This is a genomic window from Ruegeria sp. K5, assembly GCF_056531805.1.
In genome coordinates this window covers 57,394-115,064 of record NZ_JBQFML010000005.1, presented here as the reverse complement: position 1 = coordinate 115,064, position 57,671 = coordinate 57,394, and the positions used below count along the sequence as shown (strand labels likewise).

47 protein-coding genes (2 of these 47 only partly in view) are annotated in these 57,671 nt (G+C 57.5%); 18 read left to right on the top strand and 29 right to left on the bottom strand.

The features are described 5' to 3' along the window. The 4 genes in view from ACR0MO_RS14640 to ACR0MO_RS14625 are tightly spaced (each overlapping or abutting the next) and all read right to left on the bottom strand, a layout consistent with a single transcriptional unit that may run on beyond the window. On the bottom strand, positions 1-569 hold the 5' end (the start) of the coding sequence (locus ACR0MO_RS14640) for an FAD-dependent oxidoreductase (protein WP_170622792.1). 1,843 nt of this gene lie to the left of the window's left edge; the window shows 569 of its 2,412 coding nt (coding positions 1-569); its start codon is at positions 567-569; its stop codon lies off the left edge, out of view. Further along, complete coding sequence (locus ACR0MO_RS14635) at positions 566-2,977, bottom strand: GcvT family protein (protein ID WP_480892024.1); 2,412 nt, start codon at positions 2,975-2,977, stop codon at positions 566-568. Before ACR0MO_RS14635 ends, ACR0MO_RS14640 begins: the two co-directional genes overlap by 4 nt. Continuing rightward, positions 2,974-4,263 carry an aspartate aminotransferase family protein gene (locus ACR0MO_RS14630; protein WP_480892023.1) on the bottom strand — a complete coding sequence of 430 codons (1,290 nt, stop codon included), beginning with the start codon at positions 4,261-4,263 and terminating at the stop codon, positions 2,974-2,976. Before ACR0MO_RS14630 ends, ACR0MO_RS14635 begins: the two co-directional genes overlap by 4 nt. Further along, positions 4,260-5,804: a trimethylamine methyltransferase family protein gene (locus ACR0MO_RS14625; RefSeq protein WP_480892020.1), complete on the bottom strand. Its 1,545-nt coding sequence runs from the start codon at positions 5,802-5,804 to the stop codon at positions 4,260-4,262. The genes ACR0MO_RS14630 and ACR0MO_RS14625 overlap by 4 nt, the downstream gene beginning before the upstream one ends. Before the next feature lie 109 nt (positions 5,805-5,913). Here ACR0MO_RS14625 and ACR0MO_RS14620 point away from each other — a divergent pair, with 109 nt between their 5' ends. Then, positions 5,914-6,774, top strand: a complete 861-nt coding sequence (locus tag ACR0MO_RS14620) for a LysR substrate-binding domain-containing protein (protein ID WP_480892018.1) — start codon at positions 5,914-5,916, stop codon at positions 6,772-6,774. A gap of 45 nt (positions 6,775-6,819) precedes the next feature. On the opposite strand, the gene xylA is transcribed toward ACR0MO_RS14620, so the two are convergent. From xylA to xylF, 4 genes are read right to left on the bottom strand one after another with little or no spacing between them, the layout of a single operon-like run. After that, positions 6,820-8,127, bottom strand: coding sequence for a xylose isomerase (xylA, locus tag ACR0MO_RS14615; protein ID WP_480892016.1), 1,308 nt, complete (start codon positions 8,125-8,127; stop codon positions 6,820-6,822). A gap of 9 nt (positions 8,128-8,136) precedes the next feature. Then, positions 8,137-8,940 carry an ATP-binding cassette domain-containing protein gene (locus tag ACR0MO_RS14610; protein ID WP_480780139.1) on the bottom strand — a complete coding sequence of 268 codons (804 nt, stop codon included), beginning with the start codon at positions 8,938-8,940 and terminating at the stop codon, positions 8,137-8,139. Beyond that, a complete protein-coding gene (locus tag ACR0MO_RS14605) occupies positions 8,940-10,238 on the bottom strand; it encodes a sugar ABC transporter permease (RefSeq protein WP_480892014.1) in 1,299 nt (432 codons plus the stop codon). The genes ACR0MO_RS14610 and ACR0MO_RS14605 overlap by 1 nt, the downstream gene beginning before the upstream one ends. Positions 10,239-10,298: 60 nt before the next feature. Then, positions 10,299-11,318 (bottom strand): D-xylose ABC transporter substrate-binding protein, encoded by a 1,020-nt coding sequence (gene xylF, locus ACR0MO_RS14600; RefSeq protein ID WP_170521563.1) that lies wholly within the window; start codon positions 11,316-11,318, stop codon positions 10,299-10,301. A 151-nt stretch (positions 11,319-11,469) separates the two neighbouring features. Between xylF and ACR0MO_RS14595 the strand changes: the two genes are divergently transcribed. Both ACR0MO_RS14595 and ACR0MO_RS14590 read left to right on the top strand, forming a co-directional pair. Then, positions 11,470-12,687 carry an ROK family protein gene (locus tag ACR0MO_RS14595; RefSeq protein WP_480892011.1) on the top strand — a complete coding sequence of 406 codons (1,218 nt, stop codon included), beginning with the start codon at positions 11,470-11,472 and terminating at the stop codon, positions 12,685-12,687. Further along, the gene (locus tag ACR0MO_RS14590) at positions 12,677-14,188 is read left to right on the top strand and encodes a CRTAC1 family protein (protein WP_480892009.1); all 1,512 of its coding nucleotides are present in this window, start codon (positions 12,677-12,679) and stop codon (positions 14,186-14,188) included. Before ACR0MO_RS14595 ends, ACR0MO_RS14590 begins: the two co-directional genes overlap by 11 nt. Here the strand turns inward: ACR0MO_RS14590 and ACR0MO_RS14585 are convergent, their stop codons facing one another. Genes ACR0MO_RS14585 through xylB form a run of 3 tightly spaced genes read right to left on the bottom strand, consistent with a single transcriptional unit; the run spans position 14,189 to position 17,893 of the window. Continuing rightward, positions 14,189-15,490 carry a cytochrome-c peroxidase gene (locus ACR0MO_RS14585; protein WP_480892007.1) on the bottom strand — a complete coding sequence of 434 codons (1,302 nt, stop codon included), beginning with the start codon at positions 15,488-15,490 and terminating at the stop codon, positions 14,189-14,191. Further along, complete coding sequence (locus ACR0MO_RS14580; protein WP_480892004.1) at positions 15,480-16,421, bottom strand: aldose epimerase family protein; 942 nt, start codon at positions 16,419-16,421, stop codon at positions 15,480-15,482. The genes ACR0MO_RS14585 and ACR0MO_RS14580 overlap by 11 nt, the downstream gene beginning before the upstream one ends. Before the next feature lie 14 nt (positions 16,422-16,435). Further along, entirely contained in the window at positions 16,436-17,893 is a 1,458-nt protein-coding gene (gene xylB, locus ACR0MO_RS14575; RefSeq protein WP_480892001.1) for a xylulokinase, read from the bottom strand. Between the two features lie 409 nt (positions 17,894-18,302). On the opposite strand from xylB, the gene speD reads away from it, so the two are divergent. From speD to ACR0MO_RS14535, 8 genes are all read left to right on the top strand, one after another. Beyond that, on the top strand, positions 18,303-18,692 hold the full coding sequence (gene speD / locus ACR0MO_RS14570) for an adenosylmethionine decarboxylase (RefSeq protein ID WP_480891999.1): 390 nt from the start codon (positions 18,303-18,305) through the stop codon (positions 18,690-18,692). A 7-nt stretch (positions 18,693-18,699) separates the two neighbouring features. After that, on the top strand, positions 18,700-19,992 hold the full coding sequence (locus ACR0MO_RS14565) for a GNAT family N-acetyltransferase (RefSeq protein ID WP_170521552.1): 1,293 nt from the start codon (positions 18,700-18,702) through the stop codon (positions 19,990-19,992). Between the two features lie 30 nt (positions 19,993-20,022). Then, the gene (locus ACR0MO_RS14560) at positions 20,023-20,610 is read left to right on the top strand and encodes a hypothetical protein (RefSeq protein ID WP_170521550.1); all 588 of its coding nucleotides are present in this window, start codon (positions 20,023-20,025) and stop codon (positions 20,608-20,610) included. A 77-nt stretch (positions 20,611-20,687) separates the two neighbouring features. Next, positions 20,688-22,238 (top strand): polyamine aminopropyltransferase, encoded by a 1,551-nt coding sequence (locus tag ACR0MO_RS14555; protein ID WP_170521548.1) that lies wholly within the window; start codon positions 20,688-20,690, stop codon positions 22,236-22,238. 413 nt (positions 22,239-22,651) lie between these two features. Continuing rightward, positions 22,652-23,623 (top strand): hypothetical protein, encoded by a 972-nt coding sequence (locus tag ACR0MO_RS14550; RefSeq protein WP_480891996.1) that lies wholly within the window; start codon positions 22,652-22,654, stop codon positions 23,621-23,623. Between the two features lie 254 nt (positions 23,624-23,877). Next, the gene (locus tag ACR0MO_RS14545; protein WP_480891994.1) at positions 23,878-25,800 is read left to right on the top strand and encodes a DUF3604 domain-containing protein; all 1,923 of its coding nucleotides are present in this window, start codon (positions 23,878-23,880) and stop codon (positions 25,798-25,800) included. A gap of 158 nt (positions 25,801-25,958) precedes the next feature. After that, positions 25,959-26,789 carry a peptidyl-prolyl cis-trans isomerase gene (locus ACR0MO_RS14540; RefSeq protein WP_480626405.1) on the top strand — a complete coding sequence of 277 codons (831 nt, stop codon included), beginning with the start codon at positions 25,959-25,961 and terminating at the stop codon, positions 26,787-26,789. Further along, positions 26,786-27,775: a HupE/UreJ family protein gene (locus ACR0MO_RS14535; protein ID WP_480872129.1), complete on the top strand. Its 990-nt coding sequence runs from the start codon at positions 26,786-26,788 to the stop codon at positions 27,773-27,775. Before ACR0MO_RS14540 ends, ACR0MO_RS14535 begins: the two co-directional genes overlap by 4 nt. A 90-nt stretch (positions 27,776-27,865) precedes the next feature. Here the strand turns inward: ACR0MO_RS14535 and ACR0MO_RS14530 are convergent, their stop codons facing one another. The 16 genes from ACR0MO_RS14530 to ACR0MO_RS14455 form a co-directional block, all read right to left on the bottom strand. Continuing rightward, on the bottom strand, positions 27,866-29,761 hold the full coding sequence (locus tag ACR0MO_RS14530; protein WP_170452896.1) for an adenylate/guanylate cyclase domain-containing protein: 1,896 nt from the start codon (positions 29,759-29,761) through the stop codon (positions 27,866-27,868). Positions 29,762-29,936: 175 nt separating this feature from the next. After that, positions 29,937-30,632, bottom strand: a complete 696-nt coding sequence (locus tag ACR0MO_RS14525; RefSeq protein WP_170452900.1) for an RraA family protein — start codon at positions 30,630-30,632, stop codon at positions 29,937-29,939. Continuing rightward, entirely contained in the window at positions 30,629-31,324 is a 696-nt protein-coding gene (locus ACR0MO_RS14520) for an alpha/beta fold hydrolase (RefSeq protein ID WP_170452903.1), read from the bottom strand. Before ACR0MO_RS14520 ends, ACR0MO_RS14525 begins: the two co-directional genes overlap by 4 nt. Further along, positions 31,321-32,445 (bottom strand): cobalamin-independent methionine synthase II family protein, encoded by a 1,125-nt coding sequence (locus tag ACR0MO_RS14515; protein ID WP_170452906.1) that lies wholly within the window; start codon positions 32,443-32,445, stop codon positions 31,321-31,323. The genes ACR0MO_RS14520 and ACR0MO_RS14515 overlap by 4 nt, the downstream gene beginning before the upstream one ends. A 12-nt stretch (positions 32,446-32,457) precedes the next feature. Continuing rightward, positions 32,458-33,060 carry a class I SAM-dependent methyltransferase gene (locus ACR0MO_RS14510; protein ID WP_170452909.1) on the bottom strand — a complete coding sequence of 201 codons (603 nt, stop codon included), beginning with the start codon at positions 33,058-33,060 and terminating at the stop codon, positions 32,458-32,460. Beyond that, complete coding sequence (locus ACR0MO_RS14505) at positions 33,057-34,016, bottom strand: cupin domain-containing protein (RefSeq protein ID WP_170452910.1); 960 nt, start codon at positions 34,014-34,016, stop codon at positions 33,057-33,059. Before ACR0MO_RS14505 ends, ACR0MO_RS14510 begins: the two co-directional genes overlap by 4 nt. Before the next feature lie 150 nt (positions 34,017-34,166). Next, complete coding sequence (locus ACR0MO_RS14500) at positions 34,167-35,141, bottom strand: nuclear transport factor 2 family protein (RefSeq protein WP_170452913.1); 975 nt, start codon at positions 35,139-35,141, stop codon at positions 34,167-34,169. Next, positions 35,138-36,157, bottom strand: coding sequence for a LacI family DNA-binding transcriptional regulator (locus tag ACR0MO_RS14495; protein WP_170622750.1), 1,020 nt, complete (start codon positions 36,155-36,157; stop codon positions 35,138-35,140). Before ACR0MO_RS14495 ends, ACR0MO_RS14500 begins: the two co-directional genes overlap by 4 nt. Continuing rightward, a complete protein-coding gene (locus ACR0MO_RS14490; protein WP_170521527.1) occupies positions 36,157-36,924 on the bottom strand; it encodes an SDR family oxidoreductase in 768 nt (255 codons plus the stop codon). The genes ACR0MO_RS14495 and ACR0MO_RS14490 overlap by 1 nt, the downstream gene beginning before the upstream one ends. Position 36,925: 1 nt before the next feature. Next, positions 36,926-37,978, bottom strand: a complete 1,053-nt coding sequence (locus ACR0MO_RS14485) for an ester cyclase (RefSeq protein WP_170521525.1) — start codon at positions 37,976-37,978, stop codon at positions 36,926-36,928. Beyond that, the gene (hisD, locus tag ACR0MO_RS14480; RefSeq protein ID WP_170452925.1) at positions 37,975-39,306 is read right to left on the bottom strand and encodes a histidinol dehydrogenase; all 1,332 of its coding nucleotides are present in this window, start codon (positions 39,304-39,306) and stop codon (positions 37,975-37,977) included. The genes ACR0MO_RS14485 and hisD overlap by 4 nt, the downstream gene beginning before the upstream one ends. 11 nt (positions 39,307-39,317) lie before the next feature. Next, positions 39,318-39,848 (bottom strand): ester cyclase, encoded by a 531-nt coding sequence (locus tag ACR0MO_RS14475; protein WP_480891987.1) that lies wholly within the window; start codon positions 39,846-39,848, stop codon positions 39,318-39,320. 135 nt (positions 39,849-39,983) lie between these two features. After that, positions 39,984-40,865 (bottom strand): carbohydrate ABC transporter permease, encoded by an 882-nt coding sequence (locus ACR0MO_RS14470; protein ID WP_170452930.1) that lies wholly within the window; start codon positions 40,863-40,865, stop codon positions 39,984-39,986. A gap of 9 nt (positions 40,866-40,874) precedes the next feature. Beyond that, positions 40,875-41,906 carry a carbohydrate ABC transporter permease gene (locus ACR0MO_RS14465; RefSeq protein ID WP_170452933.1) on the bottom strand — a complete coding sequence of 344 codons (1,032 nt, stop codon included), beginning with the start codon at positions 41,904-41,906 and terminating at the stop codon, positions 40,875-40,877. Positions 41,907-41,973: 67 nt separating this feature from the next. Next, positions 41,974-43,227: an extracellular solute-binding protein gene (locus ACR0MO_RS14460; RefSeq protein ID WP_170452936.1), complete on the bottom strand. Its 1,254-nt coding sequence runs from the start codon at positions 43,225-43,227 to the stop codon at positions 41,974-41,976. A gap of 95 nt (positions 43,228-43,322) precedes the next feature. After that, positions 43,323-44,369 carry an ABC transporter ATP-binding protein gene (locus ACR0MO_RS14455; RefSeq protein ID WP_170452939.1) on the bottom strand — a complete coding sequence of 349 codons (1,047 nt, stop codon included), beginning with the start codon at positions 44,367-44,369 and terminating at the stop codon, positions 43,323-43,325. 106 nt (positions 44,370-44,475) lie between these two features. Between ACR0MO_RS14455 and ACR0MO_RS14450 the strand changes: the two genes are divergently transcribed. The 7 genes from ACR0MO_RS14450 to ACR0MO_RS14420 all read left to right on the top strand — a co-directional run bounded on the left by ACR0MO_RS14450 (position 44,476) and on the right by ACR0MO_RS14420 (position 54,021). Next, complete coding sequence (locus ACR0MO_RS14450; RefSeq protein WP_170452941.1) at positions 44,476-45,480, top strand: ester cyclase; 1,005 nt, start codon at positions 44,476-44,478, stop codon at positions 45,478-45,480. Then, positions 45,477-46,361, top strand: coding sequence for an amidohydrolase family protein (locus tag ACR0MO_RS14445; RefSeq protein ID WP_480891982.1), 885 nt, complete (start codon positions 45,477-45,479; stop codon positions 46,359-46,361). The genes ACR0MO_RS14450 and ACR0MO_RS14445 overlap by 4 nt, the downstream gene beginning before the upstream one ends. Before the next feature lie 131 nt (positions 46,362-46,492). Next, the gene (locus tag ACR0MO_RS14440; protein ID WP_170521504.1) at positions 46,493-46,630 is read left to right on the top strand and encodes a hypothetical protein; all 138 of its coding nucleotides are present in this window, start codon (positions 46,493-46,495) and stop codon (positions 46,628-46,630) included. 179 nt (positions 46,631-46,809) lie between these two features. Continuing rightward, a complete protein-coding gene (locus tag ACR0MO_RS14435) occupies positions 46,810-48,435 on the top strand; it encodes a B12-binding domain-containing radical SAM protein (protein ID WP_480891980.1) in 1,626 nt (541 codons plus the stop codon). Continuing rightward, the gene (locus ACR0MO_RS14430) at positions 48,429-51,572 is read left to right on the top strand and encodes an ATP-binding protein (RefSeq protein WP_480891978.1); all 3,144 of its coding nucleotides are present in this window, start codon (positions 48,429-48,431) and stop codon (positions 51,570-51,572) included. Before ACR0MO_RS14435 ends, ACR0MO_RS14430 begins: the two co-directional genes overlap by 7 nt. A 116-nt stretch (positions 51,573-51,688) precedes the next feature. Beyond that, positions 51,689-53,443 carry an amidohydrolase family protein gene (locus ACR0MO_RS14425; protein WP_170452953.1) on the top strand — a complete coding sequence of 585 codons (1,755 nt, stop codon included), beginning with the start codon at positions 51,689-51,691 and terminating at the stop codon, positions 53,441-53,443. A gap of 398 nt (positions 53,444-53,841) precedes the next feature. Beyond that, the gene (locus ACR0MO_RS14420) at positions 53,842-54,021 is read left to right on the top strand and encodes a hypothetical protein (RefSeq protein WP_170622725.1); all 180 of its coding nucleotides are present in this window, start codon (positions 53,842-53,844) and stop codon (positions 54,019-54,021) included. 139 nt (positions 54,022-54,160) lie between these two features. On the opposite strand, the gene ACR0MO_RS14415 is transcribed toward ACR0MO_RS14420, so the two are convergent. Next, entirely contained in the window at positions 54,161-56,671 is a 2,511-nt protein-coding gene (locus tag ACR0MO_RS14415; RefSeq protein WP_170452957.1) for a CoA transferase, read from the bottom strand. A gap of 41 nt (positions 56,672-56,712) precedes the next feature. After that, positions 56,713-57,671 carry the 3' portion of a GMC family oxidoreductase gene (locus ACR0MO_RS14410; protein WP_480891975.1) on the bottom strand. The gene runs 709 nt beyond the window's last position, so the window shows 959 of its 1,668 coding nt (coding positions 710-1,668); its start codon lies off the right edge, out of view; its stop codon occupies positions 56,713-56,715.

Sequence of the window (57,671 nt, the reverse complement as noted above, 5' to 3'; positions counted from 1 at the left end):
GCCAGACGCCACATATCACCCTTGCGCGATGCGCCGGTGACGCGGGTATGCCGCTCGATCCTGGCCCCACGCGCGCGGGAGGCGGCGGCCAGCGCCATGGTGACACCGGATGGGTCGATATGGCCGTCTTCAAAGGTCTGCACGGCGGCCTTGATGTCAGAGGTCCGGTAGAAGGGGTTGCCTTTGGCCACTTCCTCGGGCCCGACCAGTTCCATCGGCAGGTCCAGCAGCCTGCCGACCCCCATAATCGACTTCATCCAGTCGACCTCATCATCGGTGGTGGCGATCCGGAAGCCGCCGACCTGATGCCAGCCGATGCTCTGGCCGGTCTCTGCCTCGACGCGCTTGTAGGTCTCGATCGAGGTCTTGTTGATCCAGCCCGCGATCCGACTGCCGACCGCATGGGCGATCTGGCCCGCCGCATGCCATGTGGAACCGGAAGTCAGTTCTGCCTTTTCGAACAGGATCGTGTCGGTCCAGCCGTTTTCGGCCAGTTGAAACTGGGCGGCGACGCCCATGATCCCGCCGCCGATGATCGCGACCTGAGTGGTGCGGGTCGTATCACTCATTGGAATGCCTCTTTGGCGGGTTTCGGGGCGGCGCGGGCGGTAAAGCGGGTGCAGGCGATTTCCACCTCCACCGCCCATGTGCCATCTGCGGAGGAAGATTTTTCGTCGAAAAATCTCGGCGCGCCCGAGATCATTGCCAGCGCAACAGATCGGCCGAACCGGTAACTCCACGCGGCAGAGGTGATCTGGCCCGCGACCTTCCCTTCGAAATAGACAGGCTCGTCATGGATCGGGATCGCATCCGGGTCATCGAATAACAGCGAAACGATCCGGCGTGCGGGCGTGTGATCCCGCAACGCCTCTTCGCCCACAAACCCGGTGCCCATGGCGCAGAATGCGTCCAGACCGGCCTCGTGCGGGGTGGTGCCGGGGGTCAGCTCGTGCCCGAAAGCGCGGAACCCGCTTTCGATGCGAAGGCTGCCGCTGGCGTAAAGACCCGCATGGCTGGCCCCGGCAGCTACCAGCGCCTCATACGCGGCCATGGCCATGTCGGCCTGGATATAAAGCTCGTACCCCTCTTCGCCGGTAAAGCTCAGCCGCCCCGCCCAACCGCGTGCAAGGCCGATTTCGACCGGCGCGAAGTGAAAGCGCTTCAGATCAGGGACCGGCATGTTCGAGGTTGCTTGCAACACGGAGCGCGCCCGTGCCCCGGCCAGTCCCAAAATGGCATACCCGCTGGTCACATCGATGAATTCCACCCGGAAATCGCCCCGTGTCTCGCGCATACGCTTGAGGACGCGCACGACCTCGCCCGTGCCGGTGATCAGCAGATAGGTCTCGGGGCCGTGGCGCTGAACGGTCAGATCGCTTTCCACCCCGCCGCGTGCGTTCAGGATTTGGCTGTAGGCGATGCGCCCGTCGGGCATATCCATCTGCGCCGCGCAGAGACGGTTCAGAAAGGCGTAAGCGTCCGGCCCCTGTACCATGATCTTGCCAAAGGCGGATTGATCCAGAATGGCGGCACCGTTGCGGCAGGCCTCGACCTCGGCCCCGACCTGATCGCGCCACGCGGGCACACCGAATGTCAAAGGCAGATGCGCGGCCTTGCCGCCGAAATGCACGGCGCGTTCCCAGCCGCCGCGCGATTCAAACTGTGCCCCCGCAGCCACCAGACCGGCGTGAATGGGGGACCGGCGCTGACCGCGGGCGCTGTCCATGGCCCGACCCGGATAGGGGTTGTCGTAATGGCGGCCCAGCACCTCGGGGATGCGGGCCTCCAACGCGCCCAGCACGTTCATTTCGGGGCTGAAGCGGCGAATATCGGCCTCGTTCAACTCCATTGTCGGCTCGCCTGCGATGATCCATTCGGCCATCGCCTTGCCCGCACCTCCGGCAAGGGCAATGCCGGTCGAGTTCATGCCACCCAGCAGGAACAGGCCCGACACCTCGGGGCTTTCGCCCAGCATGAACTGGCTGTCGAGGGTAAAGCTTTCAGGCCCGTTCAGCAGCATCCGCACCTCGGCCCGTTCCAATGCAGGAATCCGGCGCAGCGCGTTTTCCATCATCGGCATGAAATGGTCCCAATTCTCGTCCAGCAGATCAAAGCTGAAATCCCGGGGTAGGCGGTCCAGCGGCAGACCCTTGGCGTTGGGTTCAAAGCAGCCCACCAGCAACCCCTCGACATCGTCGCGGGCATAAAGGAACGCGTCCTGATCGTTCAGTGTCGGCAGATGTGCCCCTTTGCCAAGCGCCTGCACCTCGGGCAGAGGTTTGGTCAGGATGTAGAAATGCTCGCAGGCATAATGCGGCATATGGGCACCGGCCATCGCCGCCACCTCGCGGGACCAGAGGCCACATGCGATCACCACCTCGTCGGCCTCGATCACATGGTCCCCCACCGCGACGCCCGAGATATGCCCGGCCTTTTTCCGCAAGCCGGTGACGGCGGTATCCTCGAAAATCCGCACCCCCCGTGCCCGCGCCCCTTTTGACAGCGCCAGTGCTACGTCCGAGGGGTTCACCCGCCCATCCGCCGGGGACCAGACCGCGCCGATCACGTCATCGGTTTCGATCAGCGGCCACAGCGCGCGCGCGCGGGCGGCATCGATCACCTCGGCCTCAAGACCAAAGGCACGGCCCAGCGAGACCTGCCGTTTGATATTGATCAACCGGTCCGGGTTGGTGGCCAGCGTCAGCGACCCGGTCTGGGTCCAGCCGGTGGCTTGGCCGGTTTCACGCTCCAACTCCCTATAAAGATCAATCGAATAGTTGATCAGCTTGGTCAGAGTTGCCGAGGGCCGCAGGCGGCGCACCAGACCGGCGGCGTGCCACGTCGTGCCGCTGGTCAGTTTCGAGCGTTCGAGCACCACGATGTCCGTGCGCCCCTCGCGCGCCAGATGATAGGCGATGGAACAGCCGATAACGCCGCCACCGATCACAACCGTGCGGGCATGGGACGGCAGGGTCATGGCAGTACCCCGTCGCTGATCATATCGGACAGCGTGGCGCGAAACGCCTCCAGCGCCTCATCGATCATGTCCGGCTCATGCGCCGCCGAGGTGACACCGGACGTGTAGGACATGATATCCACCCCGCGTGCCAGCAACCCGTCGCGGTAGGCTTTGACCGTCGATTTGGGCAAGCCACGTATCTGAGCCGGGCCAAGACCGTCCAGAGAGTCTTGACCAAAGAACACATGAAAGACCGAGCTGTCGCCATAGGCCAGACCGGCAACGCCTAGATCGGCCAAAGCGGCATTCATGCCGTCCCGCATCCGCGCCGCCATCGCATCGGCCTTGGCCTGAGCCTCGCCACTGGCCAGCAACGGCATTGCGGCGCAGGCTGCGGCGGCCACCAGAGGTGAGGCATTGAACGTGCCCTTATGACTGACCGCCGGTGCGATGCCGTCGCGCATGGTCGCGTTGTTCATCAACTCCATGATCTCGACCCGGCCGCAGACCGCACCGCCCGGCAGACCGCCGGTGACGATCTTGGCCAGCGTTGTCAGGTCGGGCACGATGGCGTCTCGGGCCTGTCGCCCGCCGGGGGACCAGCGGAACCCGGTAATGATCTCATCAAAGATCAGCACCACACCCGCCGCCCGCGCCACGTCGTGCAGTGCCCGCAATGTCGCGGTCGACAATGGAACCGATCCGTAGTTCGCTCCGGACGCCTCGATGATGACCGTTCCGATACGATCATCTTGCAGCGCATCTGCCATCACGTCGGGGTTTGCCGCGCAGACATGGATCAACTCATTCACCGCCTTTGGTACGCCCAGCGACGCGGCTTGATTTGTTCCCGGTTTTGCACCTTTGAGCGCGTGGTCGTGCCAGCCGTGGTAATGCCCATCCACACGCAGCACGTGATCCTTGCCGGAATACGCGCGGCCCAGACGCAAGGCGAGCATTGTCGCCTCGCTGCCTGACGCGGTGAACCTCGTACGCTCGGCGCAGGGGTACAACTGATTGACCCATTCGGCCCAAAGGATTTCAGCCTCGTGACAATCGGCGCTGAAGATCGACTGTCCGGCCTGCTGTCTGATCGCCTCGATGATCGCAGGATGGCCATGGCCAAGCAGCTGGCTGGCGCTGCCCATCTTGAAATCGACATAGCGGCGGCCTTCGCTGTCCCACTTCTCGGCCCCCTGCGCACGCTCGATGTAGATGGGATGCGGGTCGCGATAGCGCAATTCGTGGCTGACACCGCCCGGAAGAGCCGCGCGGGCGCGCTGGCTGAGGTCAGAGTTCTTCATTCAGGTCGTCCGATTTGGGTCCGTGTCAGACGGATGTCAAAACTGCCCCGTAAGCTGCGATCGATGTGATCGGGGATATGCGCCGGGAAGTGGCTGTTCAGGATCTCGCGCGCCCGTTCGCGGGCGACGTCGCCGATCCTTTGCCCGCCGTCTTCCTCCCAGTCACGCGGGGCCCGACGGTCGCCGATTTCGGGGTAGAAATAATCCGACTTCATCCGGCTGAACGTGTGCATTTCGCCCAGATAATGACCCTCGCCCCGGCACACATCTGCAATGACATCCGCAGCGATGTTTTCCGGCGTGGCCTCGATCCCGCGAATGGTGCGCAGGATGTTGCCCAGCAGATCGTTGTCGCTGACATAGGCGGCGTGGCTGACACCCAGAAGGCTCGACATCATGCCCGCCGCCTGCGTGACGATGTTCGACCCTGCATGAGCGGCCATGGTCACGGCCAGTGATTTCTCGGCACCGTATTGGGCGTCCAGCCGCTTGGCATCGGTGATCCCGGCAATCGAGCTGGTAGGCAGATCCCAGTGCCGCCCCATCTGCGCGGCCCCTGCCATCAGTATGGCCTGTTCGCCGCCACCACCACTCATGGAACCGGTGCGCAGATCGGCCACCAGCGGTTTGGGCGCAAAGATCGCCTTGACCTCGGGATCGACCAACCGCGCAAAAACCAGCCCGGCCAGAGTTTCCGCCACCGCCTGCGCCAGCGATCCGGCAATCGTCGCCGGGCTGGTCGCCCCGGCCTGACCGGCGCTGATCAGTTGAACGGGAAAGCCTGCCCTGATCGCAAGTTCCAACACCTCGCAGGCCTCTTCGGCAAAGCGCATCGGCGGGACCACATGACAGACCATAACCGTCAGAAAAGGGCGGGCACGAAACGCGGCCTCACCACCCGCTATGCCGTAACAAAGCTGGGCGATCTGGGCGACGTTCTGCGGTTCAGTGATCGAGATCGACACATGCTTGGACGTGCCCGCCAGACAGGCATAAGCGGTATTAAGGTCCATCACAGCGGGGTCCTCGATATCCCGCGCCACAACCGACCGGCTGAAATGATGGATATTGCCCATCTGATCCACGATCCGGGCCGCATCATAGAGGTCCTGCAACGTGGAATCGCGATACTCGTGCGTGTTAAGGTCGAACACCCCCGGAGCAGCCCCGCCGGTTGACATATGCACCCGCGATCCTTCGATTTTAAGGTCGCGGTCGGGGTGCTGTCCACAAAGCGAGAACCCGCGTTTCGCCCCATCAATCGCCCAGCGCACCAGATCGGGCGGAAACAGCAACCGCCCGTCACCCGTCCGCACACCGCCCGCCGCAACAACCTTGTCGATCATCGACGGGGTGGCCTGACTTAGACCAAGCGTTTCCAGCAACGCAAAGGCAGAGCTTTCGACCAACGCCACCTCATCCGAGGAAAGCGGTTTGAGACGACCGCCCATGACCCCCGGCCAAACAGGCAGAGAGCCTTCGCTTTGCAGGGTGTCCTTCAGCCGGTCTTTACGACCTCGGCGGCGGCTAAGTTTGACCATCGACTCATGAAGTTTGCTTTTTGTCGAGATCAGGCTTTCATATCAAGAACACGTTTACAAAGGCAGCTTACTCAGCAATAGATGAGTAAAACTATTCAATAGGCTTGGCATGAAACCGTCCCTTCCCGCCCTGCGCGCCTTTGAGGCCGCCGCCCGGCTGGGCAGTTTTCGCGCCGCGTCCGAAGCCTTGTCAGTCACCCCGACGGCGATCAGCCACCATATTCGCGGGCTGGAAGATCAGCTTGGCACCAAGCTGTTCGCGCGCAGCGGTCGGGATGTCACCCTGACCGAAGACGGCGAACGGCTTGCAAACGCCGCCGCACAGGCCTTTGGGATATTGGACGAAGCGGTGCGCACGCTCCACCGCCGGTCCCGCAAGGTGGTCCGCCTGGCGGCCGGCCCGATTTTCACCGCGCGCTGGCTGATGCCAAAGATCAGCGATTTCTGGGCCTCTCACGCGGATATCGAGCTTGAGGTTCTGCCCACTTTCGAACCCGGAACAAGCGTGCGGGAAAACCTCGACATCGTGATCCGCTGGGACCGCATGGCCGAGACATCGGGTGATGCAATCAAATTGCTTGAGCTCAGCCCCGTCGCCATTGCGTCCAAGTCATTCCTTGACACCCACGGCCCCATTAAGGACCCGAAAGACCTGCTGAATTTACCCCTGCTACACCAAAGGAACCACTGGGGGTGGCTGGATTGGTTCGCAGCCATGAACGTGCCCGTCCCAAACCGGTTGCGCGGTTCGATCTTCCAGGATGCAAACGCCCTGCTGCGCGGTGCTGCCGAAGGGCAAGGGATCGTGATCGGCTGGCTGCCGCTGATTGATCAGGACCTTGCCGAGGCACGGGTCGTTCGCCTTTTCGATGAAAGCATCCCCCCCACCCATGCCTATTTCGTCGAGGTGCGCGGAAGCCGCCCCGTGAGGCGGGAGGTGCAGCAGGTCGTGGACTGGCTTGCGGGCTGATGCTGCGCTATTGCTTGCGGATTGAAGCGCGTTTGATTGTGGTCGTCACACGAACCCGTTCACATAATTCTCCAGTATCTCCTGACGCCCTGAATGTGGTTCGGGGTTGATCCCATCCCGCAAGACTCGGGCGGCAATGTCGTCGAGGCTGCTGTTCAACATGGCTTGCGCTGAGGGTGAGCTCCAATTGGAATACCTGTCAGAAAGCGCAGCATCCAAGCCCCCGTCTTCGATCATTGCGGCAGCGGCCCTGAGACCTCGGGCGCAAATATCCATGCCACCGACATGCGCGGCGACAAGGTCTTCTGCATCAATCGACTGACGGCGGATTTTGGCGTCGAAATTCGTGCCGCCGGTTGTAAAGCCGCCCGCTTTCAGAATGTAGTAGTAGGCCAAGGCCACATCGGGCGTGTTGTTGGGGAATTGATCCGTGTCCCAGCCGGATTGGTAATCGTTTCGGTTCATGTCGATGGACCCCAGCATCCCCTCGGCCGCGGCAACTGCGATCTCGTGTTCAAAGCTATGACCGGCAAGGATTGCGTGTCCCTGTTCGAGATTCAGCTTCACCTCGTCCTCCAACCCGTATTTCCGCAGAAACCCGATGCAGGTTGCAGCGTCATAATCGTATTGGTGCTTGGACGGCTCCTGCGGTTTGGGTTCGACAAGAATGGCACCCTTGAAGCCGATCTTGTGTTTGTATTCCACGACCATGTTCAGAAACCGGCCCATATGGTCCAGTTCAGTCTTCAGGTCGGTATTCAGCAGGGTCTCATAGCCTTCGCGGCCACCCCAGAGGACATAGTTTTCGCCGCCCAGCTTGTGGGTTGCGTCCATGCACGATTTCACTGTTGCAGCCGCAAACGCGAACACGTCGGGATCGGGATTGGTGCTGGCCCCGGCCATCCAGCGTCGGTGGCTGAACATATTGGCCGTCCCCCACAGCAGTCGGGTGCCGGACGCCTGCATCTTTTCACCGATATAGTCGGTGATGTCTTCCAGCGTTCTCAGATTGTCGGCAAAATTGCCCTGTTCGGGCCGGATATCGGCGTCGTGCCAGCAAAAGAAGGGCTGGCCCAAAAGCTCGAACAATTCGAATGCGATATCCGCCTTCATACGGGCCCGGCCCATATCGTCCTGCGGATGCCAAGGGCGTTCGAACGTGGGACCACCAAAGGGGTCTCCGCCCTCCCACGCGAAGGAATGCCACCAGGCGACCGCAAATCGCAGATGATCTTCCATGCGTTTGCCCATGATCACCTCGTCCGGGTCGTAGTGGCGAAAGGCCAAGGGGTTTTTGCTGTCCGTACCCTCGAACTTGATCTGTTCGATCCCGTCGAAAAATCCGCTTTTCATTCCTGCCCCCTAGTCCGCCTTCTGACCGGGCTGTTTGCCCAGAATAATCATCGACAAAAGATCGTCATCAGTGACGTCTGCGATATCGACAGTTCCCACCAGTTTCCCGTTTTTCATCACCGAGGCGCGGTCGCACAGATCCATGACCGCGTGCACGTCGTGATCAATCAGGAAGATCCCGATGCCCTGCGCCTTGAGTTGATGGATCAGATCCGCGACCATCTGCGTTTCATGCGGGCCAAGCGCCGCGGTGGGTTCGTCCATGATCAGGATGCGGGCATTGAAATAGACGGCCCGTGCAATCGCCACAGACTGTCTTTGGCCGCCCGACAGCGCGGACACCGGATCGCTGAACTTCTGAAAATTCGGGTTAAGCTGCGCCATGATCTTGCGGCATTCAGCCTCCATGGCGGCGTCGTTGACCAGCCCAAAGGGCGTCGCCATCTCGCGCCCCAGAAACAGGTTCGACGTTGCATCCAGATTATCGGCCAGCGCGAGGGTCTGGTAGATGGTCTCGATATTATTCGCCCGCGCATCACGTGGGTTGTTGATCTCAACCGGATTGCCATCAATCAGGATCTCGCCATGATCCATTTGATAGGCACCCGAAAGCACCTTGATCAGCGTCGATTTCCCGGCCCCGTTATGGCCAAGCAAGCCAACGACTTCGCCGGGGTAAAGATCGACCGATACATGATCGACCGCCTTGATCCCCCCGAAGGAAATCGAAATGTCGCGCATTTCGACCAAGGGCGGCGCACCGGTTCCGCGAGCGGATGTTGAGGGCGTTTTCTGCGTGTCCTGAGCTTGCATCACTTTGCCCCCAGTCGCTTGCGGTAGACGATGTCGATATAGACGGCCAGCACAAGAACGCTGCCGACCACGATGTTCTGGAACGGCGCGTCAACGCCAACCATGGCCATGCCGGACTGAAGCGCCTGCATGATCAATGCGCCAAGGATCGCGCCGTATATGGTACCGATGCCACCGGACAAGGCGGTCCCGCCGATCACTGCCGCCGCGATGACCCTCAGTTCATCCAGCGTGCCGATGTCGTTCGAATGGTTCGCCAGCCGCGCCGAGGCAACCACGGCGGATACGGCGCACAGGAACCCCATCAGCGCAAAAATCTTCACGGTCAGCAGACGTGTGTTGATACCTGAAAGCTCTGCCGCGTCCGGGTTGCCGCCGGTGGCAAAGATATAGCGGCCGAACCGGGTTTTTCGGGCCACAACTGTTAGGGTGACCGCAACGATGATCAGGATGAGGACCGAGATCGGGATACCGTAGCCAACGACCAACCCTTCGGGCATCGTCTCTCCGCGTGCTTCGAACATGCGTTCCAGACGGCGCGTGGGAATGGCGTAGCTGTTGACAACGTATACATAGCCAAGGATCGCGACAGCGATGATCCCGGCCAGGGTGCTTTCAGCCCAGACGGGTTTGACAGGAAACCCGTGCGCGGATTTTGCGCGCCGTCCGCTCCACAAGGCCCAGATGGCGATTGCGGTGGCGAACAGCCCGAACAGCCAGCTTACCGTTGTGCCCAGGGTTCCATTTGTGCCGCCGAACATCAGGAAGGTGCTGTCCAGCGGGCCAATGGTCTGACCGCTGGTCAGGTACCAGGCCACGTTTCGCCAGACCAGAAAACCACCAAGGGTGACAATAAAGGCCGGGATCGTGAGATAGCCGACCAACCAGCCGTGAAATGCACCGATCAGCGTGCCCGCAAGCAGGCCGATCACTATGGTGATCGCCCATGTTGCCGGATTGTTCAAACCCATCCCCAGCATGTGCGGCAGCAGTTCGGTCTGTGTCATTGCCATAACCGCCGAGGTTGTCGCCAGCAACGCCCCCACCGACAGGTCGATATGCCGCGTGACGATGATGAACACCATCCCGCAGGCCATGATCGCCACTGAAACCGTCTGGATGGACAGGTTGAACAGGTTGCGCGGGGTCAGGAACCGCCCGTCGGTGACGATGTTGAACCCGATGCACAGGATGACAAACGCGCCGATCATGCCCAAAAGCCGCATATCCAGTTCCAGTTGCTGGAACAGGCTGGGTTTTGCCTTTTCAGGTATCGGCTGAGACGAAGTTTCGGTCATTTCCGATCTTTCATTTTCAGCAAGTACCCCCGGCCCAATCAGGGCCAGGGGCTGAGTGGTTTAGTTACAGGGGGCAGGTCCGTTTTCGACGCCCTGACACAGCGCTTCCTGCGAAATCCAGCCCGCATCCACGACAACGGACAGGTTATCCTTGGTAATCGGGACCGGAGCAAGGAAGACCGAGTTCATCTCGGTGCCGCCCGGCGATGTCCAGCTGACCACACCATCCACGTCTGCAGGGCTTGTGCCACTGCTCAGCGCAACTGCAATTTCACCGGCGGCTTTGCCCAGTTCACGGGCATCCTTCCAGACCGAGACAGTCTGTGTTCCAAGTGCAACCCGGTTCAGCGCTGCATGATCGCCGTCCTGCCCGGATACCGGAATACCCTCCATGCCCTGCGCCGTCAGCGCCGCGACAACACCGCCTGCTGTGCCGTCATTCGACGCAACAACCGCATCGACGTTGTTTTCATTCGCCGTCAGGATCTGTTCCATGTTGCGCTGCGCATTCGCAGGCAACCAGCCGTCGGTATAGGCCTCACCAACGATGACGATGTCACCGCTGTCTACCGCCGCACCGATGATCTCTTGCTGACCGCCCCGCAGGAAATCGGCGTTTGGATCGGTGGGGGACCCCTTGATCATCACATAATTGCCCTTGGGCATGGCATCAAAGACGGCGCGGGCCTGCATGCGGCCGACCTCGACATTGTCGAAGGTCAGGTAAAAGGCCCGGTCATCCTCGATCAGACGGTCATAGGCAATCACCGGGATACCTTCGTCAGCCGCAGCCTGAACGGCCGGCCCGATGGCCTGCGCGTCCTGCGCCAGAATGATCAACGCGTCCACGCCCTGTGCGATCAGGCTTTCAATATCCGAAAGCTGCTTGGCGGATGACGACTGCGCATCAGATGAGATGTATTCAGCACCACCCGCTTCCAGCGCTGATTTGATGGCCGCTTCGTCCGTCTTCCATCGCTCTTCCTGAAAGTTGGACCAGCTTACGCCGACCACCGGCTCTGCGAAGGCAGCAGAAGCCAACAAGGTGGCCGCAGCCGAGAAGCTGAGAATTCTTTTCATGATTTCCTCCCATTTGCCGAGCCATCGAATCTCGATTCGCGGCTCTCACAATTTTGAATACCATATTTATTTCAGTCGGTAAAATATTTACTCTACAAGAAGGCGGCAATTTCAAATAGATTGGGCCAACGGCAAGATTCGCGAGGATAAGATGCTGAAAAGCAAAGCCTCTCTGGTTTCATTGGAGCAAAGAAACACAACCCGCCTGCGGGTGTTGGAGCATATTCGAGCGCAAGGATCCGTCTCGCGGATCGATATCGCATCCGCTTTGCAAACCAGCCCGGCCACCGTCACGGCAGCAACAGCCGATCTTATTTCCGCCGGGTTGATCAAGGAAACCGAAGGCGAGGCGCAGCCCGGTTCCGGCAAAAGAGGCAGGCCCAGGGTTTTGCTGCAACTGGACGGGCAATCCCACCTTGTGGCGGGTCTGAAAGTCGCGCGGCAAGTGATTTCGGTTATTCTGGTCGACTTTGAAGGCAACGAAGTAACATCACACAAACAGCCGCTGGAACACGCCCGAATGACACCGGCGGAATTCGTCGAGGCAGTGTGCAAAGCCCTTCGGGAAACCTGCAGGCAGATTGGAGGCACGCTCGACAATCTGGCCGGTGTTTCCATTGGCGTGGCAGGTCTTGTCGATGCAAAACGGAACTTTGTGCACTGGTCGTCTTCGATCACCGACCGGAACATTGATTTCAATCTATTGCTGTCGAAGGAAATCCCCTGCCCGGTCTTTGTGGACAACGACGCCAATCTTGTCGCCAAAGCCGAACAGCTATTTGGGCTGGGCAAGGGGCTGAAAAACTTTCTGGTTGTGACGATCGAGCATGGTGTCGGTCTGGGAATTGTTCTGGACGGAAAACTCTACCGCGGAGAACGCGGCTGCGGCGCGGAATTCGGTCACACCAAGGTTCACCTTGACGGGGCCTTGTGCCAATGCGGCCAACGTGGATGTCTTGAGGCATATGTCGGGGATTATGCCCTGATACGCGAAATGACCGTGACAGGCCACAACAGTGAGATGGAGAGCGTGTCCGACATCTATGATCGCGCCAGTTCCGGGGATGAAAGGGCTGCGTCGGTGCTTGCCCGCGCCGGTCAGATGTTCGGCCTTGGGGTGTCAAATCTGATCAACCTGTATGACCCTGAGTGTATCATCGTGTCTGGCACCCAAATGAGCTTTGAACACCTCTGCTCAGACCAGGTGATGAACCGCATCCGAAATGGCGTTGTCAGTGTCGATGCCCCCCTGCCGGAACTCAAAGTCCACGATTGGGGCGATCTGATGTGGGCCAAGGGTGCGGCCGCCTATGGGATCGAACAGATCTCAATCCTCAAAGTGCAGGAGCTTACGGCCCATGCGTCCTGAACCGCTGGTCTTTTTGGTTCTGGCCAGTGGGGCTTACGCCGAGTTGCCTGTCCCCGAATTCCAGCGCATTGAAATCCCGGCCCATATCTACGATGGCGGGTGGGAGCATTTTGTCGGCGGCGGCGTCGCCGTTTTCGATTGCAACGGTGACACGCTGCCCGAGTTGTTTGTTGCAGGTGGATCAAATCGATCTCAACTGTTCAAGAATACCTCAGGCGACACGATTTCCTTTCGGGCCGAAACACCCGATCAATTGTCGCTGACCGGGGTAACCGGTGCTTATCCCCTGGACGTTGACAGCGACGGCTTGATGGATCTGGCAATTCTGCGCGTTGGCGCAGACCTGCTTCTGCAAGGCCTGCCAGATTGCCAGTTCAAGCCCTTTGACAACCTTGGTTTTCTGTCCGCCGACCATTGGACCACCGGCTTCTCGGCCACTTGGGAAGACGGGCAAGACTTGCCCACTCTGGCCTTTGGAACCTATGTTGATCGATCCGATCCGGACGGTCCGTTCGAGGCCTGCGGGCCGACCCTGCTCTACCGCCCCGAAGGGCACAGCTACGGGCAACCGCAACATCTTGAACCCGGCTATTGTTCCCTGTCCATACTGTTCTCGGATTGGGCACGAACGGGGCGTGCGGACCTTCGTGTCAGCAATGACCGCCACTATTACGTGCGCAACGGACAAGAGCAACTTTGGGCCATGGAACCGGTGCCCCGCCTGTACACGCCCGAGGACGGCTGGATGCCCTATTCGATCTGGGGCATGGGGATCGCCTCGCGCGATCTGACGGGGGATGGCTTTCCCGAGGTTTACCTGACCTCCATGGGCGACCAGAAGCTGCAGGTGTTTGACCCAGCCGCCCAAGGCCCAACATGGCGCGATGCCACTTATGACAAGGGAACGACAGCCCACAGACCTCATGTCGGCGATGATGGCAGGCCGTCGACCGGGTGGCACGCGCAGTTTGGCGATGTCAACAACGACGGCCGCGACGACATCTTCGTCGCCAAGGGCAATGTAGAACAAATGCCGGATGCCGCTTTGAACGATCCCAACAACCTGCTTGTGCAGACACCCCATGGGCAATTCGCTGAGACCTCGGCTGAGGCGGGCGTTGCATCAATGGCAAAGTCCCGCGGTGCGGCCGTTGCCGATCTGAACAATGACGGGCGGCTTGATCTGGTGGTCGTCAATCGAGGCTCGGAACTGGAAGTCAGCCAGAACATTTCGCGCGCTGGCCACTGGCTGTTGCTTGGCGTTTCTCAGGATATATCCAACCGCTTTGCAGTTGGTGGATTTGTCGAAATAAAAACTCCGGCAGGGGTTCAAACCCGCGAAATAACGATTGGTGGCGGTCATGCAGGGGGCATCTCGGGGTTTCATCATTTTGGCCTGGGCGATGAAAGCGACGCGCAAGTTCGGGTCATTTGGCCGGGCGGAGAAACGGGCAAATGGCAAAGGGTCAGCGCCAACCAAATCGTCCGGATTTCCCGTTAATCACTGATCCACCGGCAGGCCACTTGGAACTTGAGAGGGCACCCCCAACCGCTTTGCCGGGTCTTCAAGACTTGCCAGAAAGCTGAGAAGAGCGTCGATCTCCTGATCCGTCAGAGACAGTGGCGACAGGCTGTTGCTTTCCGCGATCTCGTCTATGTGTTGCCGATCCAATAACGGGCTTTGATCATCAGCACCGGGGAAATCCGGCAACAGGTCCATTTCAATCGTGTAATTCCGCAAAGAGGCCACTGGGTCCAAATGGTGGCGCACCATATCCTCGAGCCGGGCGAAGGCACCGTTATGTCCGTAAGGCGCGGTCAATGTCACATTGCGCAGCGATGGTGTGCGAAACGCAAATGCATCTTCCGGGTTACCTGTGACGCGAAAACGCCCGTCATCGCGCACATGACTTTCAAACCGCGCGGATTTTCCCGGCCCGATCTGCGGCACTGCAATCGAATGGAAGCCGTGATCTGTCTGGAACCAACCTGAATGGCAGGTACTGCACCCGGCCTTGCCATAGAACAGGCCCATGCCGATTTCGGCGTCTTCCGGCAATTCACCTTCGCCTCTCATCGCACGGTCAAAGGGGCTGTTATCCGCGCGCCACTCGAACGCGATGAAATCTGCAATCGCGTTGGCAATGGCAGTAAACGTAATCTCGGCATCCGGGGCGATGTCGCCAAACCTCTGCCGGTATTCCGGAATGGCCGCAACACGGGCGGCTATCAAATCCCACGCGCCGTCTTGCTGGGTCAAAAGACCCAGTCGAACCGCCTTGCTGACATCATTTTCCGAGTAGTGACCCGCCATTTCATCCGGCGAAAGCACCGGGAACATGGCTTGCGCCGCCAAGGCGGATTGAAAGCCGGGCCGCATATGCGTGCCCAGCGGCGTTCTGATCCCGTTCGGTTGCGTGGGGTCCGCCTCAAGCCGCCCATCGTGGAAAAACGTTGTAAACTCCGTCGCGCCGAGGTTCCAAAGCCCCGGTGAGTTTCTGGGAATACGTTGCTCAGGCGTGTTCTCGGGATCCAGCCTGCGTTCGGGACCCAGACCAAGCCCCCCTTCCCCGGTGCCAAGGGACAGGCCGTCTGATGTACCAAGATCGGGATGGTGACAGGTTGCGCAACTGATGTTCTTGTTGCCGGACAAAATCGGGTCATAGAAAAGCAGCTGCCCCAGTTCGACGCTGTTGAAATCAGGCTCGAGGAACTCGGGCCGATCACCAAGGTTCTGGGCACTTGTGCTGCCTGCGCTTGAGATCAATACGCAAAGAACCGGAAAGAGCCACCTAACCTTCATCACGACCCTCTGAGATCTCAAGGGTAAGCACCTGCCGGTACGGGTTTTCGGGCGTATGGATAATCGAAGGAAAGGACGGGATGTTCGGGGCGTTTGGGTATCCCGAAGGTTCGATGCACAGACCGGGCGATGCATATGGCGGTTTTGCCAGATTGGCACCTGAATAGACCTGCGCACCGGGCTGGTCGGAATAGGCTGTCAGCGTCAGGCCGGACGGCGCGGTAAACACCGCCACCGGTGCGTTCGGGTCGCGATCCTGATTGAAGCAGAAATAATGGTCGATTCCCTTTGACGCCTGTCTGATCGGACTTGGTGCCGAAAAATCCAGTTCGCTGCCAATGGTCGAACACAGTCGACCAGTTGGAATTCCCTGCTCATCGATGTCCAGATATCGACTTGAAGCAAGTTCCAATCGATGTGCGTGAACGCCTTCGAAGCCACCTAAAGTGTAGTAGTTGTGTTGCGTGACACTGATTGGTGTGGGCCGATCGGGATGTGCCGTGATCGTGTAGATCAATCGCGGAAACCGCAGGGTGACGCGGACCTCGAACCTGACATCCCCGGGGAACCCGCCTTCCCCATCACGTGACTGATGGCTCAGCACGGCCTCGTTCGGGGCGGTCTGCGCAAGGGTCCAGAATTGCCGGGACAGGCCCTGCGCGCCGCCATGCAGAGTGTTGGTGCCTTCATTGGCGTTCAGATCGTAACTGCGACCCGCCAAGTCAAACCGGGCACCGCCAATCCGGTTCGCGACACGCCCAATGATTGCGCCCATGAAACTTGTGTCCGAGAAATACGCGGCCGGGTCATCGAACCCAAGCACAAGTGACGTGTCCTTGTACCACCACCCTTGCGTGATTGCCCCGTAGTTCAGAATCGCGACCTGCATGTCACCATCCGACAACATGGCCGTTTGGATCCGAGAGGGCATTCTCGCATCAGGCGTCATCTTGCAGCCAACGGCGCCAACGCCTTGTAGAATTGCCGGTATCGCCCGTATTCGCGTTCATACAGGTCGATCAGGTCGCTGCGCGGATCGATACGATCCTCGATTTCAGGCGGCGTCATAACCTCGGCTGGCGCGGCGCTGTTGACGGCGCAGATGGCAAGGCGCGCGGCCCCCATGGCGGCACCGAACTCGCTGCCCTTGGGCAGGTCCAGCGGCACTTGCAAGACGGTGGCCAATGTCTCCAACCAGAACCGGGATCGCGCGCCTCCGCCCACTGCCATCAGACTGCTTGGTCTTGTCCCCGTGCGTTTCAGGGCCTCAAGGCAATCCCTCATCGCAAAGGCAACGCCTTCCATGACGGATTGCGTCAGATCAACGGGCTCTGAGGCGACATCCACGCCCAAGAACGCGCCCCTGATGTGGCTATCGTTATGCGGTGTCCGTTCGCCCGACAAATAGGGCAGGAACGTAACCGACGACGGGCCCGACACCCTGCGAGGTAAGGCCGCAACCAGTTTTTCAACAGGCTGGCCCAGATTCCGCGACAACCAGTTCATACTGTTCGTGGCAGACAGGATGACCCCCATTTGTATCCACTTGTCAGGTACGGCGTGACAAAAGCAATGCACCGCCGTTTCCGGCGCAGGGGCGAAACCATCCCGCGCAACAAGCAAAACGCCCGACGTTCCCAGCGAGACAAACCCCGTGCCGTCCCGAATGCTGCCAATGCCACAAGCCGCAGCCGCGTTATCCCCTGCCCCTCCGGCCACGATCACATCGCCGGAAAGCCCCCATTCCTGTTGCAATGCAGCTTTCAACGCGCCGCCCGGATCGCTGCCTTCAACCAATCGAGGCATCTGATCGGCGCGCATATGACCCAATGCAAGCGCTGTTTCCGACCACTGCCGGGTTCCAACATCCAACCAGGATGTTCCAGCACTGTCTGACACGTCCGAAATGTATTCGCCCGTCAGCCAATACCGCAAATAGTCCTTCGGAAGCAAAACCTTGGCTGTCTTCGCAAACACATCGGGCTCGTGTGAACGCACCCACTCCAGCTTTGGCGCGGTAAAGCCCGGGAAGACAATGTTACCCGAGATCGCGCGCATGTCCTGTGCCTGATCCAGCACTGCCGCCTCTTCGGCTGAACGCGTGTCATTCCAGAGGATACAGGGCCGCAACACGCGACCGCCCGCATCCAGAAGTGTCGCGCCGTGCATATGTCCGCTCAGGCCAATTCCACGCAGTTTGGAAAACGCCTGTGCATCACGCGCGCGGAGTTCGGTGACAACCTTTTTGCATGCATCGATCCAATCTGACGGAGTCTGCTCGGACCACCCGGATTTGGGCGTTGCGGTCGAAATGCTGACTTCGGCGGCACATAAGACGAGACCAGCGTCATCCACCAGAATCCCTCTGAGACCGGACGTTCCTAAATCCAACCCAAGGTACATTCGGCATTATCCCGTGCTATTATTTTAGTTAATAAAATTAATTGTAGCAGAAATCTTGTCAAGGTGCCTTGAAAGATGCGCCCTTCCCAACCTGAAAAGGCCGCTATGGGCGAACGCCTCTTCCGTGCCCAACGGAAAGTCACAGTTTCAATTGCTATGACGCGGACGAGAACAGACTGTTTTCAGTATGGTTAGGCTGCATTCACAAATTGAGCTGCCATTTTGTAATTTAACCCGGCCTTCGGATTTCAGTTAAGTGTGAGTTGGGGCAAGCCAAAATCTCCCATTGGTTGTGCATTTCCGCCACAGCGCTTCCGTCGAAAAAGCTTAACGTCACGATCAGATTTACTAATTAGATCAATAGACTAATCGTGCCGTCATATTACGTGATTTGAGGCTATTGCTATAAATGGACCCTGCTTCTTCGCCATTAGGCATACATCTTATAGCGGATTTCTTTGATTCAACTGCGCTTTATGATCCTACCCCTGCTCAAGACGCTTTGACGCGCGCGGCACTGGCTGCCAAGGCCCAAGTTCTGGGCGTCGAGACCCATGATTTCGGACAGCGTGCCGGCTTTACCGGCGTTGCGTTGCTGGCCGAGTCCCATATCTCGGTCCACACCTGGCCCGAGCATGGCTATGCCGCCATCGACATCTTCATGTGCGGCGACGCCGAGCCGCAGCGCAGCCTGGACGTGCTGAAATCCTTTTTCCGCCCGCAGCGCGTCGAAGTGCAGTCTATCCAGCGCGGTCTGATCGGCCAAACCGTACCGCGGCTGGCGGTGGCGGGCTGCTGAAGGGCGAATGAAAGAACTGCGCAGATGCCCGGTCACGATCTCTCTTATCCTGTGCGCGATCTGCGCCTACATGCTGTTCGGTCCGGTGCGCTATTCGGGGCCGGTCCTGAGCTTGCCCGACCATCTGGTGTTCGTGATCCGGCATGGGGATCTGAACCATCTGGCGCTCAATTGCCTGATGATCCTTGTTGGCGGTTCCCTGACCGAACCCCGGCTGGGCAGCATCAGGACCGCAGGTCTGGCGGTTCTGAGTACGCTTGCCGGAACGATGGCAGAGTTCGCTCTGGCCGGGCCCGGGTTTGTGGGGTTGTCGAGCGTTTCCTACGCCCTCGTCGCCTATGGCGTGGTTGCGTCGCGCCCGGCAGCGCAGCGTGTCTGGGCGCTGGCGTTGATCTGCGGGCTGCTGACGGCCGAGTTTCTGTATCTGCGGTCTCAGATCGCGGTTTTCACCCATATTGCATCCGCGTTGATCGGAGGAGGTCTTGCCGTGTTTAACGCCTTGTTCGGCTCGAAAGGTCCGACGCTCAAACCTATGGAATGGCGGCATGTTTCGCCCGCCGTTCAGATCATCGCCCAGACCGACGAGGATGACGCGCTTGAGGCTGAAAGCACGTTTGTCAACGAAGGCACTGACAACATGTTTGTGCTGCTGGACCGGGGCGACGTGCTGGGGCTGATCGGCTACAGCGTCGACGAAGACGTGCCCGATGTCGCCTGGCTGTCCTGGACCTATCTGGATCAGGCCCATACCGGCAAAGGTCTGGGCGGGCAGATGCTGAACGACTTGTTGGGCAAGCTGGCGCAGCTGCACATCCGCAAGATTTTCATTGAAACCAGCGACTATGAAGAGTTCGGCAAAAAGATCTATGCCGCCGCACACAAACTGTATGAAGAGTTCGGCGCTTCGGTCGAGCTGACTGTGCCCGGATATCACAGCCCCAAAGAGGCGAAGATCATCTATGGGCTGGACAATCCCGACGCGCCGGACCTGCCGCCCGCGCCTCCGGCCTCGACCGCGGGCCTGTCTGTCATTGACCTGCATAAAGCCGCTGAAACAGATGATGTCGCGGGTCTGCGCTGGCGTGAAGCCGGGACCGGGCTGGCCGGGCTGGATCAGCAGCTTTCGCTTGCGCGAACGCAAAAATACCGCATGGCGGTTCTGGCTGTCCCCTCTGACCTGTCCGATGCCCACGCGGATGAGTTGCAGGCGCATGGGATGACGAAATGCGGCGAACTGAATGAGTTCTACGGCAAGGACCTACACCAGGTGTGGTGGTCCTGCCCCCTTGGTGAAACCTGAAAACACTGACTAAACTCGATAGGAGATTTCATGTTTGGAAAACTTAAACTGATTGCCATTTTGGGCTTTCTCGGCTTCGTCGGCTACACGATGTTCCTGGCCCCCAAATCCGAACAAACCGCCGATCTTGGGCAGGTTCTGGACCGGACCGAATTTGCGATCAATCAATATCAGGAATACCTGACAGCCAACAGCATCGCCGAAGCCTCGGACGAGCAAGTGGATGAATTCACAATATATCTGACGCAGGTCATGAACTCGGAACCGCGCTTTTATGACAAGCCGCTGGGTCTGGAGATTCTGTCCGACGCCAAATTCTCGGGCTATGCGGATCCGAATGGCAATGGCGTTCGCGACTCGAATGAGGGTGAGGTTTTCACCATCGAGATCGACGAGGCCAACAACCGTCTGATCGCCACCGACACCGCCGGTGAGTCCGCAGGCCTGCGTTTCTCGGGCGCTGGTTTTCTGGCGGGTGCGCTGATTGGCAATCTGATCAGCCGTCAGCGTTCGGCCGGGATCAGCGCGTCCAGCTTCAACAATCGCAGCGTGACACCGCGCACCAGCTATTCGGCCCCGCGCAGCGCCCGCGCCGGTGGTTTGCGCGCCGGTAAATAAGCGCCGCGCCTGCCCGAACCCCAACTTTGGCCCGGCGCGCTGATCGCGCCGGGCTTTCCAGTTTTCCGGATTTCACTATGACCGACACATTGACACCGCGTTACACCGACCTGCCGCGCCGGCAGGCGATGGTTCTGCTTGGCGCGATCCTTGTTGTTGCCCTGTGCGGCATCGTCTACGAGCTGATCATTGGGACGGTGTCCAGCTACCTGCTGGGCAACTCGGTCTATCAGTTTTCGCTGACCATCGGCTTTTTCATGTTTGCCATGGGGGTAGGGTCGTATGTCTCGCGCTTTTTCCACGGCAACCTGATCCAGACCTTTATCTGGGTCGAGCTGATCCTGGCCCTGATCGGCGGCCTGTGCAGCGTGTCCCTGTTCATGCTCTTTCCCTATGCCCCGTGGTTCTACACGGTTGGCATGTTCACCTTCATCTCGTCCATCGGGTTTCTGGTCGGGCTGGAGATTCCGCTGCTGATGCGGGTCCTGTCCGAAAGCAGCACGACGCGGGAATCCATCGCCGACGTGCTGTCGCTGGACTATGTCGGCGCGCTGTGCGGGTCGGTTCTGTTTCCGATCCTGCTGCTGCCGTCGCTTGGGCTGATCTCGTCCTCGTTCGCCATTGGCCTGACCAATGCCATGGTCGCGTTGCTGAGCGTGCTGTGCCTGCGCGATCAACTGGACACGCCCAAACGGATGCTGGGCTGCGCCATCGCGACCATTATCCTGCTGTTCGCACTGACCCTGCTGGCCGGGCGGATCACCGCATTCGCGCAGGATCACCTGTATTTCGACCGCATCGTCTGGCGCAAGCAGTCGCAATATCAGTCGCTGGTTGTCACTAACACCTGGCAGAAAAACGATGTCCGTCTTTACATCGACGGCCACCTGCAATTCGCCGAAGCGGATGAGTATCGCTATCACGAAGCCCTGGTCCATCCCGCCCTGTCCTGGGGTGAGGCCGCCCCCAAATCCGTGCTGGTTCTGGGCGGAGGCGACGGGCTCGCCGTGCGTGAGATCCTGAAATACCCAACCGTGTCGCGCATCGATCTGGTGGATCTCGACCCGGCGATGACCGATCTGGGGCGCAATCTGGCCCCCATCGCGCGTCTGAACGAAAACAGCATGGAGGCGTCGGCCCTGCACGTGCACAACACCGACGCGTTCAACTATGTCAAATCCACCGACCAGACCTATGACCGGATCATAATCGATTTCCCCGATCCCCATAACGAGGCGCTGTCAAAGCTCTATTCCGTCGAATTTTACGCCATGGTCCAAAGCATCCTGACCGAAGACGGCGTGCTGGTGACCCAAAGCAGCTCACCTTTCTTTTCGCCTCATACCTACTGGACGATTTCCAGAACCTTGTCCGAGATTTTCCCGCAGGTCGTGACGTACCAGATGTCAATCCCGTCCTTTGGCGTCTGGGGATACAACCTTGCCGCCAATGACCCGAACTCGACGCTGGGCCAGCTTCCGGACGGTCTGCGCTTTGTCACGCCCGATGTTTTTGCCGCCGCGCGGGTGTTTTCCGAGGACCTTCTTCCCAAGCGCGAACTGGCGGTCAATTCCATCTTTGATCCGGGCATTTATCACGAATATTCGCGCGACGTTTCGGGGTATTGATCCCTTCGTGACGCCGGGCGGAGGGCCGGCTTTTGCGGGGGTCGTTTCAGAACTGAATGTTCTGGACCGAATTACCTGTAAAATTTGATGGTCGCACTCTTATGGATACGCGGACCGAATGGGTTCAGTTTCGTTGGGCCGTGACGTGTAACCATCCGGTACAATGGCTGTCTTACGCCCGCTTAGCAGAGCAAACCCAAATCGCGAAACATTGCCCGGCGAATTCATCGATATTCCGATCACTGAATATATTTGCTACCTTAACGCTATTGGTGACGCCGCCAACCTAGACGACCAGTTCCGAGGGGCCAGCAATGCGAAGATTTCTTGCAGTCGTGACATGCGTCCTTGGGCTGGCCACACCGCGTGCATCATACGCCTGCGCGGTGTGTATTGAGCTGCCGGACGCATCTTTGGCTGATCACATTCTATCCGCGGAAGTCATCGTGCTGGCGGGTCCGGCATCAGACAATCCTTTCAGGTTCGAGGCGCAAAAAGTTCTCAAAGGGGATAACGAAAAGCTTAAATCCGCACCGGACATTCCTTTTTTGATCGACAGCGTTACACGGCGGTCGTTCCGCTCGGATCCAACGCGAACCGTTTTGCTGACCTATGGACCGACCTACAAGGATAGTACCGGTCGCAGTTCTTCGCGGCATTGGAGGCGTTTGTTTATTCTGAACCCCGAAAGACACGACTTTCTGAAAGACCTTCGCACCTTCGGTCGGCTTTGGGCCTACGGAGAAACTGATAATCCCAACAGGGTTTTGTTCTTTGCCCGGTATTTAGGGCACTCTGATCATGTGCTGCACAACATGGCCCTGGTTGAAATCGGCCGCGCGCCCTACGCGCTCGTGCGCCCGTTGAGCGACAGAGTTCCCGCAAGCTTAATTCTACAGGAATTCAGCAACATAAACCGCTTCGCATACAGATCCGCCGCCATTCGTTTGCTCGGGTTGCAATCCGATCCCCAGGCGCGCTCGTTTGTACGCGCGCGATATGTTCGTTCGCTGGAATCGGGAGGGCTGAATTCTTTCGAGTGGGCTCTTGCTGGAATAGAAGCCGACCAATCGACTGCAATCAGCGCCATTGGCGCGGCCCTTCAAGATCCTGGCAAGACAAAAGAACACAAAAAGGCGTTGATCCGGGCTTTGGCCGAAGCGGGCACCTTACAACCGGAGTTCAAGCCAAAAATCGTTCAGATTTTTTCCGCTACTCTGGAAAACGACTCCGAGCTTTTGGTTCAAATCGCTGTCGCAACGCGAAATTGGGGTGAAACTGCGCTGTATCAACAGTTTGAAACTTTAGCCGCTTTGGAAGAAACGGACCTCGCAACGCAGTTTGTTCTCAATATGGTTTTGGAAGCTGATTTACCGGCAGATTGATTTGGGTCTGTTCATGCCTCGCCGGTGCTGCACGTCTACGCTCAGGCTTTGGTGCCAGAGCCGACCAAGTAGTCAGCACTTGGCGCACGAAGGAACACGCCTGCATTGCTCAGACCAGCGTTCTGGAAGGCTTCAAGCACACCGGAAAGAAAAACCTCACAGAAACCAAAACACCATGATATAAACAAAATCGAATATAAACAGATTGCGAAAATTCTACTTCTTCGCAGGTTTTTTCGATGTGGGAGGTCCCAATGCTTCGGTTATCCGTTTGTTTTGTCGCTCTGATGTTGGCACCGGCAAGTGTTCTTTCTGACGCCGTGCCCAGCGACCAGGCGGCAGAAGGTTTATTTCAGGATCAGCTGTATTCCCCATATGCCGAACGCTCGTTCCCTGAACGTCCGCTTTGGGGGGACACCCATCTTCACACCGGGCTTTCGCTGGACGCCGGGGCCTTTGGGAACACTCTGCTACCAGATGAAGCCTGGCGTTTCGCAAAGGGCGAGCAGGTCATTTCGTCGACAGGTCAAGCTGTCAGATTGGCACGACCTCTGGATTGGATGGTTCTTACGGATCACACGGACCTGATGGGATTTGCGCCGGACCTTCAAGCCGGAAAACCCGGCGTTATTGCTGATCCAAAAGGGTTGGAGTGGTACGAAGGCTATAAAGCTGGCGGGGAAGAGGCCGGGAAAACGGCCTTCGATATTATCACCAATTTCTCGCAAATGACTTTGCCGGAAATCCTTCTGGAATCCTACAGCCCCGGCGCAGACGCTTTTGCGTTCACTTGGGAACATATCGTTCTGGCGGCCGAACGGCACAATGACCCCGGCAACTTTACCGCCTTCATCGGGTTCGAATGGACCTCGGTTCCCAAGGGTTTCAATCTGCACCGGAACGTCATGCTGCGTGACGGCCCGATCCGGGCCTTGCAGATGGTTCCCCCGGTCACGCAGCCCCCTTACGGCGATACGGACCCCAAATCGCTCTATGCCTGGCTTGAGGAGTATCAGGAAAAAACCGGGGGCCGCGCAGTTGCCTTTGCGCATAACGGCAACCTGTCGAACGGATGGATGTTCCCGACCGAGGATACGTATCACGGCGGCAAGGTTGACGAGGAATACGTCGCGGCCCGCGCCAAATGGGAGCCTCACTATGAGGTTACGCAGATCAAAGGTGACGGCGAAGCCCACCCCTTCCTGAGCCCGGATGACGAATTTGCGGATTACGAGAACTGGGACGTCGGCAACCTCGACATAACCGAATTGAAAACCGATGACATGTTGGCCGGAGAATACGCCCGTGAGGCATTGAAACGCGGCTTGATGTTAGAAGAAAAATTCGGCGTGAACCCCTATAAATTTGGCATGGGCGGTGCGACGGACAGCCATACCTCTCTGGCCACAGCGGAAGAAGACAACTTCTTTGGCAAATCTGTCAGCGTTGAGCCCTCGGCCTCGCGTATCAAGCACCCGTTTATCGCCAATGATCTGGGTGAGATTCCCGGTGATCTTCTCGTAGCGTCCGGCTATACGGCTGTTTGGGCGACCGAAAATACACGTGCTGCAATTTTTGACGCATTCAAGCGGCGTGAAACCTACGCGACCACGGGCCCCCGGATCGGTCTGCGGTTCTTTGGTGGGTGGGGTTTCAGTGATGCTGATGTCGAAACCCGCTTTCTGGCAGATATTGGCTATACCAAAGGTGTTCCGATGGGGTCGGACCTGCGCCCCCGCGAAGGGGACGGCACGCCATCCTTCCTGATCGCCGCTCTGCGCGACCCGATCGGGGCAAATCTGGATCGTGTGCAAGTCATTAAAGGCTGGCTTGATACCGAAGGTGCCTTGCAGGAAAAGGTCTATGATGTTGCGTGGTCAGACAACCGTGTTGCAGATGATAGCGGCAAGATCCCCGCGGTGGGGAACACGGTGGATGTGGATACCGCCAGCTGGACCAACACAATCGGAACCGCCGAACTGGTCACTGTTTGGTCTGACCCTGATTTCGACCCGAACGCGCGGGCCTTCTACTACGTTCGGGCGATCGAAATCCCGACCCCGCGTTGGGTACTGTACGACAAGCTAAGGTTCGGCTCCGAACTGCCGGAGGATGCAGTGCTCACACATCAGGAACGCGCGTATTCGTCCCCGATTTGGTATACGCCGGCCGAGTGATCCGCTGCGTATACAGATCTGCGAACCGAGGTCGTGATCGCGACCTCGGTGGGCACGGCCAGCCCCTAAATCGGCAGCCGTCCATCACCTTGCAAAATCCAACCCTCTGATGCCAGCATCGAGACGTAGAACCAGATCACGTTTTACGAGGAGCCTTCATGCGAATACTGAAAGAACCTCTGTTCCACTTCTTCCTGATTGGAGCGGCCATTTTCGGTTGGTTCCATATTGTTGCGCCAGAGTACCAGACGGCGGAAACCTCCGAGACGATTGCAATCGACGAAGAAGATGTTGCGGCTTTGTCCTCTCGGTTCAAAGCCAGATGGAAACGCCCACCAAACGATACAGAGCTTCAGTCTTTGGTCGATGCATCCATCCGCGAAGAGGTTCTGGTCAGGGAGGCAAGGAAACTGGGCCTGGATCGCGGAGATACCGTGATCAGGTCTCGGCTAAGCCAAAAGATGGATTTCCTGACCGAAGCAATCGCCATGTCGGTTGTTCCGAAAGATGAAGATTTACAGGCATTTGTCGATCAAAACCCGGACCGCTATGCAACGCCTGACAAGGTTGCCTTCACCCACGTCTTTCTGGGGGAAAGGCCAAGCGAGGCAGAAATTGAATCAGCTTTGGCCGCGCTGCCTGAGACCGACGAAACCTCGGCTTTCGGGACCTCAACGCTGCTGCCCGCTTCGATGCCGTTGACCGCGACAAAGGTCATCGACTCGGTCTTTGGGACAGGGTTTTCTACGGGGCTAATACTGGCCGAAACAGGCCGCTGGACGGGGCCTGTCCAATCCGGATACGGGACGCATCTTGTGCAGGTAATTGCCGTTGAACCGAGCCAGACACCGCCGCTGGCTGACATTCGCGATGCGGTACTTCAGGACTGGCGTCGCGCCACAAGCGAAGACATGGCTCGGGCGCAATACGAGACGCTTGCCGCCAGCTACGAGATTGTAATCCCCGATCTTTCAGGCTTGGCGAAATGAGACCCCTGATCTGCCTATTGTTTGCGATGTCGCTGTCCTGGCTGGGTGGCAACGCCACAGCCCATGCCCTTGACCCGGGATACTTGGAAATGCGGCAGATCGCGCCGGACACCTGGGCTGTTCATTGGCGAAAACCCGATGTGAATGGTCAACCGATGGCGATTGAGCCCGTATTGCCGGAAACCTGTGTTCCGGCCCGTGGTCCAGATCCCGTTTTCGACAGCCGGGCCTGGGTTTCATCCTGGGTCACGGAATGCCCCAAGGGCATGGCAGGTGAATTCATCGCCATTGAGGGTCTGAAAAGGCAGTTGAATGACGTATTGGTACGTTTGCACCCGACGGTATCCGAACCTGTGACGCTTCGACTAACCCCTGACGCGCCCGTTCAGGGAATTCCTTCCGATCAAACGACGTGGTCGGTGTTCGTGGCATATTTCCAGTTGGGATTTGAACATATTCTGGAAGGCTGGGATCACCTGCTGTTTGTTTTGGCGCTGTTCATTCTGGTTCGCGATCCTTGGCGGTTGGTCGGCGCCGTGACAGCTTTCACCCTTGCGCATTCCATAACTCTGGCGCTGGCGACTTTTGGCGTGCTGAGCATTCCCGGCCCTCCGGTTGAAGCCGTTATTGCGCTGTCTATCGTCTTTCTGGCTATGGAGATCGTAAAAGGCAGCGAAGGTGGATTCCGGCTTTCGAACCAAAAGCCCTGGATTGTCTGCTTCGGGTTCGGGCTTTTGCATGGGCTAGGCTTTGCAGGGGCTTTGGCCGACATTGGGCTGCCCGCGAACGATATTCCCGCGGCGTTGTTCGCGTTCAACCTGGGTGTTGAAGCCGGTCAGCTGAGTTTCGTCGGCGCTCTGGCTTTTATGGTTGCTTTCTGGCGGCTGATCGCGCGCCCGGTTGGCCAGAGGGCCACAGTGATTGCCGCCTATTGTATCGGCTCGGTGTCGATGTATTGGCTCATTGAACGAACCAGCGGGTTTTGACTGATCCCCGGCGTTGCTCTTCCAGAGAGTGCCGCAGTAAATGAACGCGCAACACGGCAATCATTCAGGTCAAATACAGCCCGAAGGCGATCAATCGGCGGGTCGGTCCGGCAATCCGGCAGTCCGCAAATCGTCGATAAAGCGATCCGGAATGCCCTGATCCCGGAACTTGCCCTTAAGACTGTGTCGTTGATCCTCAATCGTATAGCCAGGTTGATTTTCCAACAGCTTGTCTATTGAGGCTTTGGCCTCCTCCAACCGCCCCAACCGGACATACAGCGCCGCCTGTGTACGGCGCGCCAGATTAGGAATGTTTGTCATCCGATCAATCGCGTCTAACCCGGCTTCATACTCACCGGTGAAATACTGCGCCCAGGCGAGGCTCCACAGATACCAGTCCGGATGGTGCGGATTCAGCCGGATCGCGGTTTGAAGCCTTTCGACGGCCTCGGTCGCGCGGCCAAGATATACCAGCGTTTCGACCGAGCCCGCCAGCACACCCGCCGAGTTCGGATTTAGCGCAATGGCGCGGTCGTACTCTCTTTCGGATTGCTCAAGATCGTTGGCCTGCATAAACGCGTGCGCAAGAACCCAGTGCGCCAGAGAACTGTCGGGATCAAGTTCAACAGCTTTGCGAGCCGCCGCAAAGGCGAGGTCCAGAGCTTGGTCTCGTGGCCGGTCAGCACACCATCCCCACCGATCACAATTGATATGCACCCAGGCAAGGCTGAAATATGCAACGGAATAGTCGGGGTCCAGTTTGATAGCCTCTTCAGCCAACCGCTTGGCCTCTTGATTACCAGCCGGCGTGAATTTGAAACGTTCGGCGCGGCTTAGATAAACAAGTTCATACGCTCCGTGGCTTTGAGTGGACTGGCGCAGCAATCGGTCGAATTCGGCAAGATCAAGGTTCTGTTCCAGCGTTGCAACAATTGTTCGGGTAATTTCATCCTGCAGCGCAAAGATATCCGTCAAATCGCGATCATAGGTTTCAGTCCAAATTGCATTGCCAGCCGCCGCGTCAATAAGGGTTGCATTCACGCGAAGCTTGTCGCCGAACTTTTGCTGGCTGCCTTCCAGTACGTACCGAACGCCAAGTTCTTTGGCGATTTCACGAATATCTGCCGATTTGTCTCGGTAAAAGAAGCTCGAGTTTCGGGCGATGACAAAAAACTCGGGGAACCGGGAAAGCTTGGCAATGATCTCTTCACTGATTGCGTCGCTAAGGTAGCCCTTGTCGGCACCCTGACTTACGTCGCTGAACGGCAGCACGGCAATCGAAGGCTTGTCCGGCAGTGGATGTTCCATTTCTGCCGTTGCTACCGGCTGAAAATCCGGTGTTATGAAACGCCAAGCGACAAATCCGGCGACAAGAGCCAAAGCAAAAAAGGCAATGGCAGCCGTCCGCACGGCAAAGGGTTTTCGGTCAGGTTTTGCGGTTTTGACCGAAGATACTAGCTTTGCCGCTTTCTCGTTCAGGTCCAGGCGAAACACCGGAACAGGCTGTTCGATATTCTTGACCGTGATCCCGCCCAGATCCTCGAAATCCAGATCCAGTTTTCCGCGGACCTGACTGAAGACGTTGCGGTGAACGCAGACTCCGCCGGCTTGGGCGAGGCTCTCGATCCTTGCAGCCAGGTTTACACCGTCGCCGAAAATGTCCCCGCTCTCATCAATCACGTCACCGACGTTGATGCCGATACGAAATTCTATTCGGTCGCCAACGGGAACGTCCGAATTCCTATCGGACATGGCGCACTGTATTTCGACGGCAAATCGGACCGCATCGACAACGCTGGCAAATTCCATCAACGCACCGTCGCCCATCAGCTTGATCGTTCGCCCGCCATACTGAACGGCCTTTGGATCAATTAATTCCGAGCGATGCGCTTTGAGCGCGTTTAGTGTTCCCGTCTCGTTTTTTCCCATGAGGCGGGAATAGCCCACTACATCGATTGCAAGTATGACCGTGAGTCGACGTTTCACCATGGGCCTCCCTTAGTGCAGGTTAAGGAAGAACGATAAGGAATTCCACTTTGCCCAACGGTCTTAGAAATGCAGGGCTTCATAGCGTAGTTGTTTCGGGGTCACGCGGCCTTGGCGACAGCCTGTCACTCACGGCCGAGGTCAGCAACTGAAGGATCCTATCAGCAATCAGCTGTCAGGTTCGGGCGGATTCGAATTCAGACCACGCGGTTTCGAAAGCTTCAAAATCAAATCCCGGCTGGCTGGCCGCGTCCAGGACAATGCGCTCGGTCGTCAGCAGCTTTTGGATCGCGGCTTCCAGTTGGCCCGCGACGTCTTCGGGCACCACCAGCGCGCCGTGACGGTCAGCATGGATCAGATCGCCGGGATTGACCTTCAGGCCAAAAACCGAGACCGGAGTGTCGAGCTCGCGCACATGGACAAAGCCGTGGCTTGGGCCGACCGACCCGGCAACCACCGGGAAGCCTTGCGGAAGATCGCCGAGGTCACGCATCACCCCGTTGGTCAGCGCCCCCGAAAGGCCGAAACCTTTGTGGACCGTCGTGTTGATCTCGCCCCAATAGGCACCGATGCAATCGGGGTAGTCCAGATCCTCGATCACCGCGACGGACGGCGACGGTGCTTCGGCCATGTATCTGTAATAGGCCATGCGCCGCGCCCTGATGGTCTCGGGCGGTTCGGCGGGCGGATTGACGGCGGCGATTTTTGCAGTCCGTGCGTACCCCACAATAGGTGGTTCTTCGGGGGCCGAGCAGTGCATGGTGCCGCGCGTGAAACGGTCGAAACCGCGCTGGCCTTGTGCCACTTCGATGGCATTGCAGACCGTGGGGGTATCAACCTTGCGAAGCAAAGACAAAAGGGACGGTTTCATAGGTTCTCCAACCAGCGCGAGATTGCGGCTGTGGTTTCATCGGGTTTTTCGAGGGTGGGCAGATGGCCTGCGCCGGAAATGATTTCGAGCGTGCTGTTAGCCAGAAGGCGGTGCATCAGTTCATGGCGTTCTACGGGGCAAAGCCCGTCATCCTGACCGCACAGAACCAGAGTTTTGCCTGCATAGGCAGACAGGGTATCGCATTGATCAGGGCGATCCATCAGGGCCCGCGATTGACGCAGAAATACGTCCGGCCCCAGATCGGTCGCCATCGCCATGCACAGGTCAAGAACGGCCCCCTGCCTTGGTCCGTCTGCCAGATAGTTGGGCTTCATTTCGTCCCGCATGACGTGCCACAAGCGCCCTTCGCGCACAGCAGTCATCTGGGGTGCGCGGCGGGCCTTTACCTCGGGGGTTTCAGCAAGCGGGTTGGTATCGAGCAGCGCAAGGTGCGACACGCGTTCAGGGGCCTGACGCACCACCTCCATCGCGACAATCCCACCCATCGAAAGGCCCAAAAGCGCAAAAACAGGCGGCGCGTTTCTCAGAATGTCTGCCGCCAGAACTTGGACGCTGTCATGCTGGCCAAGTGGAAAGGTCATTACCGGCATTCGACCCGACAGCGCCTGAATCTGCGGGCCGAAAAGGCGCGCATCGCACATCATGCCGGGCAACAGGATCAACGGAGTCATGATGCGGTCAACTTGGCCCCGTCTGACAACGCCGCCAGCTTGGCATAAGCGATCTGAGGATCAACCGCGCCAAAGCCCGCAAATGTGCCAAAGCCGCAATCGCTGCCGGCGATGACACGATCCACGCCCACGATCCCGGTGAACCGTTCGATCCGTTGCGCCACAAGTTCGGGATGTTCAACGAAATTGGTGGTGGTATCGACCACGCCCGGCACCAGAATCTTGTCATCTGGAATCTCGACCTTGCGATCCCGAAACACCGTCCACTCATGCGCGTGGCGGGGGTTTGACGTTTCGAACAGGACATAGCGCGATTTGGTCGCCATCAGGGTGCTGAACACCTTGTCCATCGCAATATCGCAGCAATGCGGGCCTTCGTAATTACCCCAACAGATATGCACGCGAACTTTCTCGGCAGGCACGTTCTGCAGCGCGTGGTTCAGGGCCTCGACATGCATGTTGGCGATCATGACGAACTCGTCATCAGACAGATCGGTGAACAGCATATGCCGGGACAGTGCCAGATCCGGGCAATCCAGCTGAAGGTCCAGACCTGCCGCCACGATGGTTTCGTATTCTTCCTTCATGGCATCGGCCAACGCGGCCAGATACGCCTCGCGCGTGGGGTAGAAATCATTCTGCAGGAACAGCGAAATGACACCGGGCGAGGCCGCATTCATAAAACCCCGTTCGGCCCCGTGTTGCGCCATGGCGGCTTTGAGGTTGGCGATGTCCTTCTCCAGCTCACCCTGCCCTTTTGAGCGAACCTCATCCGTGCACATGGGCCGCGCATATTGCGGCGTGCCACCATCATCTGCCAAGCGTTGCAAGAAACCCGGAAACATCTTCAGATCCGCAGGCGCATTGCGCGGGCTGTCACCCGAAAAGCCGGTGTAGCGGTCTTTGACATAAGTTGCGTAGGAGATTTTCGAGGTCTCCCCATCGCTGACAATATCGACCCCGGCTTCAACCTGTTTGCGCACCGTCTCGGACACGGCATCCGCCATACAGGCGTCAAAGGCCCCCGCGTCGTAGGGTTCATTGTTTTCACGGGCGAAGATGAAATCCACGACCTCCTGCGTGCGGGGCAGAGACCCGACATGGGTGGTTTTTACGGTCATTGGGGCCTCTCCTTACAGTTTTCGTGCCATCAGGACTGTGTGGCTTTGGGTTTCGGGGTCTTCGGCCAGAAATCCGGTCAGGTGCAGCCTGTTTTCTTCCAGACACACGGCATAGCCTGCCGGGGACAGCGAGGCGTGATATACGCGCTCGGCTCCTACCGTGCCGCTGACCTCACCCGCACGTGGACCGACGGTCAGCATCAGCATTCCACCGGGCCGCAAATGGCGCGCCATACGCGCGATGCAACCCTTCTGCTCATCTGCTGTCAGATGAAAAAAACTGTTCCACGCGATGATGCCGTCAAACTGCTGGTCCAGCTCGAAATCCCGCATGTCGGCTTTGCGCCAATCGCCATCGGGCCAGCGGTCCCGCGCCAAGGCCAGCATCGCCTCGGAAAAATCGACGCCGGTGACGGCGAAACCTTCGGCCATGAACCAGCGCGCTATAGGGTCGCCGGTGCCGCAGCCCAAATCCAACACATGATCGCCGGGCTTCAGGCTGGCCGTAAAGCGCGCCAGCCAGCGCGCCTCGAACAAAGCCTTCGAGCGGCGCTTGTCGTATTCGCTCGCCTGCCGCTCGTAAACGTCGTGTGTGTCATTGGGATCTGCTTTCATCCTGTCCAGGTCGCTCCTGCCGGGTCATCGGTTGCGGTGATCCGGTACAGGCCCGCCTGCCCGGTCATCGATGGAACAACGCGATAGGATTCACCGGGCAGAACCAAAGCGGTGTCTCCAACGGACAAAGTGGTTTCGTAGCCGTCGACAGTGACACGCCAATGGCCGCTGGCTGGCATTAACACCACGGGTTTCTCAGTTTCGGTCGCGTCTGCTACGCAAGAGCCCCGCCCAAGGAAATCGACCTCAAAACCCGGTCTGTCCTTGATCAAGCCATCCTCGCCAATAACCACGGCTGGCTTATTGGACGACAATGCCATCAGATCCCAGTACCGGGCCACGTATTTGCCAACCACATCCTCAACCGGAACCTCGGGATACGTCTTCAGTTGGTCTTCGGTCAGCAAAGGCATCGGGCGCACATTGTGCGGCAGCTCCTGCCCTTTCTTGGAATCATAAAGAACGCCGTTGTCGCCCAGCATCAGACCATGCGCCTGCGCGTCTTCGATCACCTGCGGTGCCCATGTGACGCCGCCGCCCGCATCATCGCCGCCGAGGATCGACATGATCATGCCGTAGTCCTGACCGACATTTTCAAAGCCACGAAAGATACCGGTGGGGATGTTGAAGATGTCACCTTCTTCGGCAATGAACTCACCAGCCGTGCCATAGCGGCCCCAGAAGAACCGCCAGCGGCCTTTGGCGACAAAGAACACCTCGGCCGTGGTGTGGCTGTGCAAAGAGTTGCGGCATTTCGGAGGTTGCCCGGCAGCGCCGATATTGAACCCGATCTTGTCGGTGATGTGCACATGCTGATCCGGAGATTCGGACACCCCACCGCCGATGATGGTAAAGTTCTCTTTCTGATCGCTGCCCGGTGTGTGGGCGTCGATAAACGCGGTTTTGCAGGGTTTCAGTTCGCCGTAGCGGACGATGCGTTGTTGAATGGTGCTCATGTCAATTTTCCTTGTGTTTGGGGTACAACGATCTCAACCCCAAAGCCCGGAGGACGGTTGTTCAGCCGCCGGGCGCGCAGGCTGGCCCGATGGGCGTGGAACCGCCGCATCGCCTGCCCGGCATCCAGATTTGACATAAGACAGGCCATCTTAAAGATCACCGGTCTTCAACAGGATCTGTTTCCAGACAGATGTTTCATCGAACAGCGTGTATTCGCGGCGCAGGCCCCACGGACCGAATTCGGCATGGCTGATGCCAAGCACAAAAACCTCGGCTCCGGTTGGTACACCGAAGACACCCCACCCATCGTGTTTGCCGTGCAACGTCCAACGAAGCGCGGCACGCGGCGGCATCATCGGGTCGTCCCGACCGATATGGTGCTGGATTTGGAACTCGGCATTCGGGAACGAGGCGCGCAGGCCCATCCAGAAACGATCAACCGGTCCCCAACTATGTCCGGTCGTCCCGCCGGGATATTCCGACTGCACGGCCCGGTCATATTCGGCCTCAATAGCGCTCATATCCGCGCTCATGATCCGGGTCAGGATATCGGCGTATTTCTGACCCCATTCATTGTCATTGCCGCTGCCTTCATACGGGCCAGGCTGATCATTCGACGGGGTGTAAGGCCGCACGCAAGCCTCTGGTCCGCCTTCGCGTGCGATTAGATCACGGGCATAGTCTTTCGATTCCCAGCCCATCTGCTGCACGATTGCACCCTGATCCCGGATCAGCCACTCATCATTGATCTGGTTATTGATGGCGTGGCAGTCGGCCAGAATACGGTAGACCAGCTTTTTCCCGGTGGCCTTGCCGTACACCCCGTCCCCAAGATGTGTCGCAGTCGACAAAAGACGGTGTGAGGACAGCATCCCCTCTTCCGGCGTACCTGACCAGATCACGTCTTCGCCCAACAGCGTTCGATCCGGAAACTCGGCCAGCGTCGCCATCGTGGCCGCTATTACCCCCTGATTGCCGACAACCACCGACCCGGGCGAGCGCACGACAATGTCCGGCGCATAGTAATCATGCAGCGTGGCAATTCCGCGATCTTCCCAAATCTCTTTGGTGATCCCGATGATGTAATCGGGAAAGTCTTTGAATTTGGGGTCAAATCCCTTCATGTTTTCCATCCTTCAGGTATGCGGGCAGAGCCTCGGATGATCAGCGGCCCATCAATCTCTAATCGTCGGGGACCCCTGCGCGGGTCATCGATTTTACTCAGCAAGATGTCCACGGTTTCAGACACCATGCGGTTTGCGGGTTGTCGGACGGTGGTCAGGTCGTAGCTGGGCCAGGCTGCAACGGTTACGTCGTCATACCCCACAACGGACACGTCCTCGGGTATCCTCAGACCCAGCTCAAACCTGAGCGTGTCCATCACAGCGATGGCCATGTGATCGTTGGCAACAAAGACCGCTTCGGGCGGATCCGAGGCGAACATCCTGCGGGCCGCTTCCTGCGCCTTTTCGGTTCCGAAATTGCCAACCTCGCGGGAATGCAGTTCTACGCCGGCTGCGTGCAGAGCCGCCGTAAAACCTGCTTCGCGATCACGCTGTGTCGATGCACCTTCCCATCCGGCGATGTAGCCGATTTTCTTGTGTCCGGCGGCCAGCAGGAACTCGGCCACTTTGCGGCCGCCCGCCGTGTTGTCCGAGGTGACCGATGACATGGCCGGGTCATCCTGCGCCCGGTTAAACAGTACCATCGGCACACCGGCAGCGCGGCACCGATCGGAAAGGTCCGATGACAATGCAACCGACGCCGCAATGATCCCATCCACCTGAAAATCAAGAATTTCTTCGACAACCTTGTCGATATTCTGAGCTGAGTTCGAGGCCATGAAGATCAAGACGTGATAGCCGCGTTCCTGCAACGCGTTGGTCAGTTTTTCCAGCGCCTCGGGGTAGAACTGATTGTTCAGATAGGCGACCACAAGGCCAATGATCCGGCTTCTGCCCGACACCACAGCCCGGGCCAGAACATTTGGACGATAGCCCAACTCCTCTGCCGCTTTGCGGACCTTTTGAATGGTCTTTTTGGAAGCCGATGCGCCGGGGGTGAAAACACGACTGACCGCCGATTGGCTTACTCCGGCCAACCGCGCAACGTCCATCGATGTGACCTTCTGTATTGCCATCAGTCCGCCGTCCAACCTCCGTCCACCAGCATGGAGGTGCCCGTGACCAGCGCCGAGGCGTCAGAGGCCAGATAGACAACCGCGCCCATGATGTCTTCGATCTCACCCGGTCGGCCCAGCTTGATCTTGTCCAGAATCCAGGCGCGTTTATCAGGATCTTCAAAGGTCGGGCGCGTCAGATCGGTCAAAATGAAGGTCGGGCAGATTGTGTTGACGCGAATTTTCTCCGGGCCGAATTCCAGAGCCATGGCTTTGGTGAAGCCTTCGACAGCAAACTTCGAGGCGCAATAGACCGCACGCTCGCGCCCGCCGACATGGCCCATCTGGCTGGAGATATTGATCAGCGATCCTGACCGCCCGGCCTCCAACAACCCCCTTGCCACGGCCTGAGTCAGAAAATACGCACCCCGGACATTCACATCCATGACGGCATCAAAATCCTCGGGGCGCGTGTCCACAGCCTTGCTGTGACGCGCCAACCCGGCTGAGTTCAAAAGAACATCAAACGGGCCGCTTTGTGCCACTGCCTGCGCCGTCGCCTCGATATCCGACACATCCAACTCCAGCACATTGGCCTGCCAGCCACGCGCCTGCATTTCAGCGGCTATGTCTTGCAGCGCGCCGGTCCGGCGCGCTGCTAATGTCACCTCTGCCCCGTGTTCCGCCAGCGCCACGGCACAGGCCATGCCGATGCCAGAGGATGCCCCCGCAACCAAAGCGCGCTTGCCGCTTAAACTGAAACTGGGGGTGCTGGGGAATTGGGGCATATCAAACCTCGCCGACCGGGAATGGAATCTCGCCCTGTACGCGTACCTTGTTGAATTCACGCAGCCGGGCAAAGACATCTACGCCCAGTTGCCGGTAGGCGTCCAGCAGGTCGACCAAAACCCAGTTTTCACGGATCAGACCATTCTCCAAGCGCCAGAAATCAAGGCTGCGCATGGTGATCCGCTTGCCAGATGGCGCAATGCCCATCCAACCGTCATGGGTCACCGTCTGGATCATGTTCGGCCAGCCGGTCACGGCGGCGTATTCAGCATCCCCGAAGAAATGATAGGTGATGTCGTCCACGTATTTGCCGCGATCCGGCATCCCGTTCAGGAATGGGATCTGATGCCAATTGCGGAACCCTGCAATGCCGCGCCCGGTGCCGATCCCTGCGGGGCCATACCAGTTCATGCGAGGATGCCAGAATTTTGGCATCTCCATCACCTCAGGGCCACCCTGGCTTGGGTGTTTCTTGAGGTGTTCCAGCATTTCAACGATATGGGCGCAGGACGCCTGAGATTTGGCCTCATCCCACGGGCCCGGCACAATTCCGTCTAAGGTGGCAGGGCCTGGAATACAGAACTCCAGACCCAAGGACGGCGCCATGGGCCAGGCTTTGGCCTGCATCATCACTTCGGGGATATCCCAGAGCGTCTGAATCTCGACCACTTGCCCATCCACGACGCGATAGAATTCGTGATACCGCATATGGGTCAGGTGCCCGGTTGGCGGAATGTCCAGCCACGGGGCGACAAAGGTGCCGTAGTAATGACCGCCGCACCCGATCCAGTCATCGCCATGTTCGGTTTTGCCGCCCATCACGATCCAGTCCCGTCGTTCAAGGTCGGGCATGGCTTTCAGCAGGGGCGCATAGCAGGTGTCATAGAGTTCCTGCGGACCGGTCAGATCACCGAAGGGATGCGGCATATGGATGACGGCGTCGGCGGCGATCACGCCCTTCAGCGCCGCCTGAACACGGACGTCGTCAAAGTCATACATCGCGGCCCGAAGCGGCGCGATCAGTGCCTTGTTCGCCGAATGGATATCGCTCATTCCGCCGCCTCTCGATAAGGCGCACCTTCGCCATAGGGAACATTGATGCCGCCATAGCGACGCACCCGGATATTGCACTGCTCAGCATGGCCAACGAAACCTTCGAGCATACACAGGCGCGACCCGAACTCGCCGATCATCGTTGCGGCTTCATCCGTCAGAACCTTTTGATAACTGTGCGTTTTCAGGAATTTACCGACCCAAAGACCACCAGTATAACGCCCGGCTTTCTTGGTGGGCAGCGTGTGGTTGGTGCCGATCACCTTGTCACCATTGGCCACATTCGTTCGCGGCCCCAGGAACAGCGCGCCATAGCAGGTCATGTTCTCAAGGAACCAATCGTCGCGGTCGGTCATGATCTGCACATGCTCGGACGCGATGTCATCGGCCACTTTCAACATCTCTTCATACGTGTCGCAGACAATCACCTCACCATATTCATCCCAACTGACGCGGGCCGTGTCCGAGGTTGGCAGGATTCCCAGAATACGGTCGATCTCGGCCAAGGTGTCCTCGGCCAGTTTGCGCGAGTTGGTTAGCAGAACACAGGGGCTGTTATACCCATGCTCGGCCTGACCCAGCAGATCGGTGGCACAAAGCTCGGCATCTGCGGCAGTTTCATCTGCGATCACCATGGTCTCGGTCGGGCCCGCGAACAGGTCGATGCCGACACGGCCAAAGAGTTGCCGCTTGGCTTCCGCAACAAAAGCGTTGCCGGGACCGACCAGCATGTGCACGGGCTCGATCGTTTCCGTTCCGATGGCCATGGCGCCCACAGCCTGAATGCCGCCCATCACGTAGATCTCATGCGCGCCGCCCAAATGCATCGCCGCGATGACAGCGGCATTGGGCTTGCCCTGAAACGGCGGGGTGCAGGAGATGATGCGTGGGACACCGGCAACCTTGGCCGTCGCGACGGACATATGCGCCGACGCCACCATCGGGAACTTGCCGCCAGGAACGTAGCAGCCCACAGACTGAACCGGGATGTTCTTATGCCCCAGGATCACTCCGGGCAAAGTCTCCACTTCGATGTCCAGCATTGAATCGCGCTGAGACTGGGCGAAATTCATCACCTGCGCTTGCGCGAACTTGATATCCTCCAGTTCCCGTTCAGACAGCGATGCGATCAGATCGTCGATCTGTTGCTGGCTCAGGCGATAGCTTTCGGGTGAGTAGTTGTCGAATTTCTCCGACAATTCGCGCACAGCCGTATCCCCACGCGCTTCGATGTCTTTCAGGGTCGCCTCGACGACAGCGCGGGTCTTGGCATCATCTTCGGCCCTGTCGGCCTCGGGTTTGCCGCGTTTCAGATATTCGATTGCCATTATCCTGATCCTCAGTTTGCGGGCCAGGGCGGCGTTTTCTCGCCCCGGTCAAATGCTTCCCAGCCTTCGCCGTTGAAGACGTCCACGCCCAGCTGTGCGGCGACATGAGCGAAATCGACATTCACCCAATTGTCGACGATCTTGCCGTCGACAACTTTCCAGAAGTCCATGTAGCGGATTTCGACCCGCTTGCCGGTTGGGGCGATCCCCAGAAATTCGCCTGAATGGGTGGCTTCCTGGCGACCGAATGCGGCGGCCCATTCGCCCATGTAAAGGCGGGCCTCATCAATGCAGGTCTTGTCCGAAAACGCCGCCTGAAACGGGCGTTGCCAGTTGTCCTGAAACTGTTGCAGGCCGGTTTTGGTGCCACATCCCTGATTGCCCATCCAGCGGAAGCCCTGCGAGAAGAACTCGCCAATGTCGTCGATGCGATGATCGTTCAGCCCATCGACCATCCCTTCGATAACAGCGCGCGTTTCTTCGGTTTTGCTCATATCCGTGTCTTTGGTCAGCACGGCCTGTTCGGGGCGGGAGCCCTTCATGTGTCTCGTCCTTTTGTTGGTGCGTAAGGAATTTCCGTTTTTTCAGAGAGTGTTAATGCTCTGACAGAAAATCCCTCGGCATCCGGTTGAGCGCAGGGTGACGCGCAATGGCCTTATGTCGTGCAGACGCGCTCATCAGCCTTTTACCGCCCCGGCAGTCAGACCGCTGACAATCTGGCGCTGGAAGAACAGGATCAGCACAAACAACGGAGCCGTGGCCGATACCACAGCCGCAACCGCATACATCACCTTGCCCTCGACCTGGGTGGTGCCCATGAAGCTGTTGATGGCCGGAATGATGGTTTCATTCTCTTCGCTCAGCAGCATCACCGCGACGGTAAAGTCGTTATAGGCCAGCAGGAAACTGAACAGACCCGTGGTGATCACGCCGGGCCACATGACCGGAACGATCACATGCCGGAAGGCCTGGAACCGGGTGCAGCCATCGACCATGGCACTTTCGTCCATGTCTTTCGGGATGTTCTTGAAGAATGAATGCAGCATCCACAGCGTGAAAGGCTGATTGATCGCCACAAGCACAATGATGGTCGTTGGCAGAATGCCCCAGACGTTCCATTCGAAGAACCACAGCAGATAGCCTGAAACCAGCGTGATATGCGGCATGGCGCGGAATACCAACGCCGCCATCAGGATCCAGAACGCATAGCGGAAACCGGACCGGGCCAATGCGTAGCCGCCCAATGTTCCGAAGGTCAGCGAGATGACCACAGTGAAGAAGACAACGATGCCGGTGTTCTTGAAGTTGAACCAGAAATCTTCCTCGATCCACGCGCCGTAATAGCCTGCACCGGTAAAGGCGCTTCCGGTTTGCTCGATAGTGTTTGTGCCGCGCAGCGCGTTCATCCAGTCGGCTTTCGACAGGAAGTCAGCCTGAACCTTGAAACTGCCCCAGAAGGTCCAGAAGAAAGGGAACGCTGCGATGATCAGCCAGAACGCGACAAAGGTGTATGAGAACAGCTTTAGCGGGGTCATGCGGGATTGTGCTTTGGTCGCCATGTCGTGTCCTCAGTGAGATTTACGGGTGAAGTCGCGCCATGTGCGCACCAGCACCGGCATCATCAGAATGACCACGATGATGATGGTGATCAGCGAGGTCGCGCCAGCCGAGGCATAAAGCGGATTGCCGCTTTCGCGCAGGTCGTTGAAAATGATCCAGCTGAGCGAGCGCGCATGGGCCTCGGCCTTGAAGCTGACGATGGGTTCAAAGACACGCAGGTTGTCCATGATCATCATCAGGGTCACAAACGAAACCAGCGGCATCAGATGCGGCACAACCACATGGATCATGCTTTGCCATTTGCTGGCACCGTCGATCTGCGCCGCTTCCATCGTGTCTTCGGGCACCGTCTGAAGCCCGGCATAAAAGGTGATGAAGCTGAATGGCAGGGTGTGCCAGACACCATACACCATCAACATGATCCACATCAGCGGCGTGGATGCCTTCAGGCTGAGGGTTGGATCATTGAAAAGCCGTTGAATTGTTGCCCCGATCACCCCATCACCGTCGACCATCCAGAACAGGATCAAGGAACCAACCAGTGGGGTTACGAGGAATGGCAAAAGGGAAATGAAGATCGCAAGGCCCTTCAATGCGCGTGGCAGGTTGTTGACCCCAACCGCAATCGCCAAACCCAGAACCAAGACCAGAGGCGTTACAATGAAGGTATAGGCCAGCGTGAAGGTCAGAGCGTTGTAAAATGGCAGGTTGTAAACCTTCGACCAGAACTCACCCAGGCTTTCTGAAGTTGACCAGGCCTCCCCAATGTCGGCGAGTGCCAGATGTGACCGGTCGAAATACGTGCCCAGACCGTTGAAACGGCCCAGCGGTTGTTCTTCCCGCAGCTTCTCGGTCGCTTCCGTATCGACTGTTGTTGTCGGGTTACATCCAAACGGACCGCAACTTTCCGAGACGACCAGAACCTGCTCGTGTTCGACAAAAAGCGACTGGATAAACACCGACACGATCGGCAACGCGATGAACAAGATCATCGCTGACAGTGTCGGCAGAACAAACCAGAAGAAGGTGCGGTGTTTCATAACATGCGTCCCGATCTAAATTCGAGAAAGAGAGGGGGCCGTGACAGCCCCCTCAAGTCGGGGAGATTTACTGGAGGAAGCCAGCCTCTTTGGCCGACGTCCGGTAGGACGCTTCGACATCCGAAAGCGCTTGCTCAGCAGACTCGTCACCCTTCAGGAAGTCTGACAATTCCTTGCCAAGCGCGGCATGCAGAATGCCGATCTGCGGGATCATCGGATACGGTTTTGCACCGCCTTGCGCCGTCGCCGAAACACCAGCTGCGGCTGGTCCAGGCTGATAGCCATTCAGCAGCCAGACGGCATCATCGTTGTTTGCCGCCACCATCTCCGGTGTCAGCGCGCTGACCAATGCCGCAAAGGTTGCCTCGGCCTCTTCATCCGACACGTTCGAGGCAATCGAAATGCCATCCCACCACAGGGTCGCAGCAGGGATCGAACCGCCGCCAACAGTCGGTGCTGCAGACAGTACCGTGTTCGACGTCACCTCTTCCGAGGATCCTTCGTCGTCCAGAATTGGCGCACCGCGCGAGCCCCACATGACGCCCAAAGCTGCCTGACCGGCTTCCCACAGGCCTTGCGTCTCGTTGGACGCATGCGTCAGGTGATCGGGGTGCGCGTATTCTGCCAGCGCCTTCATGGTTGCCAGCGTGGCCAGACCTTGTTCGTTGTTGATTGCTGGCTCGGCTGTGCCCGGCTCAAAGAACTCGCCGCCATGCCCGAGGTAGATCATGTTGAACACCTCAGCGAGGTTCCAGCCGCCGTCACCGGCGCTCAGGTTCATCACGATCGGATGTTCCATGATACCGGCGGCGCGGATCATTTCGGCGGCTTCAAGGACTTCTTCGTAGGTTGCGGGAATACCGTCAAAGCCTGCCTGCTCAAGAATGTCCGTACGCGAGAACAGGTGCTGCGAGTTGGCCATGAAGGCCACCGCCATGACGTTGCCATCGATGGTGATCAGAAGGTTGGGCGATATGTTTTCGCCATACTTTTCAACCAGATCGTTCAGCGGACGCACCAGACCGTCATTCATCAGCTGGGTCAGCGTTGAATTTGCCAGAATGACCGAGGTGTATTCAGAAGGGTTCGGCGTCAGCGCCGCGTTCATGATTTGGCGCGCCTCGGTTGTGTGGTTGGTCGAAAACTCGGACGCCCCACCTGCACAGTTTTCCTCGGCTGTGCCTGCAACGGCATGGATGGCCGGAAAATCACTGGCCAGAATTCGGATGGATTGACCTTCGGGACCGCAGTTCGCCGCATATGCAGCCGAACCCATCAATCCGACGAAAGTGGTTACGGTAGCTAGCTTTTTCAGAAACATCTCATCTCCCTGTTTCTCTGAAGTGTCGTGCGCGCCCCTGTCGCGCACAAAGTTCTGGTCCCGAGGCTGATCCCCGGTGATTTACGGGGCTACTTTCAGATCCGTTCGCCGGTTTGGCCGTCAAACAGATGGCAAATCTCGACCGGCACCGAGATCGACACCATGTCGTCAATTTCAGCCCGGAAATTCTTGTCGGCCTTCACGGAAACCAGCGCGCCACCAACGCGAACCGAGATCATCGTCGCGTCGCCCAGCAACTCCTGGGTATAGATCGGAGCATTGATTTGCCCCTGCCCCTTTTCCGCAAGCGTGGCATCTTCTGCGCGGAACCCCAGTGTCAGCGGGCCCTCGGGCGCTTGCACGCCGGGAATCTCCACGTTCTTCGTGACAAAAACTCCGTTGCGAACCTCGCCTTCCATCAGGTTCATCGCCGGGTTGCCGATGAAGCTGGCGACAAATGTGTTGGCAGGCGTGTCGTAAATCTCGGTCGGGCTGCCCACTTGCTGCACGACGCCCTTCTTCATAACGACCACACGATCAGCAAGCGTCATCGCCTCGATCTGGTCATGCGTTACGTAGATGGTTGTCACCGCAAGCTCGTGGCTCAGGTTCTTGATCTGGGCGCGCGTGGAAACCCGCAGCTTGGCGTCGAGGTTCGAAAGCGGTTCGTCCATCAGGAATACATTCGGCTCGCGCACGATTGCGCGCGCGAGGGCGACGCGCTGACGCTGACCACCGGACAGTTCCGCCGGTTTACGATGCAGAAAGTCATCCAGTTCAACCATAGCCGACGCGCGGCGCACCTTGTCGTCATGGGTCGACGGGTCAATGCCGCGTACTTTCAGCGGAAATCGGATGTTTTCGTAGACGTTCATATTCGGGTAGAGCGCGTAGGACTGGAACACCATCGCTACGTCGCGGTCCTTGGGCTCCATATCGTTGACGCGCACCCCGTCGACCAGAATGTCGCCTTCGCTGGCATCTTCCAAACCTGCGATCATCCGCATGGTCGTGGTCTTGCCGCAGCCCGAGGGCCCCAACAATACAAGGAATTCTTTGTCAGCTATGGTCAGATCGAAATTGTCGACGCCGACAAACGAACCCCATCGCTTGCCAACATTCCGCAATTGAATCTCGGCCATCAGCCCCTCCCGTCAGATTTTTTTGCATACGCTTGCAATTACGGTAGACTTAACTGCGGCATTTTGGCAAGATTTTTTTGCAATCGTATGCAGGGAGCGCCTTCACATGCCAGATTTTTCGGCGGAAAAACAAGTCATAAGAAACTTCTACGCCAAGCTGGACACTGCCGAACCGGGGGCTGAAAGCAGCGTTCTGACCGAGTTCTACGGCTCGAATCACATATGGCGAGGCTTTCATCCCTTCGACGAAGTTCACAACGCAGCAGAGGTCACGCGCACCTTCTGGACCCCATTGAAGACTGCCCTGATAAACCTGCAAAGACGGCAGGATATCTTTATGGCCGGGGCCAACGAGATTGATGATTTCTCGTCGGTCTGGGTTGTTTCGATGGGGCATTTGATGGGGTTGTTCGATGCACCCTGGCTTGGCATCCCCCCCACCGGCAAACTGGCGTTTCTGCGGTATTGCGAATTCAACAGGGTCGAAAACGGGCAGATCACCGAGACAGCCATGTATTTCGACATACCGCATCTGATGCTGCAAGCTGGTTTGCGGCCCTTTCCACCGCAAACGGCAGCGCAGCTTGTTCAGCCCGGCCCCATGACCCATGACGGGTTGATTTTCGAACCGCAGCCTCCTGAAGAAGGGCAAAAGACCCTTGCCGCAATCAACGCGATGATCGCAGATCTCGGCCAATGGAACAGCGGTCTGAGCCTTGAGGATGAACTGCGGCGCACATGGCACGAAGACATGCTGTGGTGGGGACCGACCGGCATCGGCGCGACCTACACGATCAAGCGATATGCCAAGCAGCATGCCGGGCCATTCCGGGCCGGGTTCACGGACCGGTCAAAGACCAAACATATCTGCCGCATGGCCGAGGGGCATTACGGGGGGTTCTTCGGATGGCCCAATTTCACCGCACGGCCCACCGGCGGTTTCATGGGCATGCCCGCCACAGACAAGGCGGGTGAGTTCCGCGTCATCGACATCTACCGCCGCGCCGGGGACAAGCTGGCCGAAAACTGGATCTTCATCGATCTGCTGCATTTCTGGAAGCAGCAAGGCATCGATATTCTTGAACGCATGCAAGAGGTGCCGCGCACATGACCGGATGGATCGACGCCCATCACCATCTTTGGGATCTCGGGGCGGTTCACTACCCCTGGCTGATGGCCCGCGGGGTAAAGCGCTTTTTCGGGGATCCGACGCCAATTCAAAGAAACTACTTACTGGATGAATTCCGGTCCGACGCAAAAGCCAACGGCATTTGCGCCTCGGTTCACATTCAGGTCGGCGCTGAAGACGGCCTGGCCGAGGCCCGCTGGGTTCAATCTGTTGCCGATGCCAATCCCGATTGGCCAATGGCGCAGGTCGTTTTCTGTGATCTCACCGCACCGGATCTGCCCGACCAACTCGACGCGCTCCAACACCTAAACACAGTGCGCGGCGTGCGCCAGATCGTCGGGCGCGCACCGGGCGAGGATGCCCGGACCGGAACCAATGCCCTGTTGGGCGATCCCCGCTTTCTCGCAGGATTACAGGAGGCAGGGCGCCGCGGGCTGAGCTTTGATTTGCAACTCATCCCCGAGCTTTACGCAAAAACCGCCCACATCCTTGCGCAAGCCCCGGACACGCAGATAGCGCTATGCCACGCGGGCTCCCCTCATGACCGGAGCGCTGACGGTTTGGACCAATGGGCTGATGATCTGCGGGCATTGTCAGAGCTGCCCCACATAACATGCAAGTTGTCCGGTCTGGGCATGTTTGATCACAGTTGGTCAGCCCAGAGCATTCGTCCGATCATTGATATTTGCCTCGCGCAGTTCGGAAGGAACCGAGTGATGTTCGGGTCGAACTTTCCGGTCGACAGCCTTTACAGTGACTATGCAACACTGATGAAAGCCTTCCGCGATCTGATCCCAGAACAGGCCAAGTCAGCGGTATTTCGCGAGACCGCGGAACGGTTTTATCGATTTGGGACTTCTTAGAGCGGTTAGCGGGTGCGTTGAAGATCTGGAAGCAGGTCAGAGCCAGCAGGCTTTGCGGCGGACATATTTCAAGTCTGCTCAGCTCAATCCCAACGACTAGGCTCATGACCCAAACTACTGGATGCTGCAAAATGCACCAGGATCCAGCAGTGTCCGACCCGGTCAATCGAGGGCGATCCTTTGCGCTCGACTACAGCTGGGCGCGCGAGATTCTGTGTTACACTCAGGTCTTCAAGGCTTCGATAATACAGATCACTTTCGAGTTTTGATCGTGCAGTATTGTGACGGTCAGCTACGGCTATTCGCCCCAAGCCGGACAAGCCGATACCCCAACGTTGTCGCTGTTTTTTTGATTTCCAAACAACACGTTACCCGGAAATCAATGAATTAGTGACTCAAGAGTGTCTATTAGCTTAAACTTTATCCATTAACGGGTCGAGGTATTTCAATGAAATTGAATTCCAAAGAACCTAACTCTGAGAGTGGGTATCCTGAAACCAATATCATCATAATTTGTGCGCGCCTTCTTCAGGATCGATCTGAAAGAGGATCGCGCGATTTCTTACAATCAATGAGCGCGCTTCACTTGGGATCATTGATTGATCGGAAAAAATATAATCTGAAAATTCATTTGGAAGATTGGCATGGCCCATACAATTGCGCCGAGACTACTGGTGTGGATATCTGCGTTCTGACCGGACTCCAAACGGATTTTGACCGCATGCGGCAACTTGCATATTCCTTTCGAAGCGCCGGTGCAAAGGTGGTCGCCGGGGGTAGTTTGTGCACGCTGTTTCCAAGATTCGCCAGTCAATTTTTTGACACCGTCTGTGCAGGCGGGGTGGAAGCGTTCCGGGATTTTCTAACCGACTACGAAATCGGCGAAACGAATGAGATCTATTATTCGTCGTCGCATCAGATTCGAGATTATGAGATTGATCACGGTTTGCTTTCAGAGAATGGAATCGACCTGCCGCTTCATTTAATCGAGGCGTCACGTGGATGCAGCTTTCGTTGTGATTTCTGTGTTCTTCCGGCAGAAAATGCCCTGCACGCTAAATACAAATTGGAGCGGGTGGCCGCAACGATCGACGACGCAATCAAAAAAAGCCCGTCGGGCAGCACTCGCGCCAAATACCCAATTATCTGGTTCATCGACAACAACTTTATCGACAACCGCGCCCACATGAAGGCAGTAGTCAACCTTCTTGCCCGCAACCCAAAAGTCAGAGCGTGGGGCGCAATGCTCACGCAAGATGCTTTGCGGGACCGGGATTTGATCAATCTTCTTGTTCAATCTAAATGCAAATACGTCTTTGTTGGAATTGAGTCGCTTGATGAGAATTTTCTGAAGAGCCACAGAAAAAAGCAAAACCTGTCACGCAGATCGAATGTCATCGACGACGTTATTTATGCCGAAAAGCAGGGTTTGTGTGTCGGATACGGGTATCTCTTTGACCCTGAGACAACATCTGTCGAGACAATGCGCCGACAATTGCGCCACATTGGCGATAGGCGCGATTTTCCGCTACCCTGTTATTGCAGTTTTGTGACGCCCTTACTCGGAACCGGATTTTTTTGGAAGTGCGCCCGCGAGAGGCGCCTTATGCCCAATGTCCGTCTGCGAGATCTGGATTGCGAGACTATCGTGGTAAACAACACGATTAGCTCCCATGATGAAATTACGGTTTTCGCTCGAGAACTGCTTGAGAGCCCCGGACGTCTGTTTGGCTGGGCAAATGTTGTTTCATCAACACTGTACCGGCTTTTCCGGACTCGCAGTCTTAATCCATATTTTTGGTTTATTGCTGTACGTTCCAACCTGCGCATGATGTCTTTTGCCTCTCGATATTCAGATGTGGCAGAGCGCAGTTTCATTGCCGGCCAAGATCGTCTGGATCCTCAATATGCCAATATACCGGACGGCATTACCGAGGCGGATCGAAGAAAGTATTTCGAGCCAATTATGATAACCGGCAACGACGGACAACTGGAAAGTTGGCTGATGGATGCTGCGCCCAAAGATGTATTGGAAACCGACGAGATGCACTTGATGGAGGCGCATTCATGCTGAAGGGTCAAAACTCGCAATCGTCAGGCGGCGAAAGACGTCAGATTACAGCTTTGTTTTGTGATCTCGTTGATTCCACCCAGTTGTCACAACATATCGACCCCGAGGACTTGCACAGCATTCTAGAAGGGTTTCGCGAGGAATGTATGAATGCGGCCCGGGCGGCGAACGGGAAAATCGGCGGCTTTTCCGGGGACGGTGTTCTTGTTTACTTCGGTTACCCAACCGCTCACGAGGATGCCCCTCGATTTGCAATTTCGACCGGGCTGGAGATTGTGCAACGCATATCAAAACTCAACGAACGGTTCTCTCTCGCGCTCGACAAACAGCTGCAGATACGTATCGGTATTCACACCGGAATAATGTTTGCGAACGATACGGGGGCTGACGAAGGGCCGGAGGCTGCAGAGATCGTTGGCGACGTTCCCAACGTAGCCTATCGCGTCCAAGGAATGGCAGAACCCAATTCGATTGTTATCAGCGCAAATACCCAACCACTGGTCTCTGGTTATTTTGACCTTGAAACGATGGGGTCGGTCGAGCTTAAGGGTGTTTCTGTTCCGATAGAGCTGTTCCGCGTCGTTTCCAGCCGCGATGTGCCCAACAAGCTCTCCATCCGGCTTCATAAAGTTGTCAGCCCTCTTGTGAATCGTACAAGCGAGCTAAGAATTCTCGAGGAGACGTGGAAGAGTACGACCGAAGGTCAGGGTCGCTGTATTGTCCTGATAGGGGAAGGTGGGATAGGAAAATCCCGCCTGATCAGGGTGCTGCGCAAAAAGCTTTCAGCTCAGGGTAATGCCAATATTCTATCTCTTTATGGCTCAGCAGAACATAAGAATGAGGGGTTCTTTCCCATCTTCGATGGTATAGCGCGGCTATCGGCATTGAACATGCCGGACGCGACCCACAACACCCCTGCTCAACTACACGAATTACTAAGTGAGGCAGAATTCGATGGCTCAGATCTCGCGAATTCCCTATCGCAGTTCTTAACCAAAGAACCCAAGCAAACGAGCGAAACGAGAGATTCCTGGGAGCTTCGCCAAAAACTGGTTTCTGATCTGATCCAGTTTATTCTGTCACTTGCGGAACAGAAGCCGTTGCTTGTCATTCTCGAAGACGCGCACTGGGTCGATCCTTCAACGATGGAACTGTTCGGCCGTTTGATCGCGGAGATTTCATCACGGCAAATTATGATAGCAATAAGTTCGCGTGAACCGATCGCTATGCTAGCCGGAACCCTCGCAGTTGAAGTCGCGTTGGACCCGCTTTCTCGCGATGATAGCAGAAGATTATGCCTGCAAGTGGCTGATGAAGAAACTTTGGTAACCGACGCGGTTGACGCGATTGTCGCTCGGGCCGATGGAAATCCATTGTTTATTGAAGAGGTCACTCGCGTATTTCTCGATGCCGCCGACAAGGAAAGTCATTACGATTCAGGTACCAGCGGATTCCGTGTTCCCGCGACACTGCGGGATTCTTTGATGGCCCGATTGGACAAGCTGGGTCCGGAAAAGGAGCTTGCGCAAGTTGCCGCCGTTTTTGGCCGCAGTTTCGACAGGGCGGGTCTGAGTGCAATACTCGGATGGGATGAACTTGAAATCGACCAGGCACTGGAATCCTTGCTTGCGGCGGGACTGATCTTCAGGGTTATTCGAGACCCGTCCTCTGATTATCGCTTCAAACATGCGTTGGTGCGAGATGTGGCCTATCTGTCCCTTCCGAAACCGCGGCGACGGGAATTGCACAAGGTTGCGCTGGACTTTCTCAGAAAGATGCCTTCCGACCGCAGTTCCTGTTCGCCGCTTGTACTTGCACAACACGCGTCCCGGGCGGGGCTTGCCAAGATCGCGGCGACCTACTGGCTGCAGGCGGCGCAGCTTTCGTTGAATGGATCATCCAATCTGGAGGCAATCGCAAACCTTCGTCATGCGCTGGAAGAAGCAGAAAAACTGCCTGAAGGGCAAGAACGGGATCAGTTGGAGTTGGCGGCGCAAACCGCGTTGCTAGGACCATTGTTCGCAACCAAGGGTTTTGTTGCGAGCGAGGTTGAAACCGCAAGTGATCGCGCGCTTGAACTGTGCCACAAACTTAACGACACACAGCGTTTGTTTCCGCTGCTATACGCGCGTTGGGTTTCACGGCAAACTGCCGGAGATGTCTATTCCGCACTGTCGCTGGCCCAAGAGTTTCTGTCGCGGGCCCGGCGCGAGTCGCACGACGACGCAATTCTCGTAGGGCTGCGCCTAGGCGGGTTCTCACTCTTCTTGTCAGGCCGCCCCGCCGAAGCGCGCGAGCACCTGGAAGCGGCCTTGCATCAATACCAAACTGAACGGCATCGTGATCTCGTCTACTTCTATGGCACCGATGTACGTGTGATGGCACTGTGCAGCCTGGCGCTGGTCTGTTGCGCCGAGTGCCGCGGTGGTGAAGCCAGCAGGCTGATCGAGCGTGCGTTAGTTGAAGCGAAGGAATTGAACCATGCGCACACGCTGGGCTATGCGTTGTCATTCGCGCATTTTGTAAAGCTGAACACCGCGCAGTTCGACGAAGCTGAAACGATCTCGGAAACGATCTTTGACTTTGCAAAAGAGCGCAACATGCCATTCTGGGAGGTGCTCGCTGACGAATGCCTAGGCATTGTCGGGATCATGCAAGGGTATGCTGCAGAAGCAGTCAACCGCTTGGAAAGAGGTTTGGCGATACATGCCGAGACCGGGGACAACTTCGCTGAGCCGTTCAAGCTGGTTTTCCTTGCGAAAGCGTATGCGATGCTGGGAAGGCAGGATGAGGCGCTAACGGCCTTGCAGAGCGCCGAAGAGGCAGTCGAAACCGGAGGAGAACTTTGGGCCCAACCAGAGGTCATTCGAGCCAAAGCCGATCTGCTCGCCGCAGGGCGGGCTGCTGATCCGGCTGCCATTGAGGCCTTGTATTGTTCATGCATAGAGCAAGCCCGCGAACAAGGGTTCAAGTCACATGAGTTACGCGGCGCCCTGTCGTTCGCGGAATTCTTGGGCGCAACCGGGCGGCCTCGTGAAGCCGCCCAGGCGCTTTTGCAAGCGGTAGAGGGGTTGGACCCAGCCGCTGACAGCAAGGAAGCCGAAATGGCGCGCGCGATTATCGAGGGCCTGTCGAGCTGATCATCCCTCGAATTTGGAGCAAGGGCCAACAAAGCAGCATTCCTTCTTGCTGCAACCAGCAGGACAACGGTGCCGAGGGGCCAAAAACTCCCGGCGGGACAAGACCGGAGTAAAAGATGGCCGACCAAACCAAGAAACTCTCACCAGGGACCGGTCGCAGGCTGTTCATGAAGGGCGTCGCAGCGCAACTTTTGCTCAGCGGTTGCACGGTCTGGCCGCCACGCGCTTCCACTAGGCAACTGCCGATTCGAGCAATCGACCCCCACTGCCATGTTTGGAACGCGTCCGACATGCCGGCTTGGGGTTTCGTCTACTATGTGCTGCTAGGTCACGATGAAGAATTCGGGCACCCCGTAGGGGTGAAGAAAAAGATTTATGACCCATTGGTGGCTTTCTACGTAAACCTCATTTTTGGAAAGGCCACCACTGCCAGAGAAGAGCTAGAATTGCTCAGCGATGAAGGGTTAGAGGCAACAGCAAGGGCTAAGTCGGACGAGGAGTTTGAAGATGATTTGGCAAAAACATTGGATTTCTTTCTCAACCGACCAACCGTGGCATCGCAGTTATATGGCGTCGACGCCCAACCCTTGCGCGATATGATCGTCAAGGATCTCAAACTGACGCCTGACGGTTCCGAGTATAACTCGAGGACAGCTGCGCGCCGCGCGATGCGAAGCCGTTCCGTTCTCTTTGCACCTTTAGTGTTTGTGCGACACATGCGCCAAAACCGGTCGTTTCTGATAAAAGAAATGAACCGGATCTATGGTGGCGAAGCACGTGTAGGATTGTTCACTCCGGCGCTTATCGACATGAAGGCCTGGCTGGCTGGGGAGCCAGGACAGGAGTGCAATCTACCTGTGCGCAGAAACACCTACAGGGGCGATGTGCGTGACGACCAGCGTTCAAAACTGATCGATCAGCTTATTCTTATGGATAAGTTGCAGCAAAAGCGATTTGACACGCCGTTTCACTGTATGGTCCCTTTTGATCCTTGGCGTCAGGCACGGGATAGACAAAAAGGACGCTCAGAACATTCGAAAGGGGATAATCACACTCGGGAAAGCGCGCAGCAGCTTTCTGCGTTGGGCATGGTGCAATGGGCTATTGATTGTCTCGGTTTTGTCGGCGTGAAGATTTATCCGGCAATGGGGTTCAAGCCATTGGAAAACGGTAAATTTGATCTATACCCGTGCCGCGCGATCAAAGAATTTCGACAGTTTCACAAAGAGTTAGATAAATCGCTCGAGGAGCTCTACAGGTGGTGCGTCAATGACGAAAATGACGTACCAATCTTGACCCATGCATGGAACAGTCAGGCTCCGGCCGATGGGCTGGGCAAACGGGCTAATCCAAAATACTGGCGGCCAGTACTCAAAAAGCATGAGTTTTCGAAACTTCGAATTTGTCTTGCGCACAATGTTGGACTTAAGCCGAATAAAAAAGGGGAGCTTCCAAAATGGACACATGAGTTTGGGAAGACAATGAATCTTCCTGATCGAGCTGTTTATGCCGATATCTCTGATTTAGGGGACATCCTGCTTTGGAAGAACAACTTAAGTAAATATGCCAGAGGTTTACGCGATTTCGTCGATGACTATGACGAAGACTGTAACCGGTTAATGTATGGCAGTGACTTCGCTGCTCTAAGCCGAACGCCACGCTACGCGCGGTATCCGGACAGAATGAACGCATTACTTGATGCCGCCGGATTTGACGAAGCGCAAAAGCACCGTTTCTTCCAGAAAAATGCGTTGGATTTTTTGGGTTTGCGCCCAGGCAGGAAAGCCTACGAACGCCTGCGTGAATACTATGCGCGACATGGCCTGAGCTTCGAGCGAATATCGAGCTTTAGTCAGTCAACTAAAACTTGACTGTCCAGCCGTGGATCTTTGTCGATGTCGAAAATGATTGGTCAAGCCTGTTTCCACAGTGTTTTCGTCGCGGCGTTTTGCCAGTTCGCTGGGATCTGGACCCATTGATTTGGTTGCCCTCGACGCGCCGAGATTATCAAAACTCTGAACTTCAGGAGGCGAGATGAGCAACTTGCTTTGGTTGACCGACGAGCAGATGGCTAGATTGAGTCTATACTTCCCAAGGGTCATGGCAAGCCATGCATGGATGAAAGGCACATGGTGCGGGGGTTATCTTCTTCAGTCGCAACGGCAGGAGATGGTCGGACGCTCCGCCCGCCACATACACTTCACGACCGCTGTGAGCGTTGAAAGTAAGTGGCAAACGCCATTGGTCAGAGCGCCGCTGAAAACAGGGTGTGTTTGCCCGGATCATGGAAGGGCTGACCGCCGAGCTTTCCGATCACAAGGCTATCATGATCGATGCAACCTATCTGAAGGCACATCGCACGGCTTCAAGCCTGCGGCAGGAATCCCGACAGGTCGGTGTCACCCTGATGGCGGTAAAGGCTGCACTCCGGACCAATTTCCGCCGATAGGAAAGGAAAGATAAAGCGAACGGCGGCAATACGGACTGCAAACGCGGCATTTGGAGTGCAAGCCTAGGGTCCGAAATAGGCCACCAATTGCAAAATGGACTTGCCTCTACTCCCAGCGACAATCGACCCGGGTATTCACCTAGCTCGGCAGGTATTCCTCACTCCAAGACTCGGCGACATCGCGGGATTTGATCATCACTTCGATGGCCTCGCTCGAATAGCCAATTTCACCGAGGATCGTGCGGGTTGAAGTACCGAACTTCTCGGATGGCTCGACGGCAAAAACCTTTGCACGGGTTGGGCGCACCGCGTAGGGATCAAGCTGTGTGACTTCATGCCCGCTGGGGTGATCGGGATAAATCGAGAAAGAGTAGCTGCCGTTTTCGGTGCCCGGTGTGCCATCCGCCACGCGTGAATTCCTCGCCCGCAAGGCGTCAAGGTTTTCGCAGATTGCCACGCCGATATCGGCGGCGCGCAGCTTTTCCACCCAATCCGACGCAGGCAGGGATTGGAAAGCCGTCGCCAGATAGGCGGCGCGGTCTTCTTCTGGCAGATCAGGCAAATCCTCCAAGCCTTCGACTTTGCGGAACCTCGGTAGGTCGGCTTCGTAGGCGCTGAGCAGGACGTAGCGACCTGATGCGGTGCTATAGAACCGGGTCAATGCATCATAGCCATTTGCCTCGGGGCCTGATGGCTCGTCAAATAGCCCACGGCCCTTGTAATCAAAAGCAAAGGGGATCTGCAAAAGGCCGCTATTGGAACTGAGCGAGGTGCGCCCGCGCCCAATCCGACCGAAGCGGTATTTTTGATAAAGGGCTGCCGCTACGCCAAGCGCGCCACCAAATCCGCACATAACGTCGATCGTGCCCACATGGGCGTGCTCCTCTGGTCGGTCCATGGCACCACCAAAGCGCAGCATGATGCCGGTTGTCGCCTGAACCAGATCGTCATAGCCGATGTAATCGGTCCGCGTGCCCCGGCGGACACCGCTGAAACAATCGAGCTTGCAGAACAGCGCATCCGGGTTGAGCTTGCGCAGGCTGTCAGCATCAAGACCCATTTTCCTGATCTGATTGTCGGGTGCGTTCCAAACGATGACATCGACAGACTTCACAAGGTCTTCGAATACCCGGCGTCCGTGATGTGAGGTGATATCGGCCAGAACAGAGCGTTTGCCGCGCATCTGCGACATGCCATAGATGACGGTGTTCCAACTGTCATACATCGGCACCGATGGGTCGAGCTTGATCACCTCGGCCCCGAAGCGTGCCAGATAGCTGGCCGAATGCGGGCCCGCGATCACATTGCACAGGTCCAGAACACGCACGCCGGACAGCCAGCCTTCCCTGGCGGCTGTGTCAGAAGGGGCTGGGATCTCGGTGCGGTGTTTCTGCAATAGTTTCAGCGCTTCGTCGAAGTCGACCCATCGGCGGGGCTCGGGCTGCAATGCCTCTTCACCGCTTTCTTCCATCCAAACCACCGGGCCAGGTTGCGTCATGTCCCCGTAGATCGGGTCGTGAACGTCGATCATCAGCCCCGAGGTCTCGGCATATTCGTCGTGAATCCATTCCTGCAGCCAGCGCTGCGGCGCGCCGGGGATCAGCCCACGGCCGAACATTTTCTTCCACTCGTGCGATGTGCGGGTCATGAAGACCTCTTTCATCCGCGCGGCGATCTTGTCGGCCCAGAACTTCGGCATCGGATAGACACCCAGCGAGGTGTCGTGTTCCCATTCCGACCATGGTTTGTAGGTGTCTTCTTCTGACGTCAGCCCGTCCGCGACCAACTCGTCATAAATGCCGAGCACTTCCAGACAGCGGCGGGCGTGGTTCTTATGGCTGGGGCAGACCACATAGAACATGCGCCCGTCCTTGCACATGTAGCTTCGGAAGAACGGGTCCAGCAACTCCTGCAGATCTTCATATGTAACATTCATCGGCAGGCCTTCGATGCGCCGGCGTTCAATCTCGACCTCGCGCTGGGTCAGATAGCGCTCGGGCATGTTTTCAACCTTGATCGAGTTGTAGCAGAGCCCCTCCATCACGGCGGCTGCCAAGGGAACTTCGATCTGGTCGCCAAGGCCAGTCACCTGACGGGACTGCAGAGCCAACACCGTGGCAGAAGCCGCGATCTGCGACGCGTAAGCCGAGGCAAGCGGCAGAGGAGAAAATGACGGGTTCAGCCCCATCAAAACCCGATTCAGCCCCATGTCGGTAAACACGCCGGAACTTGCCGCGACGATGCTTTCATAGGCACGCAACTCGCGCCGTTCTTCGTCGTTCGAGGCAAAACCGGGGATTGAGATCGTGATCAGCTCGGGCCTTTCGTCACGCATTGCCGCAAAGTCTATTCCAAGCGCGGCCAGTTTCCCGGGGCGGAAGTTCTCGACGATGATATCGGCCTCGGCGCAGAGCGTCTTGGCCCTGTCCAACCCCTCTGGTGTCTTGAGGTCCAGATTTACGATCACCTTGTTTCGGTTCAGAGCAGCATTAGCCGGGCTGTCCCACATCGGGCCGTCAGGTGGGTCGATATGAACCACGGTTGCGCCCAGATCGCCCAGCAACATCGCAACAGCAGGGCCCGCGATGTACTGACCGAAATCGACGACCTTCACGCCGGTTAGCGGAAGATTGGAAAACGAATTGCGCATGGGTCCTCCCGGAAACTCTTATACCCGCATGTCGACGTGTCTTATTGGCCCGCCAGCATCCAGCCTGCGGCCTTTTCTGCGATCATGATCGTGGGTGAGTTGGTGTTGCCACTTGTGATCCCTGGCATGACAGAGGCATCGACCACGCGCAGGCCGGCCACGCCCTTCATGCGCAGATGCGGATCGAGAACGGCGGTTTCATCGTCCTCGCGGCCCATCTTGATCGTACCAACTGGGTGAAAGATCGTGCTGGCAATGTCGCCTGCCAACCGGGCCAGTTCCTCATCGGTTTGATATTGGATGCCCGGTTTGAATTCTTCTGGCTCGTAAGCTTCCATAGCGGGCTGAGCCATGATTTCGCGCACCTGCCGCAGGCTTTGGGCGGCCACTTTCCGATCTTCGTCTGTGTCCAGATAATTGGGCGTGATCTGGGGCGGCTGACGGAAATCCGAAGACGCGATGCGGACATGCCCACGGCTGGTCGGGTTCAGGTTGCAAACACTGACGGTGATAGCGGGGAAATCATGCAGGTCTTCACCAAACGCCTCAAGGCTCAGCGGCTGGACATGGTATTCGAGATTGGCGTGCGGGCGCGTCGGATCCGAACGGGTGAAAGCACCCAACTGGCTGGGCGACATGCTCATCGGGCCCGAGCGTTTCAGCACATATTCCAGACCGATCTTGGCCTTACCTACAAGGGAATTGGCCAAGGTGTTCAGCGTCTTGGTGCCCTTGACCTTGTAAACCGCACGGATTTGCAGGTGATCCTGCAGATTTTCGCCCACATAGGGCGCATCCATCACCACATCTATCCCATGCTCTTTTAAAAGGGCCGCCGGACCAATCCCCGACAGTTGCAGGATTTGCGGTGAGTTCACGGCACCAGCCGACAGGACCACCTCTTTTGAGGTCGCAACCGCAATGGGTTGTCCTTTGTGGTGAACGACCGCTCCGGTGCAATGCAATCGACCGTCTTCGCCTTTTTCAAAGGTCAGCTTCT

Bases quoted from the DNA above. Each gene is read 5' to 3' on its own strand.
- ACR0MO_RS14635 (WP_480892024.1), bottom strand. From the start codon at position 2,977: ATGACCCTGCCGTCCCATGCCCGCACGGTTGTGATCGGTGGCGGCGTT.
- ACR0MO_RS14630 (WP_480892023.1), bottom strand. From the start codon at position 4,263: ATGAAGAACTCTGACCTCAGCCAGCGCGCCCGCGCGGCTCTTCCGGGC.
- ACR0MO_RS14625 (WP_480892020.1), bottom strand. From the start codon at position 5,804: ATGGTCAAACTTAGCCGCCGCCGAGGTCGTAAAGACCGGCTGAAGGAC.
- ACR0MO_RS14620 (WP_480892018.1), top strand. From the start codon at position 5,914: ATGAAACCGTCCCTTCCCGCCCTGCGCGCCTTTGAGGCCGCCGCCCGG.
- xylA (WP_480892016.1), bottom strand. From the start codon at position 8,127: ATGAAAAGCGGATTTTTCGACGGGATCGAACAGATCAAGTTCGAGGGT.
- ACR0MO_RS14610 (WP_480780139.1), bottom strand. From the start codon at position 8,940: ATGCAAGCTCAGGACACGCAGAAAACGCCCTCAACATCCGCTCGCGGA.
- ACR0MO_RS14605 (WP_480892014.1), bottom strand. From the start codon at position 10,238: ATGACCGAAACTTCGTCTCAGCCGATACCTGAAAAGGCAAAACCCAGC.
- xylF (WP_170521563.1), bottom strand. From the start codon at position 11,318: ATGAAAAGAATTCTCAGCTTCTCGGCTGCGGCCACCTTGTTGGCTTCT.
- ACR0MO_RS14595 (WP_480892011.1), top strand. From the start codon at position 11,470: ATGCTGAAAAGCAAAGCCTCTCTGGTTTCATTGGAGCAAAGAAACACA.
- ACR0MO_RS14590 (WP_480892009.1), top strand. From the start codon at position 12,677: ATGCGTCCTGAACCGCTGGTCTTTTTGGTTCTGGCCAGTGGGGCTTAC.
- ACR0MO_RS14585 (WP_480892007.1), bottom strand. From the start codon at position 15,490: ATGAAGGTTAGGTGGCTCTTTCCGGTTCTTTGCGTATTGATCTCAAGC.
- ACR0MO_RS14580 (WP_480892004.1), bottom strand. From the start codon at position 16,421: ATGCCCTCTCGGATCCAAACGGCCATGTTGTCGGATGGTGACATGCAG.
- xylB (WP_480892001.1), bottom strand. From the start codon at position 17,893: ATGTACCTTGGGTTGGATTTAGGAACGTCCGGTCTCAGAGGGATTCTG.
- speD (WP_480891999.1), top strand. From the start codon at position 18,303: ATGGACCCTGCTTCTTCGCCATTAGGCATACATCTTATAGCGGATTTC.
- ACR0MO_RS14565 (WP_170521552.1), top strand. From the start codon at position 18,700: ATGAAAGAACTGCGCAGATGCCCGGTCACGATCTCTCTTATCCTGTGC.
- ACR0MO_RS14560 (WP_170521550.1), top strand. From the start codon at position 20,023: ATGTTTGGAAAACTTAAACTGATTGCCATTTTGGGCTTTCTCGGCTTC.
- ACR0MO_RS14555 (WP_170521548.1), top strand. From the start codon at position 20,688: ATGACCGACACATTGACACCGCGTTACACCGACCTGCCGCGCCGGCAG.
- ACR0MO_RS14545 (WP_480891994.1), top strand. From the start codon at position 23,878: ATGCTTCGGTTATCCGTTTGTTTTGTCGCTCTGATGTTGGCACCGGCA.
- ACR0MO_RS14540 (WP_480626405.1), top strand. From the start codon at position 25,959: ATGCGAATACTGAAAGAACCTCTGTTCCACTTCTTCCTGATTGGAGCG.
- ACR0MO_RS14535 (WP_480872129.1), top strand. From the start codon at position 26,786: ATGAGACCCCTGATCTGCCTATTGTTTGCGATGTCGCTGTCCTGGCTG.
- ACR0MO_RS14525 (WP_170452900.1), bottom strand. From the start codon at position 30,632: ATGAAACCGTCCCTTTTGTCTTTGCTTCGCAAGGTTGATACCCCCACG.
- ACR0MO_RS14520 (WP_170452903.1), bottom strand. From the start codon at position 31,324: ATGACTCCGTTGATCCTGTTGCCCGGCATGATGTGCGATGCGCGCCTT.
- ACR0MO_RS14515 (WP_170452906.1), bottom strand. From the start codon at position 32,445: ATGACCGTAAAAACCACCCATGTCGGGTCTCTGCCCCGCACGCAGGAG.
- ACR0MO_RS14510 (WP_170452909.1), bottom strand. From the start codon at position 33,060: ATGAAAGCAGATCCCAATGACACACACGACGTTTACGAGCGGCAGGCG.
- ACR0MO_RS14505 (WP_170452910.1), bottom strand. From the start codon at position 34,016: ATGAGCACCATTCAACAACGCATCGTCCGCTACGGCGAACTGAAACCC.
- ACR0MO_RS14500 (WP_170452913.1), bottom strand. From the start codon at position 35,141: ATGAAGGGATTTGACCCCAAATTCAAAGACTTTCCCGATTACATCATC.
- ACR0MO_RS14495 (WP_170622750.1), bottom strand. From the start codon at position 36,157: ATGGCAATACAGAAGGTCACATCGATGGACGTTGCGCGGTTGGCCGGA.
- ACR0MO_RS14490 (WP_170521527.1), bottom strand. From the start codon at position 36,924: ATGCCCCAATTCCCCAGCACCCCCAGTTTCAGTTTAAGCGGCAAGCGC.
- ACR0MO_RS14485 (WP_170521525.1), bottom strand. From the start codon at position 37,978: ATGAGCGATATCCATTCGGCGAACAAGGCACTGATCGCGCCGCTTCGG.
- hisD (WP_170452925.1), bottom strand. From the start codon at position 39,306: ATGGCAATCGAATATCTGAAACGCGGCAAACCCGAGGCCGACAGGGCC.
- ACR0MO_RS14475 (WP_480891987.1), bottom strand. From the start codon at position 39,848: ATGAAGGGCTCCCGCCCCGAACAGGCCGTGCTGACCAAAGACACGGAT.
- ACR0MO_RS14470 (WP_170452930.1), bottom strand. From the start codon at position 40,865: ATGGCGACCAAAGCACAATCCCGCATGACCCCGCTAAAGCTGTTCTCA.
- ACR0MO_RS14465 (WP_170452933.1), bottom strand. From the start codon at position 41,906: ATGAAACACCGCACCTTCTTCTGGTTTGTTCTGCCGACACTGTCAGCG.
- ACR0MO_RS14460 (WP_170452936.1), bottom strand. From the start codon at position 43,227: ATGTTTCTGAAAAAGCTAGCTACCGTAACCACTTTCGTCGGATTGATG.
- ACR0MO_RS14455 (WP_170452939.1), bottom strand. From the start codon at position 44,369: ATGGCCGAGATTCAATTGCGGAATGTTGGCAAGCGATGGGGTTCGTTT.
- ACR0MO_RS14450 (WP_170452941.1), top strand. From the start codon at position 44,476: ATGCCAGATTTTTCGGCGGAAAAACAAGTCATAAGAAACTTCTACGCC.
- ACR0MO_RS14445 (WP_480891982.1), top strand. From the start codon at position 45,477: ATGACCGGATGGATCGACGCCCATCACCATCTTTGGGATCTCGGGGCG.
- ACR0MO_RS14440 (WP_170521504.1), top strand. From the start codon at position 46,493: ATGCACCAGGATCCAGCAGTGTCCGACCCGGTCAATCGAGGGCGATCC.
- ACR0MO_RS14435 (WP_480891980.1), top strand. From the start codon at position 46,810: ATGAAATTGAATTCCAAAGAACCTAACTCTGAGAGTGGGTATCCTGAA.
- ACR0MO_RS14430 (WP_480891978.1), top strand. From the start codon at position 48,429: ATGCTGAAGGGTCAAAACTCGCAATCGTCAGGCGGCGAAAGACGTCAG.
- ACR0MO_RS14425 (WP_170452953.1), top strand. From the start codon at position 51,689: ATGGCCGACCAAACCAAGAAACTCTCACCAGGGACCGGTCGCAGGCTG.
- ACR0MO_RS14415 (WP_170452957.1), bottom strand. From the start codon at position 56,671: ATGCGCAATTCGTTTTCCAATCTTCCGCTAACCGGCGTGAAGGTCGTC.